This window comes from Streptomyces sp. NPDC001513, from assembly GCF_042894695.1.
Classification (GTDB): Bacteria; Actinomycetota; Actinomycetes; order Streptomycetales; family Streptomycetaceae; genus Streptomyces.
The window spans coordinates 167639-225309 of record NZ_JBIAVU010000004.1 but is presented as its reverse complement, the minus strand read 5'-3'; the positions used below and the strand labels follow the sequence as shown (position 1 = coordinate 225309).

The 57671-nt window shown below is 73.2% G+C and carries 37 protein-coding genes and 3 pseudogenes (2 of these 40 running past the window's edge); 14 read left to right on the top strand and 26 right to left on the bottom strand.

The features are described 5' to 3' along the window. Positions 1-1256 carry the final stretch of a LuxR C-terminal-related transcriptional regulator gene (locus ACFYZ4_RS10245; protein ID WP_390783560.1) on the top strand. Its footprint begins 1402 nt before the window's first position, so 1256 of the gene's 2658 nt are visible here — the last part of the coding sequence; the start codon falls outside the window, past its left edge; the stop codon is at positions 1254-1256. A 679-nt stretch (positions 1257-1935) separates the two neighbouring features. After that, positions 1936-2158 (top strand): annotated as a pseudogene (locus ACFYZ4_RS10240) (IS630 family transposase); the annotation flags it as partial. A 298-nt stretch (positions 2159-2456) separates the two neighbouring features. Here the strand turns inward: ACFYZ4_RS10240 and ACFYZ4_RS10235 are convergent. Further along, positions 2457-2825, bottom strand: coding sequence for a hypothetical protein (locus ACFYZ4_RS10235; protein WP_390783559.1), 369 nt, complete (start codon positions 2823-2825; stop codon positions 2457-2459). A 218-nt stretch (positions 2826-3043) separates the two neighbouring features. On the opposite strand from ACFYZ4_RS10235, the pseudogene ACFYZ4_RS10230 reads away from it, so the two are divergent. After that, a pseudogene (locus ACFYZ4_RS10230) lies at positions 3044-3342 on the top strand (IS5/IS1182 family transposase); the annotation flags it as partial. 70 nt (positions 3343-3412) lie between these two features. Next, positions 3413-3562, top strand: a complete 150-nt coding sequence (locus ACFYZ4_RS10225) for a hypothetical protein (protein ID WP_390783558.1) — start codon at positions 3413-3415, stop codon at positions 3560-3562. Positions 3563-3885: 323 nt separating this feature from the next. Here the strand turns inward: ACFYZ4_RS10225 and ACFYZ4_RS10220 are convergent, their stop codons facing one another. Beyond that, positions 3886-4503 (bottom strand): hypothetical protein, encoded by a 618-nt coding sequence (locus tag ACFYZ4_RS10220; protein WP_390783557.1) that lies wholly within the window; start codon positions 4501-4503, stop codon positions 3886-3888. Positions 4504-4793: 290 nt separating this feature from the next. Between ACFYZ4_RS10220 and ACFYZ4_RS10215 the strand changes: the two genes are divergently transcribed. Together ACFYZ4_RS10215 and ACFYZ4_RS10210 are read left to right on the top strand one after the other, a co-directional pair. Then, a complete protein-coding gene (locus ACFYZ4_RS10215; RefSeq protein WP_390783556.1) occupies positions 4794-5102 on the top strand; it encodes a hypothetical protein in 309 nt (102 codons plus the stop codon). A gap of 555 nt (positions 5103-5657) precedes the next feature. Beyond that, positions 5658-7142 carry a beta-propeller fold lactonase family protein gene (locus ACFYZ4_RS10210; protein WP_390783555.1) on the top strand — a complete coding sequence of 495 codons (1485 nt, stop codon included), beginning with the start codon at positions 5658-5660 and terminating at the stop codon, positions 7140-7142. Positions 7143-7412: 270 nt separating this feature from the next. Here ACFYZ4_RS10210 and ACFYZ4_RS10205 read toward each other — a convergent pair whose 3' ends face one another. Continuing rightward, positions 7413-8678 carry a tetratricopeptide repeat protein gene (locus tag ACFYZ4_RS10205; RefSeq protein WP_390783554.1) on the bottom strand — a complete coding sequence of 422 codons (1266 nt, stop codon included), beginning with the start codon at positions 8676-8678 and terminating at the stop codon, positions 7413-7415. 561 nt (positions 8679-9239) lie between these two features. Between ACFYZ4_RS10205 and ACFYZ4_RS10200 the strand changes: the two genes are divergently transcribed. The 3 genes from ACFYZ4_RS10200 to ACFYZ4_RS10190 all read left to right on the top strand — a co-directional run bounded on the left by ACFYZ4_RS10200 (position 9240) and on the right by ACFYZ4_RS10190 (position 12873). Then, a complete protein-coding gene (locus tag ACFYZ4_RS10200) occupies positions 9240-11864 on the top strand; it encodes a LuxR C-terminal-related transcriptional regulator (RefSeq protein WP_390783553.1) in 2625 nt (874 codons plus the stop codon). A 184-nt stretch (positions 11865-12048) separates the two neighbouring features. Then, the gene (locus tag ACFYZ4_RS10195) at positions 12049-12246 is read left to right on the top strand and encodes a hypothetical protein (protein WP_351300711.1); all 198 of its coding nucleotides are present in this window, start codon (positions 12049-12051) and stop codon (positions 12244-12246) included. 159 nt (positions 12247-12405) lie between these two features. After that, positions 12406-12873, top strand: a complete 468-nt coding sequence (locus ACFYZ4_RS10190) for a hypothetical protein (protein WP_351592300.1) — start codon at positions 12406-12408, stop codon at positions 12871-12873. An 84-nt stretch (positions 12874-12957) separates the two neighbouring features. Here ACFYZ4_RS10190 and ACFYZ4_RS10185 read toward each other — a convergent pair whose 3' ends face one another. Beyond that, a complete protein-coding gene (locus tag ACFYZ4_RS10185; protein ID WP_351298330.1) occupies positions 12958-13797 on the bottom strand; it encodes a class II glutamine amidotransferase in 840 nt (279 codons plus the stop codon). Between the two features lie 249 nt (positions 13798-14046). Between ACFYZ4_RS10185 and ACFYZ4_RS10180 the strand changes: the two genes are divergently transcribed. Both ACFYZ4_RS10180 and ACFYZ4_RS10175 read left to right on the top strand, forming a co-directional pair. After that, positions 14047-14322, top strand: a complete 276-nt coding sequence (locus tag ACFYZ4_RS10180; RefSeq protein WP_351298333.1) for an isoamylase early set domain-containing protein — start codon at positions 14047-14049, stop codon at positions 14320-14322. Between the two features lie 58 nt (positions 14323-14380). Next, entirely contained in the window at positions 14381-15007 is a 627-nt protein-coding gene (locus tag ACFYZ4_RS10175) for a glyoxalase (protein ID WP_390783552.1), read from the top strand. 4 nt (positions 15008-15011) lie between these two features. On the opposite strand, the gene ACFYZ4_RS10170 is transcribed toward ACFYZ4_RS10175, so the two are convergent. After that, positions 15012-15698 (bottom strand): GNAT family N-acetyltransferase, encoded by a 687-nt coding sequence (locus tag ACFYZ4_RS10170; RefSeq protein WP_390783551.1) that lies wholly within the window; start codon positions 15696-15698, stop codon positions 15012-15014. A gap of 125 nt (positions 15699-15823) precedes the next feature. Here ACFYZ4_RS10170 and ACFYZ4_RS10165 point away from each other — a divergent pair, with 125 nt between their 5' ends. Continuing rightward, positions 15824-16255: a GNAT family N-acetyltransferase gene (locus ACFYZ4_RS10165; protein WP_351582881.1), complete on the top strand. Its 432-nt coding sequence runs from the start codon at positions 15824-15826 to the stop codon at positions 16253-16255. 33 nt (positions 16256-16288) lie between these two features. Here ACFYZ4_RS10165 and ACFYZ4_RS10160 read toward each other — a convergent pair whose 3' ends face one another. The 5 genes from ACFYZ4_RS10160 to ACFYZ4_RS10140 all read right to left on the bottom strand — a co-directional run bounded on the left by ACFYZ4_RS10160 (position 16289) and on the right by ACFYZ4_RS10140 (position 22398). Further along, entirely contained in the window at positions 16289-18133 is a 1845-nt protein-coding gene (locus ACFYZ4_RS10160) for an SIP domain-containing protein (protein WP_390783550.1), read from the bottom strand. 178 nt (positions 18134-18311) lie between these two features. Then, positions 18312-19346, bottom strand: a complete 1035-nt coding sequence (locus tag ACFYZ4_RS10155) for an ABC transporter substrate-binding protein (protein WP_390783549.1) — start codon at positions 19344-19346, stop codon at positions 18312-18314. A 21-nt stretch (positions 19347-19367) separates the two neighbouring features. Next, the gene (locus tag ACFYZ4_RS10150) at positions 19368-20195 is read right to left on the bottom strand and encodes an ABC transporter ATP-binding protein (protein WP_390783548.1); all 828 of its coding nucleotides are present in this window, start codon (positions 20193-20195) and stop codon (positions 19368-19370) included. Next, a complete protein-coding gene (locus ACFYZ4_RS10145; protein ID WP_390783547.1) occupies positions 20192-21343 on the bottom strand; it encodes a FecCD family ABC transporter permease in 1152 nt (383 codons plus the stop codon). The genes ACFYZ4_RS10150 and ACFYZ4_RS10145 overlap by 4 nt, the downstream gene beginning before the upstream one ends. 5 nt (positions 21344-21348) lie before the next feature. Then, complete coding sequence (locus tag ACFYZ4_RS10140) at positions 21349-22398, bottom strand: FecCD family ABC transporter permease (RefSeq protein WP_384346473.1); 1050 nt, start codon at positions 22396-22398, stop codon at positions 21349-21351. Between the two features lie 136 nt (positions 22399-22534). Between ACFYZ4_RS10140 and ACFYZ4_RS10135 the strand changes: the two genes are divergently transcribed. Next, the gene (locus ACFYZ4_RS10135; RefSeq protein ID WP_351298358.1) at positions 22535-23308 is read left to right on the top strand and encodes an AraC family transcriptional regulator; all 774 of its coding nucleotides are present in this window, start codon (positions 22535-22537) and stop codon (positions 23306-23308) included. On the opposite strand, the pseudogene ACFYZ4_RS10130 reads toward ACFYZ4_RS10135, so the two are convergent. The 10 genes and pseudogenes from ACFYZ4_RS10130 to ACFYZ4_RS10085 all read right to left on the bottom strand — a co-directional run. Continuing rightward, positions 23305-23634: pseudogene (locus tag ACFYZ4_RS10130) on the bottom strand (DoxX family protein); the annotation flags it as partial. The gene ACFYZ4_RS10135 and the pseudogene ACFYZ4_RS10130 sit on opposite strands and share 4 nt — an antisense overlap. A 4-nt stretch (positions 23635-23638) precedes the next feature. Next, positions 23639-24271, bottom strand: coding sequence for an isochorismatase family protein (locus tag ACFYZ4_RS10125; RefSeq protein WP_384346479.1), 633 nt, complete (start codon positions 24269-24271; stop codon positions 23639-23641). Positions 24272-24283: 12 nt separating this feature from the next. Continuing rightward, complete coding sequence (locus tag ACFYZ4_RS10120; protein ID WP_390783546.1) at positions 24284-25981, bottom strand: (2,3-dihydroxybenzoyl)adenylate synthase; 1698 nt, start codon at positions 25979-25981, stop codon at positions 24284-24286. Next, the gene (gene dhbC / locus ACFYZ4_RS10115; protein WP_390783545.1) at positions 25978-27183 is read right to left on the bottom strand and encodes an isochorismate synthase DhbC; all 1206 of its coding nucleotides are present in this window, start codon (positions 27181-27183) and stop codon (positions 25978-25980) included. Before dhbC ends, ACFYZ4_RS10120 begins: the two co-directional genes overlap by 4 nt. A 120-nt stretch (positions 27184-27303) precedes the next feature. Continuing rightward, positions 27304-28134, bottom strand: coding sequence for a 2,3-dihydro-2,3-dihydroxybenzoate dehydrogenase (locus tag ACFYZ4_RS10110; protein ID WP_390783544.1), 831 nt, complete (start codon positions 28132-28134; stop codon positions 27304-27306). A gap of 51 nt (positions 28135-28185) precedes the next feature. Next, positions 28186-29037 carry a siderophore-interacting protein gene (locus ACFYZ4_RS10105; RefSeq protein WP_390783543.1) on the bottom strand — a complete coding sequence of 284 codons (852 nt, stop codon included), beginning with the start codon at positions 29035-29037 and terminating at the stop codon, positions 28186-28188. Positions 29038-29121: 84 nt separating this feature from the next. Then, positions 29122-36279, bottom strand: coding sequence for an amino acid adenylation domain-containing protein (locus tag ACFYZ4_RS10100; protein ID WP_390783815.1), 7158 nt, complete (start codon positions 36277-36279; stop codon positions 29122-29124). A 20-nt stretch (positions 36280-36299) separates the two neighbouring features. Further along, complete coding sequence (locus ACFYZ4_RS10095) at positions 36300-50597, bottom strand: amino acid adenylation domain-containing protein (RefSeq protein ID WP_390783542.1); 14298 nt, start codon at positions 50595-50597, stop codon at positions 36300-36302. A 154-nt stretch (positions 50598-50751) separates the two neighbouring features. Continuing rightward, on the bottom strand, positions 50752-52092 hold the full coding sequence (gene entS / locus ACFYZ4_RS10090) for an enterobactin transporter EntS (protein WP_390783541.1): 1341 nt from the start codon (positions 52090-52092) through the stop codon (positions 50752-50754). A gap of 39 nt (positions 52093-52131) precedes the next feature. After that, positions 52132-52371 carry a phosphopantetheine-binding protein gene (locus ACFYZ4_RS10085; protein WP_351300114.1) on the bottom strand — a complete coding sequence of 80 codons (240 nt, stop codon included), beginning with the start codon at positions 52369-52371 and terminating at the stop codon, positions 52132-52134. A gap of 192 nt (positions 52372-52563) precedes the next feature. Here ACFYZ4_RS10085 and ACFYZ4_RS10080 point away from each other — a divergent pair, with 192 nt between their 5' ends. Continuing rightward, entirely contained in the window at positions 52564-53064 is a 501-nt protein-coding gene (locus ACFYZ4_RS10080) for a GNAT family N-acetyltransferase (RefSeq protein ID WP_384342854.1), read from the top strand. Positions 53065-53147: 83 nt separating this feature from the next. Here ACFYZ4_RS10080 and ACFYZ4_RS10075 read toward each other — a convergent pair whose 3' ends face one another. The 6 genes from ACFYZ4_RS10075 to ACFYZ4_RS10050 all read right to left on the bottom strand — a co-directional run. Then, positions 53148-53357 (bottom strand): MbtH family protein, encoded by a 210-nt coding sequence (locus ACFYZ4_RS10075; protein ID WP_351300120.1) that lies wholly within the window; start codon positions 53355-53357, stop codon positions 53148-53150. A gap of 49 nt (positions 53358-53406) precedes the next feature. Continuing rightward, positions 53407-54813 (bottom strand): lysine N(6)-hydroxylase/L-ornithine N(5)-oxygenase family protein, encoded by a 1407-nt coding sequence (locus tag ACFYZ4_RS10070; protein ID WP_390783540.1) that lies wholly within the window; start codon positions 54811-54813, stop codon positions 53407-53409. A gap of 211 nt (positions 54814-55024) precedes the next feature. Then, positions 55025-55930 carry an acetylglutamate kinase gene (gene argB, locus ACFYZ4_RS10065; protein ID WP_351300126.1) on the bottom strand — a complete coding sequence of 302 codons (906 nt, stop codon included), beginning with the start codon at positions 55928-55930 and terminating at the stop codon, positions 55025-55027. Between the two features lie 22 nt (positions 55931-55952). Next, positions 55953-56588, bottom strand: a complete 636-nt coding sequence (locus tag ACFYZ4_RS10060) for an isochorismatase family protein (RefSeq protein ID WP_390783539.1) — start codon at positions 56586-56588, stop codon at positions 55953-55955. A gap of 181 nt (positions 56589-56769) precedes the next feature. Beyond that, positions 56770-57435, bottom strand: a complete 666-nt coding sequence (locus ACFYZ4_RS10055) for a hypothetical protein (protein WP_390783538.1) — start codon at positions 57433-57435, stop codon at positions 56770-56772. 207 nt (positions 57436-57642) lie between these two features. Then, a protein-coding gene (locus ACFYZ4_RS10050; protein WP_390783537.1) for a class I SAM-dependent methyltransferase crosses the window boundary here: on the bottom strand, positions 57643-57671 show its end. Its footprint extends 325 nt past the window's final position; 29 of the gene's 354 nt are visible here — the last part of the coding sequence; the start codon falls outside the window, past its right edge — the gene reads right to left on this strand; the stop codon is at positions 57643-57645.

Below are 57671 nucleotides of genomic sequence, written 5' to 3'. Positions count from 1 at the left end.
CGTTCGGCTTCCGCGCCCTGAAGGTCAACGAAGCTGCCAGCGCCTTCGCTGTAGGGGAGTTCACGCACAGCCTTGCCGCGTGCGCGGACCTCGAACCGGACCCCGGGCAGGCCCCGGACATCCAGATGTGGCTGATGGCAGCCACGACCCGGGCCGTGGCGCTCGCCTTCCTGGGCCGGGGAGAGGAGGCCGAGGACTGGGCCCGACGCGCCATCGCCGCCGCGGCGGCGTCCGGCGATCAGCCTGACATCCTGGCCACACACGAGGCGGCACTGCAGTCCATCCTCGCGCTGGCCCTGACAGAGAACGGCCGCTTGGCCGAGGCCCGCGCGGTGGGCGAACAGGCCCTCTTGGGCCTCGGCGACACGCGGGTGCACACCGAGCGTCGGCTCCTGCTGTTCCACTTGGGGCGCGGAGCCATGCTCGCCGGGCACCCGGGGGAAGCCCGCCGCCGGTTCGCCGAGGTCGTCCGCGGGTCACGCCCCCACACCGCGGTGGTGCTGCCGATGGCCTTGGCAGGTCTGGCGGGGGCCGCTGCCTTGCAAGGGGACATCGAGGCGGCGGAAGCGGCCCTGGCCGAACGCAATGAGCTCCCTTGCTCGACGTACCTTCCCGAGGAAAGGCTGGGAGAGGCGTGGCTGCACGTTGCCCGAGGTGCACTCACCCGGGCCCGGGCCGTACTGACGGCGGCAGCCCAGGATGCGTTCGAGCGCGGACAGACCACTTTCGAGGCAATCCTGTTGACCGATCTCGTCAGGCTCGGAGGGCCGCGCGAGGCGGCCGCCGGGAGGCTGACGGAGATCGCGGACGCGTGCGGCGGGCGCTTTCACCGGGCCCGCGCCGACCTGGCCGCCGCATGGGCCGCGAACGACCCCGACGGCCTGCTCGCCGCAGCAGAGACGCTGGAGACGATAGGAGCGGACCTGCTGGCGGCAGAGGCAGCAAGTACCGCCGCCGCACTCCTCAATGAGGCCGGGCAGTCCCGCCGGGCCAACGACGCCGCCGCCCGGGCCGAGGCCATTGAAGCCCGCTGTGAGGGAGCCAGGACCCCTGCGCTGATGGCCCGCCACGACCTCGTCCAGCTCACCAGACGAGAACACGAGATCGCACTGCTCGCCGCCCGGGGCATGCCCAGCAAGAACATCGCCGCCGAACTGGTCATCTCTGTCAGGACCGTCGACAACCACCTGCAGCGTGTCTACGCCAAGCTCGGCCTCACCACCCGCCGGGAACTGGCCAACCGGCTTCTCCCATGAAACCAGTGGGTGCCGTAGCGGGTGACGATCCCTTGCCAGGCCTTCCCCGAACACCATCCACAAGACGGGGGAGACCGACCAGAACGTGCCGAACCAGCCTCTGGGAGCGTGGGCCGCGACAGGCGGACCCGCACCGACGACCGACGGCGACCGCGGGCAGTGAGACCGTGTCCGGCTTGGTGGGGTTGCGGAGGCGGTTGTAGCAGCAGATGGCGGCTGCCGGCCCGAGGAAGGCCAGGTGGTTGACCGTTGGTTGGGGCGGCGTAGGCCGGTCAGCCAGGACATGGTCGGCTCGATTGACGGTGGGAACAACGACTCCGCGAATTCCCACAGCCCATCCGGCTCCGCGCACCCCGCCCCATGCCGGAATCCAACGACGCCTCACCACACGAACGTAGGGCCATGAACATCGAGATTGTGGGTCATATATTCTGAGCTCACCGAGGTCGCTCAGAGCGCTTGGCGGTTGCTGAGGCCACGACAAAGGGGGGTGGGCTAATGATGAGGATCTGGCCATGGAACCACCCCCCTCCTCGGAATACTTACTGATCGATTCAGAATGAGACTCGGAGTCGGCGTAAGTAGACGATGTGGTAGGCGAGTGTCCGCGATGTGATTCACACGTCCAACGAGACCTGGCTCGCGTGCCTGAACCTTCGATGCGCGACGAGGGCTTCGTCGGCCCGGCCGTCCGCCGGCGACCTACCGACGCACCCACGGGATCACCCACTTCCACGGTGCTACTCCGTCGGCGATGACCAGGTGAGGGGAGCAACCGGCGACGCAAAGACATCGACCACACCTGGGCCGCGCTGAGAACGATCCGGGCGGCCCGCCCGGACGGTGCCCCGGTCCAGGTGATCCTCGACAACCTCTCCTCCCACCTCAACGGGAGAATCCGCCTTAAAGGCTGGCTCCACCCTTGCTAGGGTGCCGGGATTTCCTGGGGCGGCATCTTCCAAGCCCCTATTGGGCCCCAGTGGTATGCGGAACCTTTCGGCAAAGGGCAGCCTTGGTATTGAGTTCTCGGGTCCCGCGGTCCAGGAGAAGCTCTGCCTGTCTGTTCGGAATGGAAGGAGATGTCTCGACGGAGTCACTCGCTCGTACGTTGGCGACTCCGTACGGCACGATCGCTTGACGTCGGCGACCGCTGTGCGCGAAGGGCGCGCACAGCGGTCGAACGGTGAGGGTCGCCGGTGGTTACATCGGGATCTCGATGATGTCGATGTCCCTGACACCACCCCAGCACCAGCCGGCAGTGGTGGAGGACCACGTCCCGGCCCGGCCGTTGACGACACTGCTCCAGGCGGTGCTCCCGTTGACGCAAGTCACCTTCGCCTGCCACTTGCTCCACGCGGGGCTGTCAGCCGGAGTCCAGCAGGACGGTGCACCTCGTGTGAATCCGGCCGAAGCTGTCGTCCACAGGTCACAAGTGATCCCGTAGTAGGGCTTGTAGACGCGGGTCCCGGGAACTGCTGCGGACGCCGCGGGTGCGGTCGCGACCACACCCGCGACGGCCATGGCTGCCGCGGTTGCCGCGACGGCCGTTCTCTGAACGAGCTTGCGCATTCCTTCTCCTGTCGGTGACGGCCTGCTGCGGGCACGCGTACCTGCTGCACCCGCCGGCAAGGGCTGCTCCTTGCCGAAGCCAAGACAAGCCTGCCGACCGCATCCCAGGGTCAACAGAGCACCGAATACTCAGGATTGGAGCTGAGGCCGGGTGCCCCACGGTGCCATTGCGGGGGCGGCGTTACGTGTCCAAGACCGATGCCGGCAGAGTGTTCCGAGTGCGTGCTGATCTTGTTCCGCATGACCTGTGGGAGTGGGTGGCTCCGCTGCTGCCGTCCGCTCCCGAACGGCGTCGTCGCCACCTGGGTCGACTTCGGGTTCCGGACCGGTGCCGCCTGGCGCGATGTTCCGGCCGAGACCGTGGGTTGTTCCGGGGTGACGCCCTGGCGCAGGCTGCGAGACCGGACCGAGGCCGGCGTCTGGCCGCGTATGGTCGCGCCTGCCTGCCGCCTTGCTGGCCGAACTGCGTCGCGCTGGCCTCCTGGGCCTGGACGACTGCGCCGTGGACGGGTCGCATGGAAAACTGACGTGCCGGCAGTCAGATCTGTTGGAGATCGGCTGAGGCGAAGGACGCGGCGCTGCGGGAGATGCGGCTGAAGCTGCATCACGTGGTCGAGATGGATTGGTGGTTTCGCAGCCAGGACTGGCCGGGCTACCACGAAGTCCTGCGCCGGATCATCGCTGCCGGCGGACCGGAGACCCAGGAGGCGACGGGTCCGGCCGACGCCGCCTTGTAGTGCCGGACACTCGACTGGATGTCCCCGCCTGGAAACGCGAGCACGGTCGTCCTGGTCGGGTTTCGATGTGGGCGGCCACGGCGGGCTAGGTCCCCTTACGCCCACTGCGACCGTAGGGCAGGCTCTCCTGTGCTGAGCTGTTTCCGTCCGGCTCATGCACCGCCTTCAGCGGTCGCTCGGACTGCCGTCGGCCGCGATAGACGTCTTCCCGGTCCCGCATGCCGCCACCACGGTGGCCTGCATACCAGCCTCCGGAATCTGTTGCCCGGCGCTGGGCTGGGGTGTGGCGCCTTGGGGGGTGTCGTCGCCCGCGGGCGGGCGTTTCATCGCCCTGTCGGTCGCCGCGGCCTCCGGCGCCGCTTCTCGTACGCCTCCCGGATTCCGCCGGCCAGCCCCAGGAGCACAGCCGCCCCGACCGCCACCTCGGCTGCGGTGCGCAGGCCCCGGCCGTGGACGTCGCCGGCAGCCCGCGGGGAGACCTTGCCCTGCGGGTCGTGCACCACCGCCAGGGACTCGCCTTCCTTCGCGAGCCGCGAGGGAGTGTCCAGGTGCTCCGGGCCGCCCGCGGGGCAGTTCAGGCGGTGGTCGTACGAGGTCCGGCTCGTGGAGGTCCAGTGACCCTCGGCGTCCATGGAGGATTCCGTCTCGGTGTGCTCGGTGACCTTCAGCACGATGCAGCTGATCTCGACGCCCCGGTCCTCCAGCGCGGTGTGCCCCACGGACGCGAGTGCCAGGATGACGCCGAGGCCGGCAGGGAGGGCGGACAGCGCGATGAGCGAGGCTCCGCGCCGCGCGGCGAGGGCGGCGTGCCAGCCGAGCAGGACCAGTGGGAGCAGCAGCCCGCCGAGGAAGAGCCCCCAGTTGCCCAGCGATCCGTATGCCGACTCCCACGCCACCCAGAACGCCAGGGCTGCGGTCAGCGGCGGCGCGGCCAGTGCCACTGCGGTCCGCCATAGTCCGCGTGCCCATCCCCCATGCCAGCCCGCCATGCCCGCCCCCGTGGCTCGTACTTGTGCGCTCCAGGTAACCGCGACGGCAGGGGGCGCGTAAAGAGCGCGGCCGTCCGGCCCGACTGAGGAGGGAGGCGCCTGGTGACGCTGCGCCCGCCGGTTGGAGCCGATGCCGGCGCAGGCCGCCGAGGCGCTGCCGGGCCCGGGAGTGCTGGCGGGCGGCGCCGCCTTCATCGAGGTTCGGCTCATGACAGGCTGTCCTCCTGAGCACTGGGGGAGCTGTGACAGAGGTCGGTGGATGGATCTGGGAACGCAACCTGCGGTCGTTCCTGGAATTGCTGTCGCACTACGTGGGCTACGGCTTCGATGCCACCGACTGGGAGACGGTGGCACTGGCGGTCGAGGCGACCGACGATGAGCAGACCGACGGCTGGTACTCGTACCCCTTGGTGGGCGAGCACCGCGAGGTCGAGGTTCGGCTGGCGCGTGTGGTCGGCGGCGCTGAGGTCATGCTGGCCGTGAAGGGAGCCCTCACGCCCGAACTGGAGGTCCGGGCGGACACTCTCCTGGCCGCATTCTCGGCTGCCTGATCCCACGCGGGGCAAGGTCAACTTGACCCGTTGGCCGCATGAGGTGTCTTCCTCCGCGAGAGCCGGGGGAGGCTGTCGTGTGCCAGGCTCGGAGGGGCGGTCGATGAGGCCCTCCAAGAGTGGTTCTCACCTCGCCCTGCGAGCCGATGCTCGCCCAGGCCGCCGCACCCCGGAGGCAGGTAACAGGCCCGCCTCACGGCAGCAGGAGGAACCCCTGAGCGATCCCCTGCCGAGTGCGTGTCGGCGGAAGGTACCCCTCCCGGCCCGTCGTGTTCACCGTGTCCGGATCCTCCGGTTCAGTCGTGGCACCGGACCGGGTGCGGTCTCGGCGGGGCGCACGAACGTCCAGGCGACCGCCCCGGCCCATGGTCAGGGCGGTCGCGCGTCCCCGCCATGTCGTATGTGACTACCTGTCATAATTCGTCCCATTCCATCGGCTCGGTCGGGAGGATTGCTATGACCATCTGTCAAACAGTGACGGAGGTGGGCGCGCAGGAGGCCCTCCCGTCGTCGGCGCCGCCTGGTCTTCGAGTGCATCGCTCGTGGTGGGGTGGGTTGCTGCGGGCGCTGGTGGCAGGTCTCGTCCTGGTGGCCGGCCTGGCCCTGCCCATGGTGGCCCCGCAGCCCGCCCAGGCCGTGCCGCCCGGCACCTACGCCTACGTTGCCAACTTCCACGCTGACACGGTGTCGGTGATCAACACGGCGACGAACGCGGTGGTGGTCACGGTTCCCGTCGGCGATGCGCCGTGGGGAGTGGCGGTGTCGCCGAACGGCACTCGCGCCTACGTCACCAACCGCGCCGATGCCACGGTGTCCGTGATCAACACCGCGACCGACACGGTCGTCGCCACCGTCTCCGTCGGCCTTGAGCCCCTGGGGGTGGCGGTGTCGCGGGACGGCACCCTCGCCTACGTCACCAACTTCGGCGCGAACACGGTGTCCGTGATCAACACGCACACCAACACGGTCGTCGCCACCCTTCCCGTCGGCGATGCTCCCATCGGGGTGACGGTGTCGCCGAACGGCACCCGTGCCTACGTCACCAATTCCGACGATGACACGGTGTCTGTGATCAAGACGGCGACGACTACGGTCGTGGCCACCATCCCCGTCGGCGGCTTCCCGTTCGGGGTGGCGGTGTCTCCGGACAGCACCCTCGCCTACGTCACCAATTCAGACGACGACACGGTGTCCGTGATCAACGCGGTGACGAACATGGTCGTCGCCACCGTCCTCGTCGGCGATGTGCCCCAGGGGGTGGCGGTGTCGCGGGACGGCACCCGCGCCTACGTCATCAACGCCAACGCCGACACGGTGTCGGTGATCAACACGGTGTCGAACACGGTTGTCGCCACCATCTCCGTCGGCGATGCGCCTCGAGAGGTGGCGGTGTCGCCGGACGGCACCCGCGCCTACGTCACCAACGCCAACGCCGACACGGTGTCCGTGATCAACATCGCCAACAACGCCGTCGTGGACACCGTCCCCGTCGGCGACCTCCCGTTCGGGGTGGCGATCGGGGTCGTGCCCCGGCCGACGCCGGCGCTGACGCTGATCAAGCTCACCGCCGGCGGGACGTTCACCCAGGGCGAGCAGGGCGCCTACACCCTCACCGTCACCAACACCGGCGACCTGCCCACCGACGGCAGCACCGTCACCCTCACCGATACCCTCCCCACCGGCCTGACCCCGGTCAGCTTCTCCGGCACCGGATGGACCTGCACCCTCACGCCGCTGTTCTGCACCCGCAGCGACATCCTCGCCCCCGGCGCCAGCTACCCGCCCCTCACCCTCACCGTCCAGATCGCCCCCAACGCGCCGAAGCAGGTCACCAACACCGCCACTGTCACCGGCGGCGGCGCCACCGGCAGCAGCATCGCCACCTCAACCACCACCGTCGACAGGAAGCACCAACCCAAGCCCCCGCACCACGACCGCCCAGGCCACGGCAAGCCGGGTCACGGGAAGCCCGACCACGGCAAACCCGGCAAGCCCGGCCACGGCCGCCCCAACCACGGCCACCGCCCCGGACCCCGATAACCGCACACCTGCATGACGAACGCCCCGGCGCCCACCACCCGCCCTCCGGGCCACCGGCGTCGGGGCCCCACACCACACAACCCCACACCACGGCCCGCAACCCGCAGGCTCCGCCGACCGTTCGCACCCGACCGGACCACCGATCAGACCGCGCTGCGTGACTCACTTGCCGGAACGGCCGAACTCGCGCTGACCTGCACGTTCTCTTGACAACCCCAGAAAAGGGAGGGAACCGCGGGCACTCCATGGGGAAGTCGGTCATCGCAGGAGCTACCCGCGTACCACCTTCGGCCCGTCCAGGCGATCGCGGAGGTGAACGACGGCTCGGTGCGGCTGGCCGCGCCGTACCAGGCGTTCAGCGAGGGCGATGGCACCTTCCACCGTTCCGGAGCGAAGGAGCTCCTCGTCGGATCTGGTGAACTCGGCCAGCTCCGCTTCGGCGTCCACGGCGCGGCCGCTCAACCTCATCACCTCGGCCCTCATGAGCGCCTGCTCCTGGCGGTTTCCACCGTGGCGAGTGAAGTAGTCGCCGATATAGGTGAGGGCGTCGTCGGCCCGCCCGGAATCGACCAGGATGCGGCAGAGCAGGTGAATGATCCAGTCGCTGTCGCCGCCGGCCGTCTCCGCGACCGTGCGCAGCACGTCGACCGCTTCGTCGTGGTGGCCATGACGGGCAAGCAGCTCGGCGAGGCCGAAGGCCGCATGGGGATTCCCGGTATCGGCGGGTTGCCTGAGCAGGTCAACCGCTTCAGAAATCCGGTCCTGCTCTTCCAGCAACTGGACCAGGGCGGCCAAGGCGTACTCCTCGCCGCCGTCGGCCGGGAACGCGCGCAGCTCGGCCTCACGTCCGTGGCGGCCCAGGAGACGGGCAAGCTGCTCGGCGTGGTCTGCGTACACGAGACCATCGACACAAACGTGCCTGCCCAGCAGGTGGATTGCCTCGTCGATTCGGCCTTGGAGTTCCAGGAACCTGGCATGCAGAGGGACAGTGTCCACGGCATCCGAGCTCCAGGACTCGAACGGGTCCGTCGGGCCGGTCCCGAGATCGGGGAGTACTGCAGCAATCTCGGCGTCACGGCCGTGGCCCGCGGCGAGCTCCACCAGTTCCTCGGCGAGTAGGAGATCTGCAGCCCGCGGGCCGAGCAGGGCGACGACCTGGTCGAAGCGGTCCTGTCGAGCCAGCAGCCGTGCCAGGCCGCGCAGGGCGTACCGGTGCCCTGTGTCGGCGAGCGGACGCAGCAACACGATGGCCTCGTCGTGCCGCTCCCACTCGGCGAGCAGCCCGGCAACCGTGTCGACGGCAGGCCACCAGCCGGTGGCCGCGAACGGCTGGAGCAATAGCAGCGCCGCCGTCCGCCCGTCAGGGCCGGACTCGGCAGCGGCCTCGGCGAGCCGACGGGCACAGAACCAGTCACCGTTGGTCGCCGCGTGGCGCAGGACGTCGTGGTGGCCGTACTCGTGAAGGAGTGCGGCGACGGTGGGCGGTATCCATCCGTCGTACGTGCGATGGCGGTGGTCGAGGTCGGATCTTTCCATGGTCGCGCACCCTAACGTGCGCCGCCGACACGACCAGCGCATCCAGGAGCCCCGTGCGGAAAGCAACTTGGTGAGTACCGCAATCGCCACAGTGAGCCGTACCGGCGTTGAGCTGTGCGAACGCTCCCATGCGCCCGAACTCTCCGAGGACGCGGACGACCTCGACCCCCTGCTCCCGTAGCCCGTCGGACGCGTCGAGGACGGTTTCACCGGGCCGTCGTACCGCAGACGGGCGTCGGAGGAGGGCCGCCCGGTCGACGTGCGAAGGGCTCCCGGGCGGACCTCTCTCCTCAGGCTGCCCTGTCCCCGGCCGAGTCGGGGTGAACGTGGCCGCAGCCTGCGCCGAACGGGATTCCCGGGACTCACCCGGATCGGGTGACACGACTGGTGATCACCAGTGATCACGGTTTGAGTGGGGAGCGCCCCCCCGCAGACCCGAGCCGACCTGACACCGGTGACCGCATGGAGAACGCCGCAGAGAACGCCCCAGAGCGCGCCCCAGAGAACCCCGCAGAACCCGCAGGGCGCGATTCACCCGTGCGTCCGCCGTCCGGGGACCCCATGCTCACGGCGCGCTTCGCCGTACCGGCCGTACCGCGGCTCCTCGTGCACCGGCCCGAGCTGCTCAAGCGCATGAGCGCCGGGGTGCGGGGGCCGCTCACCCTCGTCAACGGTCCGGCCGGTTCGGGCAAGACGGTGCTCGCCGCCCACTGGGCGGCGGCCGGCGGGCTCGCGCCGCGTCCCCCCGTATGGCTGACCGTCGAGCCGGGCGACGCCCCCGGCGCCCTCTGGGCGTACGTCCTGGAGGCCCTCCGCCGGGGCGGGGTGACACTGCCGGCCGGGGTGGGCCGGCCCACGCGGGCCGAAGGAGTGACCCGGTCGTTCCTGGTCCGTCTGGCGGAGGGGCTCGCCGCGTCGGCGCAGCCCGCGGTGCTCGTGCTCGACCAGTTCGACACGGCCCAGCCGCCCGCGGCGATGACGGAGGGACTGGACTTCGTGCTCCGGCACGCGGGCGGGGGCCTGCGCATCGTGCTCACCAGCCGCACGGACTCGCTCCTGCCGCTGCACCGCTACCGGACGGCCGGTGAGATCACCGAGATCCGCCAGGCGGACCTGAGGTTCACCCACGAGGATGCCGAGGCACTGCTGGCCGAGCACCGGCTGGAGGTCTCGCAGGAGGGGATCCGGCTGCTGGTGGAGCGGACCGAGGGGTGGGCGGCCGGGGTACGGCTGTGTGCCCTGGCGATGCAGCACAGCGCCGACCCCGAAACGTTCCTCCGCCAGTTCGCCGCCGACCGCACGATCATCGCCGACTACCTCCTCAAGGAAGTGCTCGACGCCCAGCCGCCGCCGACGCAGGACCTGCTGCTGCGGGTCTGCGTCACGGACCGCGTCCACCCGGACCTCGCGGACGAGCTGACCGGCCGTGACGACGCCGCCCGGACCCTCGCCGGACTGGCCCGCGACAACGCCTTCCTCGAACGGATCGACGCATCGGCCTGGTATCGGCTGCACCCGCTGTTCGCCGAGGTCCTGCGCGCGCACCTCCGGCAGCGCTGTCCCGGCCTCGAACCCCGGTTGCACGGGCGGGCGGCGCGCTGGCTGGCCCGGACGGGCCGGCTCACGGAGGCGGTCCTCCAGGGTGCGGCGGCCGGTGACTGGCCGTTCGCGGCGGCGCACCTGGTCGACAACCTGGCGCTCGGCCGGCTCCTCACCGGCCTGGACGCCGATCGGCTGGGCAGGGCGTTCGCCGGCATGCCGGCCGACCAGGCGGGTGCGGCGCCCGCCCTGGTCGGCGCGGCCCGCCGGCTGGCCGAACGGGACCTCACCGGATGCGAGGCGGGGCTGCGGCGGGCGGACACGCACCTGGGCCCCGACTCCGGCCCGGCGGCGCGGCTCGGCCGCGCCTTCCTCGGCGTACTCGCAGGGCGACTGGCGGACGACCCGACGGCCACCCGACGGGCGGCAGCCGAATTCGGCAGGCTGCTCCCCGAGCCGGCGCCGCACCTGCTCGCCGCGCGCCCCGAGATCCGCGCCCTGGTGCCGGCCGCCCTCGGCGCGGCCGAGCTCGGCGCCGGACACCTCGACCGCGCCGCCTTGGCCCTCACGTCCGCCGTCGACGCGTGCGGGGAGCCCGGTACGGAGTACCCGCTCTGCGACGCGCTCGGCTCACTGGCCCTGACCGAGCTGATGCGCGGCCGGCTGCGGCAGGCCACCGCGCATGCCCGCGCCTCGCTCGCCGTGGCCGAGCAGTACGCACTGCCGGCCGGGCGCCGGACCGGTGTCGGCCACCTCGCCCTCGCGGGCGTCGCCGTGGAGCAGGACGACCTGGCCGCCGCCCGGTGCCACCTCGACCTGGCGACCGCGGAGGCGGGGACCCGTCCGGAGCCCGTGGCCGCGGTGGCGGCCGCCGTCATCCGCGCCGGGATCGCCGCGGCCGAGGGCGACGGGGAGGCCGCGCTCGCCGCCCTCCGCGCGCTGCGGACGGCCGGGGCTCCGGTACCGCCGCACGCCTGGGCGGTGGCCGAGCTGGCCGCGGCCGAGTCGGCCGCCCACCTGGTACGCGGGGACGCCGCCGCGGCCCTGCGGGTCCTGGACGCGGTGGATGCCGGGGACGGCGAGCGCCCGGCGCACCTCGTGGCCAGGGCCCGCGCCCTGCTGGCGGCGGGCCGCGGCGAGGACGCGGCGCAGGCGCTGGCGGGCCTGCCGGACGACGACGGCGCCCCCACCCCCGTACGGGCACGCGCGCGCCTGCTCCAGGCGCAGATCGCAGCGGCCGACGGCGACCCCGAGGAGGCCCGCCGGCGGCTGGGGGAGGCGCTGGGCCTCGCCCGGCCGGAGGAACTGCGCCGGATGTTCACGGAGAGCGGCCCCTGGGTGCGCCGGATCCTGAGCCGGGACCCGCAACTGGCACGGCTGCACGGCTGGCTGTCCGCCCGCACCCCGGTGCGTACGCCGGCGTCGACGACCGGCGGGCAGCAGCCACCCGTCGTGGATCCGCTGAGCGGGCGCGAGACCGAGGTGCTGCGGAAGGCTGCCGAGCTGCTGTCGACCGAGGAGATCGCGGCCGCGCTGTACCTGTCGCCGAACACGGTGAAGACCCACCTGAAGAGCATCTACCGCAAGCTCTCCGTCGCCCGGCGCAGCGAGGCCGTCCACCGGGCGCAGGACCTCGGGATGCTGTGAGCCGGTCCGGCGGTCGGGGGTGGGCCCGGCCTTCTCGCCCGTACCGGGCGATGCCGAGCCACCGGGCGAGGGCCGACGATGAGGAGAGACGCGCAGGCCGGGAGCGGGCAGAGCGCCGGTTCCGGCCCCCGGCCCCGGCCCCCCGCCCGCGTCCTGTCCCGTCCCCAGAGGAGTGAGTGCTCTCATGCGCTACGAATTCCGCATCTCGGGCGTCGTGCCGGACACCCTCGCCGCGAACTTCCCCGAGCTCGACCGGATCCCCGTCCGGGAGCAGACGCTCCTGCACGGCAGCGTGACCGACGAGGCCCACCTGTACGGGCTGCTCACGCGCTTCCAGTCCCTGGGCCTGCGGGTGCTCGAAATGCGCCAGCTGCCCGCCTGACAGCGCGGGCGCCCCACGGAGGAGCCAAGACCACCCGCTTCGGGTGATCACAGGCACTCCGCACCGGACGACACTGCGATGTGGGTGCCGATGCCTGTGACCCGGCCTTGCCGGAGCAGGACGGTCCGGCGCCGTACCGCCATCTGTGAGGTGAATTCCATGGGTCAGCCGACACCGACCGGGGGGAACTGGAACACCGGCCCCGCGCCGGGCAACGCGCCACTGTTCCCCGGCAGCCAAAACGACGGTGCGGGGAGCATGGGCACGCTGTTCGCCGCGGTGCTCCTCATCGTGACCGGATGCCTCGCGATCTTCCAGGGCATCGCGGCCATCTCCAAGGACGACGTCTACTCGCGCATCGGCAACTACGTCTTCGAGTTCGACCTGACGGCATGGGGCTGGATCCATCTCGTCATCGGCATCATCGCCGTGCTCACCGGAGTGGGCCTGATCGCCGGCTCGAACATCGCCAGGGGCGTGGGCATCGCACTCGCCAGCCTCAGCGTGCTCGCCAACTTCATGTGGCTGCCGTACCAGCCCTGGTGGTCCGTCATCATCATCGCGATCGACGTGTTCATCATCTGGGCCCTGTGCACGAGTTGGACGCACGTGCCCGCCACCGAGTGACGCACGGACACCCCGCCCCGGCGCGCCCCGGCGACCCTGATCCGCAGGGTCCGCGGGGGCGCGCCGGTCCGTCGTGGCCCACGGTCACGGGGACTTCGGCTCGAACGGGAAGTAGTCCGTGTGCCGGTCGGAGGGGAGCACCGAATAGCTGGCCTCCGGCAGCTCGTTCCAGATGCCGGGCAGGTCGCCCAGGGGTTCCGAGACCACGATCCGCGTCTCGTCGGAGACCTCGCGGAGGTAGTCCAGTTCCGGATAGAGGTGTCGTACGGTGTCGGCCCGGCTGCTGTAGTACAGCGACCGGGAGCAGCCCTGGCTCGAATACCTGAACGCCCAGACCCGCTCGCCGTCACTCACCGCGATCGTCATCTGCAGCGGATTCGGCACCCCGTGCTGCTTTCCGAGATCCTCGACGAGACCCGCCATTCGGGCCACGGCGCCCGGCACGTCCTGGTCGAGGCCGAAGGTGACCGCGAGGTAGAACATCACCTCGGAGTCCGTGGAGCCCTCGATGGACGGGAACAGCGCGGGGTCGACCGCCATGCAGAGGTCGCGCTGCAGCCGGTGGAAGTCCGTGACCGCCCCGTTGTGCATCCACAGCCAGCGACCGTGACGGAACGGGTGGCAGTTGGTCTGCTGGATCGCCGAGCCCGTCGAGGCGCGGACGTGGGCGAAGAACAGGCTGGACCGCACATGGGCGGCGAGCTCGCGCAGGTTGCGGTTGTTCCACGCGGGTCCGATGTCGCGGAACACCGCCGGCGTGCCGTCGTCGTTCCCGCTGTACCAGCCGATGCCGAAACCGTCCCCGTTGGTCGATTCGACGCCCTCCCGCGAGCGGAGGCTCTGGTTGATCAGCGAGTGCTCCGGCCGGTAGAGCACGGCATCGAGGAGCATCGGCGAACCCAGGTACGCGAGCCAGCGACACATGCCACATCTCCTTCTCGGCTCCTCCGAGCCTAATCCCGCAGGTGTCGCGGTTCGCGCCGACGAACCGCCCGGGAGGCCCGAAGACGAACCGGGGCGGGCGCGGACACGGCAGGAGCGTTCCGCGTGCTTCCGGCTACGGATGGTGGCGTAAGGGTGATGCCGGGGGGCCGGCGGCGGCGTCGGCATGCGCGCGGCGCCTCCAGTGCCCAGGATGGTGGGATCCGACCCGCGTGCCGTTAGGAGCCCCCGATGCTGGAGCGCAAGCTGCGCAAGGACCGTACCCAGGTGACGTTCGTCCTCCCCGCGGACAGTCCGGCCGGGACGGTGAGTGTGGTGGGCGACTTCAACGACTGGCAGCCCGGGATCCACACCCTGCGGCCGCGCAAGGACGGCAAGCGCGCCGTCACCGTCGAGCTGCCCAACGAGAGCACGCACTGCTTCCGGTACCTCGCGGCCGGTGACTACTGGTTCAACGACGAGAGCGCCGGAGACCAGGAGGGCTGCAACAGCCGCCTGCACACCTGACCGGATCGGTCAGGAATCGAGAAGCACCGGCGGGGGAGCGGCGCCTAGCGTGACGGGTATGACTTCTCTCGCATCCGTCACCCTCGAGGTGGCCGACCTCACCGCCGCCGACCGCTTCTACACCGCCTTCGGTCTGGGCACGCAGGTGCGCCTGCGTGCCTCGGAGGCGCCCACGAGCGGCTTCCGCGGTTTCGCGCTGGCGCTCACGGTGGCCCAGCCGGCCGACGTCAGGGCCTTCCTCGACGCCGCCGTCGACGCCGGCGCGACGACGCTGAAGCCCGCCTCCAAGTCGTTCTGGGGCTACGCAGGCGTCGTACGGGCCCCGGACGGGACGATCCTGAAGGTCGCGAGCTCGGCGAAGAAGGACTCCGGCCCGGCCACCCGGGAGATCGAGCAGCTCGTTCTCCTGCTGGGAGCCACGGACGTGACCGCGACCAGGCAGTTCTACGTCGACCAGGGTCTCGTGGTGGGCAAGAGCTTCGGCAGCAAGTACGTCGAGTTCGCCGCCGGGCCGGGCCCCGTCAACCTGGCCCTGTACGGGCGCCGCGCCCTCGCCAAGGACGTCGGCGTCCCCGCCGACGGCACCGGATCGCACCGTCTCGTCCTCGGCAGCGGCGCCGGGCCCTTCACCGACCCGGACGGCTACGCCTGGGAGACCGTCGCGGCCCCGGCGCCCACCGCCTGACCCCTCACCGCCGCGGGTGGCGGTCGGGCCCGCCGGTCACGGTTCCGGTTCCGGGGACGGGCTCGCGCCACATCGTCCAGAGGGTCGGCCCGCCGTCCGGCAGCCGGAGCTCGCGCGTGACGCGGAAGCCGAACCGCTCGTAGAAGGGGACGTTCGAGGCCTTGCTCGACTCCAGGTAGGCGCACTGCCCCAGCCGGTCGCAGTGGGCCAGCTGCTCCCGCAACAGGGTCGAGCCGACCCCCGCTCCCTGCATCGCGGGGTCGGTTCCCAGGGTCGACAGGTACCAGTGCGGCGCGTCCGGGTGGGCCTCGTGCAGGGCGTTCTGTACGCCCGCGGCCCGGGACAGCCCCCGGGCGCCGAACACGCGCGCGTAATGCGGCACGGCCGCCAGCTCCTGCAGCCCGGAGGCCTTCCAGCGGCCGGGCCCCGACCAGAGCGCGGCGGCCAGCAGCCGGCCGCCGCCGGTCGCGGCCAGCCGGACCCCGCCCGCCCGCGGCCGCTGCTGCCGCTGGGCCAGCCCGAAGAAGGCGGCGATCCTGCGCTCCCGGCCGGCGGGCCCGGGGACCATCCACGCCATGACCGGGTCGTCGGCGAAGGCGCGGGCCAGCAGCGCGGCCACGGCGCGCGCTTCGGCCGGCCGCGCACACCGGATCCCGTAACCGGAGGAAGGCGGCGCTGTGCGTGCGTTCATGGGGTCACGGTAGGCAGCGGGACCGGGCCGCCCCCGCCGTCCACCGGCGGACACGCCGCAGGGATCACCCTCCGACGTGCGGGTATTCGTTGGCCTGCGGACGGCCCGACTGCTTGGATGCGGGCATGAACAGTGCCCTTCCGCCCGGTTATGAGATCTCCACCGCCCCCGAGCGCCTCGACCACGCGCTGATACACCGGTGGCTGTCGCAGGACGCGTACTGGGCCCTCGGCCGGCCCCGCGAGAAGCAGGACCTGGCCATCGCCTGCTCCCTGAACTTCGGCCTCTACGACAGCGCGTCCGGTGCGCAGGTCGGCTACGCCCGCGTGGTCACCGACCAGGCCACCTTCGCCTGGCTCTGCGACGTCTACATCGAGCCCGGCGTACGCGGCAAGGGCCTCGGCACCGCCCTGGTCGCTGCCGTCAGGGACCACCTCGCCCCGCACGGACTGCGCCGCATCCTGCTGGCCACCGCGGACGCCCACGGGGTCTACGCCGAGGTGGGATTCGAACCGCTCGGAGAGCCGGGCAAGTGGATGGTGCTCGGCGAGCAGTGAGCCCGCGCCCCCGTCGCACGCACGCGGTACGGGTCAGGCGGACGGGGTGAGGACCCACAGCCGGTGGTCCCAGCCGATGTCACGGCAGGCGCCGACCCCGAGGCCGGCGCGCTCCGCCAGGGCGGCCACGTCCGCCGCCGAGCGCAGCCCGGAGCCGAACGCCGCGGTGAGCCGCAGGTGGTGCAGGACCGCGTCGATGTCGTCCGGGTCGGCCGCCTCCACCTGCTCGACCAGCACCAGGGCCCCGTCGTCCGGCAGCGCCGCCGCGGCCTCGGTGAGGGTCAAGACCGCGTCCTCGTCCGGCAGCCACTCCAGCAGCCGGCACAGCAGCAGCGTCCGGGCACCGGAGGGCACCGGATGGGTCTGCGGTACGAGCTCCACCCTGGGCAGCGCCTCCGGGTCGAGGATCTGCTCGCCGAGGACCTCCAGCACCGACGGCAGGGCGGCGAGCCGCACCCGCAGCCCGGGGAACTCCTTGACGAGCGCGTTGACGACCGTACCGGCGCCGTTGCCCGACGCGCCGAGGACGTCCACCGCCGCCCAGTCGAAGGCGCCGACCACCCCGGGGGCGACCCAGCGGGCCTCGTCCTCGATCGCGGTACGGGCCGAACCGCCCAGCCGCACATCGGTGCGCAGCGCCTCGGCCAGCGTCTCGCCGGACGCCGTCCGGCAGCCGTTCCCGCCCGAACGCAGCCGCTCGGCGAGGCCCGCCAGCGACAGGTCGAAGGCGGCCTGGGCGCCGCGCAGGTCGTACTCCTCCAACGAGTGGTCGTCCTCGACCAGTTCCTCGCCCACCGCGGTGAGCCGGTACCCGTCCTCGCCGACCTCGAACACCTCGATCTCCACGAGGTACTTCAGCAGCGCGCCCAGCGTGCGCGGCTCGGTCCCGGTGCGCCGGGCCAGCTCGGCGGACTCCCGTACGCCCTGGTAGACGAGGTCGACCAGACCCAGCGTGACGGCCACGCGGATCGCCAGCCCGGGGGCCAGGTCGGTCAGTTCGTGCAGCCGCCCGTGCGCGTCCTCGCCCTCCAGCACGTCCGGGTCGGCGGGCTCGGCGAGGCCGGGCGCGACCTCCGCCCGCCGCCAGTAGCCGGTGATGTGCGTCTGCTCGCGCGGGACACCGCGGTCCACCGTCAGATGACGCCGGATGCCCTTGAGGGTGACGGCCTCGCCGGCCGCCCAGACGAAGACCGTGCCCGCCGGCCACTCCATGTCCCGCACCGCGCGCTCCAGCAGATCGCTGCGGCCGGCCGGCACACCGTTCCGCACCAGCCAGGTGACCTCGGCGTCGGCCTTCGTCGGCAGCTCCTGGCGGTGGCTGTCCTCGCCGACCTCGACGAACACCCGGGCCCGGATCCCCGCCGGCATCTCCGCCAGCCACCGGCCGATCGCCGGCAGCGCCGTCTCGTCGCCCAGGACCAACAGCCAGTCCGCGCCCTCGGGGTGGCCGTGCGACATCTTCGGCCCGGCGATCCACGTCACCTGTCCCGGAGCCGCCTGCTGCGCCCAGGACGAGGCGATCCCGCCGTCGTGCCGGACGAAGTCGAAGTCGATCTCCCCGGCCACCGGGTCGAACCGCACCGGCGTGTAGTCCTTGGAGATCGGACGGCCGTCCGCGGGCCAGTCCAGGCTGCTCACGTTCTGCCGGGGCAGCACCGGCTCCCGGCCCTCCTCGGCGAAGAAGAACTTCACGTGGTCGTCGAAACCCTCGGTGCGCAGCGGCGGGAGGGACAGACCGGCGTGCTCGAAGGCGTGCAGCTGGGGTCCGCCGAGCGTCACCCGCCGCATCCCGGGCGTGACGTCCGAGACGCGCAACACCGTCAGCTCCCTGAGCACGATGGGGAAGGTGACGACCGAGCGGGGACTACGGGGGGACATCCGACTGCTCCTTCACATCCGTCCGGTACATCCGGGTTGCTGCCACGCTACGGCGCGCCGCGCGCCCCGTATCCAACCCACGGGCCACGGCACTGACACCCCGCGCGCAACCGGGACGCGGACGGGCCCGCCTCCCAAGGGAGACGGGCCCGTCCGGCACACCGGGTGACGGGGGACGTCACTGCCCGGCGGCGGCCTTCGCGAGGAGCGGAGTGAGCTGTTCGACCACCCACGCGGCGCTCAGCGGGTCCGGGTAGGCGATGGCCGAGGACAGCGAGTTGTCCGAGGGGATCACCGTGAAGTGCTTGGTCTTCACCGCGTTCAGCGACTGGAACAGCTTGTTGGACTCCAGCTCGGTCGCGCTGATCACGCCCCGGTCGCCGAAGGGGTAGGTGACGAGGAGGACGTCGGCGTCGAGCTGGTCGAGGTTCTCCAGGCTCACGGCGTTCTTGTCCGGCGCGTAGTTCTTCGCCTTGTCGGTCTTGGTGAAGCCGAGCTTCTCGAAGACGCCCGGGTCCTGGGCGGCGTAGGACATGAAGCTGATCTGCTCGGGGTGGACGACCGTGTAGGTGTACGTCTTGCCCTTGAACTCGGGGTGCGCGGCGGCGGCGTCGGCCGTGGCCTTCTCGTTCGCCGCGATCACCTCGTCCGCCTTGGCGCTCAGGCCGAGGGCCTTCGCGGCGGTCTTCAGCCGGTCCTGCCAGGTGAGGGTGTCGGCGTGGGCCTTGTCGGTGAAGGTGACCACCGGTGCGATCGGCTGCAGCTTGGCGTAGTCGGCGTCCATCTCCCAGGTGTTCATGCCCAGGATGACGTCGGGGGCCTCGGCGGCGATGGCCTCGTAGGCGGTTCCGTCGGTGTCGTCGTACGTCTTCAGCTTGCCGGCGCCCAGCTTGTCGATGGCCCGCTGCTTGTACTCGGGGATCTTGGCGCCGTCCTCGACGTCCGGGGTGATCACCGGGACGATGCCGAGGGCCAGGGCGATGGCGGTGTCACCGTCGGAGACCGTCGCGACCTTGACCGGCTTCTTCTTGACCTCCGTCTTGCCCCACGCGTTGGTGAGCGAGACGGGGAAGCCGGCGGAGGCGTCGGTTCCGGCGGCGGGCTTGTCCTTCGAGGCCGAGTCCTCGCCGCAGGCGGTGAGCAGGCCGAGGCAGGTGACGGCCGCGGCGACGGCGGCGAGGACACGGGCCGGGCGGCGGCTCGTTCTGTTCATCACGGACATGGTGGTGGGCTCCTATGCGGGGGTACGACGGCCCAGCGGGAAGATCTGGGGCCGCTGCGATCGGGGATGGGGGACGACGAGGCAGTCCAGGCCGAAGACCTCGGCCACGGTCTGCTCGGTGAGCACCTCTTCGGGGGTGCCCTGACGCACGATCCGGCCGTCGCGCATGGCGACGATGGTCGAGGCGTACAGGGCTGCCTGGTTGAGGTCGTGGGACACCAGCACGATCGTCTTGCCGGCCTCCTCGTTGAGGTCGGCGAGGAGGTCCATGACCTCGATCTGGTGGGCGATGTCCAAGTAGGTGGTGGGCTCGTCCAGGAGCAGCGTCGGAGTGTCCTGGGCGAGCGCGAGGGCGATCCACACGCGCTGGCGCTGGCCGCCGGAGAGCTGGTCGACCGGGCGGTCGATCAGCTCGGCCGTGCCGGTCGCCGTCAGGGCGTCCGCGATGACCTCGTCGTCGGCAGCGGTGCGCCGCTGTCCGAACCGGCGGTGCGGATGACGGCCGCGCCACACGAGGTCGCCGACGGTGATGGACTCCGGGGCGATCGGCGACTGCGGCAGGATGCCGAGGCGCCGGGCCACCTCGCGGGTGGACAGGGCGTGGATCTCCCGGCCCTCGAGGAGGACCGAGCCGGCCGCGACGGGCAGCAGCCGGGCCACCGACTTCAACAGGGTCGACTTGCCGCAGGCGTTCGGGCCGACCAGCACCGTGATCCGGCCCGGTTCGATCCCGAGGGACAGCTCCTCGATGATCGGTTTGCGGTCGTAGCCGGCACTGATGCCGCGGGCTTCGAGCCGGAAGCCGGCGTCCGGGGCGGCGAGTACGGGTCGTGCGCTCATGCGGTGGCTCCTTGCCTGCGCCGGAGGATCAGCCAGACGAAGTAGGGGGCGCCGAGCAGCGCCGTGAGGACACCCGTCGGGACCGGGCTGATCAAGGGGGCGTGCTGGGCGAGGACATCGGCGCCGAGGACGATGACGGCGCCGATCGGGACGGCCAGGGCGACGGACCGGTCCGCGCCCACCAGCCGGACCGCGATCGGGCCGCTGATCAGCGAGACGAAACCGATCGGGCCCGTCACGCTGGTGGCCAGCGCGGCCGCCCCGGCCCCGAGCAGCAGGGTCGCGGTCCGGGCGGCGGCCACCCGGGTCCCGAGGCCCTGGGCGAGCTGGTCGCCGAGGGCCATGCTGCCGAGGGAGCGGGACAGCAGCGCCGTGCAGATCCCGCACACGACGAGCGCCCCCGCCAGCGTGGACACCCCTTCCCACGTGACGTCGTTGACGCTGCCGACCAGCCACCGCATCACCTGGGCGATGCCGTGCTGGCCGGCCACCGTGAACAGGTAGTTCACGTAGGCGGTGCACACGGAACCCAGTCCGATGCCGACGAGGACCAGGCGGTACGTGTCCACGCGCCCGCCCCGGCGGCTCAGCGCGAGCACCGTCGTCACGAGGAGGAAGGCCCCGCCGAGGGCGGCCACGGGAACCCCGAAGGGGACCGCCGGGGCGAACAGCAGCACCGTGGTGGCACCCGCTCCCGCCCCGGCCGAGATGCCGATCATGTCCGGGGTGGCCAGCGGGTTGCGGACGAGCCGCTGGTACAGGGCCCCGGAGAGGCCGAAGAGGGCTCCGGAGAGCAGCGCCGCCAGGGCGCGCGGCATCCGGATGCGGAAGATCACGTAGTCGGCGAGGCCGGTGCGCAGGCCGAAGGCCGCGGGCAGGATGTCGCCGGCCGGGATCCGCTTCACTCCGCCGAGCAGCACCGAGGCGACGACCAGACCGAGCAGGGCCACGACGAGCACGCAGGCGACGGTGATGGCCCGGCGGCCCTTGGCCCGGTGGGCGCGGCGCAGCCGCAGCACCGTGGCGGCCCTCAGCTCGGCGGCGGCATCGCCCGACCCGGCCCGGGGCGGCGGGAGGGGCGGGGTGCCGGAAACCTGCTCGACGCGGCTCCGCTCCCCGGGCGTCCGTTCCTGGTGTGTTCTCGCCATGCCACTCACATCCGGACCAGGTCGCGGCGGCGCGCGAGCCACACGAAGAAGGGTGTGCCGACGAGGGCGGTCATCACCGACACCTGGATCTCGCCGTGGTCGATCACCAGCCGGCCCGCGGTGTCGGCGCCGACGAGCAGGACGGCTCCGCAGACCATGGAGAAGGGAAGGGACCAGCGGTGGTCCGCGCCCACGAGCATCCGGGCGCAGTGCGCGGCGACCAGCCCGACGAAGGCGACGGGTCCCACGGCGGCGGTGGCGGCGGCGCACAACAGCACCGCCACGGCCGCGCTCGCCAGCCGGGCCCGCTCCACCCGGATGCCGAGGCCGCGGGCGGTCTCGTCGCCGAGGCTCAGCAGGTTGAGGGTGCGGCCCAGCGGCAGCGCCAGCAGCAGCCCCACGATCGCGAACGGGACGATCTGGCCCAGGAACTGGCCCCGGCCGGTGAGCTGGCCCACCGACCAGAAGCGCAGGTGGGCGTAGACGGCCTCGTCGCGCACCACGAGCAGGGTGATGAGCGAGGACATCACCGCGGCGACGGCGACGCCCGCGAGGACGAGGCCGATGGTGCTGCTGCCCGCGTTGGTGCGGGTACCGATCAGGTAGACGAGGACGGCGGTCACCGCCGAACCGGTCAGTGCCATCCAGAAGTAGCCCTGCACGCCGGACACGTCGAGGAAGAGGATGCCGAGGACGACGAACATCGCAGCGCCCTGTTGCACGCCCAGGACGCCCGGTTCGGACAGCGGGTTCATCGTCAGCGCCTGCATGATCAGCCCGGAGGCGCCCAGTGAGGCACCGACGGCGAGGCCGAGGAAGGTGCGGGGTATCCGCTCCGTCCACAGGACATCGCTGTTGTAGCCCTCCGCGCCCGGGTGCAGCACGATCCGGACCACTTCGAGCGGTGAGATGTCACGGGCGCCGAGGCCGATGCTCGCGATGGTCACGGCGGCCAGGATCAGGCCGGCGAGCACCACGACCACCGCTGCGCGCGAGGACCGGGGCCTCGGCGGTGGTGGGGCCGGTGGTGTCGCCGGCGAAGCCGTTTGCTTCATGGGGGTTGGGATGCTCCTCACCTGTTCAAGCTCGAAGTTAGGCTAGCCTTACCAAAGCGGGGTCCGGTCCAATGCCGGAGGCGAACCGCTCACATTCAGAGGCCAATCACGGCCTCTGCGGCACGGGGAGGATGTTGTGGCCTTGACGGGACTGCGCAGTGTGCGCGAGGAGGAGACCCGCGCGGACTCCGTGCTCGAGATCGACGACGATTTCATCGCCGAGGGCGGACACCCCCTGCACGTGCACGAGTTCCACCAGTTCCTGCACGTGCCGGTCGGCCGGATCGTGGTCACCGCTCTGGGCCGGGACCACGAACTGTCCGCCTCGCTGGCCCTGTGGATCCCGGCCGGCATCGCGCACAGCGCGCGGTTCGGAGCGGACTCCGTCATCGCCGTCGAGTCCTTCGACGCGGACCTGTTCGAGCTCCCGTACCAGGACGTCACGACGATCAACATCACCGACGCCCAGCGCCGGCTGGTCCTCGGCCGGATGCGCAGCACCGTGGCCGAGGCCGACGACCCGGAGGTCTTCGCCGCGCTGTCCGCCGGGCACCGCAACTGCCTGCCGCTGCCCCAGCCCACCAGCCACACCGCGGGCGCCGTGGCACGGGAGCTCGCCCGGACCCCGAGCGACCCGCGCACCGCGACGGAGTGGGCGGAGAACCTCTACACGAGTTCGACCAGCCTGCGCCGGGCCTTCCGCGCCGAAACGGGGATGGCCTTCTCCGAATGGCGCACCCGGCTCCGGCTCAACCACTCGCTGAGCCTGCTGGAACAGGGCCAGTTGGTCAGCGCCGTCGCCGCCCGGGTGGGGTTCGTCAGCACCAACGGCTACATCCTGGCCTTCCGCCGCCACTTCGGGCAGACGCCGGGCGCCTACGTGAAGAACTCGGTGGACCGCTCCGCCTAGGCGGCGGCCGGCTGCGGTTGCTGCTCGGCTTCCGTGCTCGCCGGCCCGCGGGCGGCCAGCTGGGCGTCCAGGGCGAACGAGCCCGGGCCCGTGAAGACGAGCAGCAGGAAGGCCCAGCAGAACATCGCGGAGGACTCCCCGCCGTTCTGGATCGGCCACAGCGCGTCGGGCTGGTGGGCCATGAAGTAGGCGTACGCCATCGAGCCGGAGACGACGAAGGCCGCGCTGCGGGTGCCCGCGCCGAGCAGCACCATGGCGCCGCCGACCAGCTGGATCACGGCCGCGTACCAGCCCGGCCAGGTCCCGGCGGCGACCGTGCCGCCGCCGGTCTCAGAGCTGGGCGCACACCCGGTCGGCCGTGGTGACCACCGCGCAGCGGCCGGCCGCCCACTCCAGGGCCATCCGGTGCTCACGGGCGGAGAAGTCGGCCACGGCGTCCGCGACCACGAAGGCCCGGATGTCCTGCATCCAGGCGTCGCACGCCGTCATCAGCACGCCGATGTGCGCGTACACGCCGGTGATCACGAGCTGGTCCCGGCCCATGGCGCGCAGCCGCTCGGCGAGGTCGGTCCGTACGAAGGCGCTGTACTTCCACTTGGTGAGCACCGTGTCGCCCGGGCCCGGGGCCACGGACGCGGGGATCGCGGCGGCCTCCGGGTCGGCGGGCAGGCCCGCCCCCCAGAAGTCCTGCTGGAGGCCGCGCTCGGCCGGGGTCTGGCCGCCGGGCTGCGCGGTGTAGAGGACCGGTACGCCGGCCCGGCCCGCCTCCTTCTTCAGGCGGGCGACCTGCTGGAGCATGCCCGTGACGGGCTGTGCGTCCGTGTCGAAGGCCGACAGGAAGTAGTTCTGCAGATCGTGGACGAGCAGGACCGCACGGTCCGGGTCCACGGTCCAGTCGACGCGGTTGGCCGGCAGCTCGTCGGCGGTCGGCAGCGGGTAGGCGGCGATGGCGGGCAGGGCCATGGGTTCTTCCGTTCAGTGCTGGTGGGGAGGGGCGGGGACGGCGGCGGGTGCGGCGGGCCGGGGGAGCGGCCCGACGGCCGCCGTGCGCAGGTCCCGTTTCGAGACCTTGCCGACGCCGGTCTTCGGGAAGGCGGCGACGAACTCCACCCGGTCGGGCACCTTGAACGCGGCCAGGCCGCGTTCCCGTACGAACTTCTTGACCTCGGCGGGGCGCGGTGCCTCGGCACCCTCGCGCAGGATCACGTAGGCGCAGGTGCGCTCGCCGAGGTAGGGGTCCGGTTCGCCGACCACATTGGCGTCGTGGACGGCCGGATGCGCCAGGATGTGGTTCTCCACCTCCTCCGCGGCGATCTTCTCGCCGCCCCGGTTGATCTGGTCCTTGACGCGTCCCTCGACCACCAGGTGCCCGGTGGGCGTCATCCGGACGATGTCCCCGGTGCGGTAGAAGCCGTCCGCCGTGAACGAACGGGCGTTGTGCTCGGGCGCGTTCCAGTACCCGCGGATGGTGTAGGGGCCGCGGGTCAGCAGGTGACCCGGCTCGCCTTCGGACACCGCGCGGTCCTCGTCGTCGACGATGCGGATCTCGTCGTCCGGGGAGATCGGCCGGCCCTGCGTCGTGACGACGGTCTCCTCGGGATCGTCGAGGCGGGTGTAGTTGACCAGCCCCTCCGCCATCCCGAACACCTGCTGCAGCGTGCAGCCCAGCCCCGGCCGGACCCGGCGGGCGGCCTCCTCGCTGAACTTCGCGCCGCCCACCAGCAGGACGTCCAGGCTGCTCAGGTCCCGGTCGGTGTGCGCGGCGGCGTCGGTCCACAGCAGGGCCAGTGGTGGCACGAGACCGGTGATCGTCACGCCCTCGGCCTCGATCAGTGGGAAGGCGACGTCGGGCACCGGCTGCGGACTCAGCACCACGCGGCCGCCCGCGTACAGGATGCCGAGCGAACCGGGCGACGACAGCGGGAAGTTGTGGGCGGCGGGCAGGGCCACCAGATAGATCGAGTCCGCGTCCACGCCGCAGATCTCGTTCGAGCCCCACAGCGAGTAGATGTAGTCGTCGTGGGTGCGCGGGATCAGCTTCGGCACGCCCGTACTGCCGCCGGAGAGCTGGAGGAAGGCGAGGTCGTGCGGGGCGGGCCCGTCACCGAGACCTCCGGCGGGCACGTCCACCGGCACGTCGGCCAGCGCCGTGAACGCGCCCGGGTCGGCGTCCGCCACGAACACCTCGCGCAGTCCGGGGACTTCGGCGCGGACCTCGGCGGCGAGCCCGCGGTAGTCGAAGCCGCCGTGCACCGCGGGGATCACGTAGGCGGCCGCCCCGGTGAAGGAGCAGAAGTAGGAGATCTCCGTGCGGCGGTGCGCCGGGAGGGCGAAGACGGGCAGGGCGCCGATCCGGAACAGCGCGAAGACGACCTCGAAGAACTCGGCCGTGTTCGGGAGCTGGACGACGACCTTGTCGCCGGGGCCGATGCCGCGGGCGGCGAAGCCCGCGGCCATCCGGTCGGCCCGCGCGTCGAGTTCGGCGTAGGTCCAGGTGCGGCGGCCGCCGTCGGCGCCGCCCGCCGGGTCCACGAGGGCGATCCGGTCGGGATGGGCCGCGGCCCGTTCCCGCAGCACGGAGCCGAAGGTCTCGCCCTTCCACCAGCCGGCCGCCCGGTAGCGCTCGGCGAACTCGGCCGGCCAGGGCTGCCAGGCGGGCCCGGAGCCGGTCACAGCCGGGCTCCGACGGCCTCGAGGAAGGTACGGAACTTGGCGGCGGTCTCCGCGGTCTCGGCGTCGGGCTCGGACGCGGAGACGATCCCCGCCCCGGCGAACAGGCGCAGCCGGTTCTCCTCGGCCTCGGCGCAGCGGATGGTGACGACCCACTCGCCGTCGCCGGTGGCGTCCTCCCAGCCGATCATGCCGGTGAAGAAGCCGCGGTCGAAGGGCTCGGTCTCGCCGATCACCCGGCGGGCCACGTCGGTGGGGCTGCCGCAGACGGCCGGGGTCGGATGCAGGCTGGAGGCGATCTCCAGGGCCGAGACGTCGGGCCGTGCGAGCACTCCGCTCACGGTGGTGGACAGGTGCCACATGGTGGCCGTACGGAGCAGTGTGGGGCGCTGCGGGACGTCGAGGGAGGTGCAGTACGGGGCCATCGCCTGGTGCACCGCGTCGACGACGACGGCGTGTTCGTGCTGGTCCTTGGCGGACTGGAGCAGGGCGGCGGCCCGGCGGACGTCCTCGGCGAGGTCCGCGCTGCGCGGGGTCGAGCCGGCCAGCGGGTTGGATATGAGCCGGTCGCCCCGGCGGGAGAGCAGCAGCTCGGGGCTGGCGCCGATCAGGTTGCGGCCGGGCCCGGTGGGGAGCGCGAAGGTGTAGCCGGAGGGGTCCCGGCGGGCGAGCCGCTGGAGCATGGCGGGGATGTCCAGCGGTCTGTCGGAGGCCAGTTCCAGCGTCCGGGCCAGCACGACCTTGCTGAACTCGCCCTTCCACATCCGGTCCACGGCCGAGGCCACGCCCTTGGCGTAGACATCGGGTTCGGGGACGGAGGCGATGGCCCAGTCGGCCGGCGCGGGACCGGCCGAGGGAAGGGCGACCAGCGGGTCCGAGGCGAGCGGGGGCCCGCTGCGCAGCGACTCCGGGACGACGAGGGCCGCGCGGGCGTCCGGGGCGAAGGGGATCGCGCCGATCACCATCGGCCAGGGGTGCCCGGCCCGCCGGGCCTCGGCCAGGGCCTTGGCGACGCGCTCGGGGAGCGGTTCGGCGCCGTGCGCGACCTCCTGGCGGATGCCCTGGGCGAGCAGCGTCCGGGTGGGAGTCGCGAGGAAGCGCCCTCCGGTCCGGTAGGCGTCGAGCAGGACGGTGGCGGCGCCTACGGAGGGGTGCACCGGATCGGCCGGTGCGGGGGGCGTGGCGACTTGGTGGACCGTCGGCACGGTGACTCCTCTTCAGGGGTGGGGGCAGGGGCGGGCAGGCGGGGGCGGCCGGACGGTTCCGGCTGCGGGTGGCGCGTGGCGCGCGTACGGAGTGAGGGGTGGACGGGGGCTGCCGCGGGGTCAGCGCAGCGTGGCTCCGCCGTCCACGTAGAGGTCCTGCATGGTGATGTGGCGGGCCCGGTCCGAGGCCAGGAAGACGACCGCGTCGGCGATGTCCTTCGGGTCGGCGATCCGGCCCAGCGGAATCCCGGTGCGGTAGCTGTCGAGGTCCCCGTTCAGCACCCGGCCGGGCGCCTCCGGGTCGTTCCAGAGCCCCCATTGCATGGGGGTGTCCGTGGAGCCGGGCGCCACGATGTTGCAGCGGACGCCGCTGCGGGCGTACTCGAGGCCCAGGCACTTGGTGAACATGACGGCCGCGGCCTTCGAGGCGGCGTACGCGGACATGCCGGTGCGCGGGATCCCGGCGGCGTTCGAGGCGACGGTGACCACGCTGCCGGAGCCACGGGCCGCCATGCCGGGAACGACGGCGCGGGAGGTGAAGAAGACGCCCTGGACGTTGACGGCGAAGGTGGCCGCCCAGTCCTCGTCGGTCAGTTCGGCGACCGGGCCCGTGCGCAGGATCCCGGCCACGTTCACCAGGATGTCGACGGGCCCGAGCTCCCGTCCGATCCGTGTGACGGTCCGGTCGACGGCCGCGGGATCGGTGACGTCCAGCGCGTAGGCGTGGACGGCGCCGGAGCCCGCGGGGTGCTCGGTGGCCGGCCGCTGCCCGGCTCCGGCCGGGTCCAGCTCCGTGGCCAGTGCGGTGACGGCCGCCACCGACACGTCGGTGGCGGCGACGGTGGCGCCGAGGCGGTACAGCGCTCGGACGACGGCCTCTCCGATGCCCTGGCCCGCGCCGGTGACGAGCGCGACTCTGCCGGCGAAGCCGGATTCATGGTGGTCGGACACACCTCCCCCTTTCTCTTAGGTAAGCCTAACCTAATAAAATCCTGAACGGGATTACCCGACAGGCACGTTGTCCTCGTCGTCCTGCGGCTCGTGGTGGTCGAGGTTGACGACGCCGCGCTTCCAGAAGCCGTCCACGTCCGTGTACTCCCGGTTCAGGCGCAGTTCCCGGTGGAGGTGGCGGCGGACCGGCTTGAGCTCCCCGGCCTCGCCCGCGATCCACACGAAGGGCAGCCCCGGCAGGAACTCCACGCTCCGGACCGCCTTCTCCAGGAAGTCGCCCTCGCCGTGCGCGAGCCCGCCGCGGTGCAGCCAGACGATCTCGGCGTCGGCCCGCGTCGACAGCTCCTCCTCCTCGCCCGCGTCGTCGACCAGCAGGAAGACCTTCGCCGGGGCGCCCTCCGGCAGGTCCTCCAGCATCCGCGCGATGGCCGGCAGAGCCGTCTCGTCACCCGCGAACAGGTACCAGTCGAACTCCCAGGGCACCAGGATCGAACCGCGCGGCCCGGCCACCCCCAGCCGCATCCCCGGCTCCGCCCGCTCCGCCCACCGCGCGGCCACGCCGTTGCCGTGCAGGACGAAGTCCAGGTCCAGCTCGCCCGCCACGGGGTCGAAGCGGCGGGTGGTGTAGTCGCGGGAGACCGGGAACGGCGCCCGCGTCGGGAACTCCAGTCCGTCGCCGTCGTCCGCCACCCGCGGCAGCACGGGCAGTTCGGCGCCCGGCTCGGGGAAGAACACCTTGACGTGATCGGCGGGGGAGCGGTCGACGAACCCCTCCAGCTCCGGCCCGCCGAGGGTGACGCGGACCATCCGCGGCGTCACCCGGCGCACGCGCAGCACCTCCAGGGTGCGGACGGTGATGTCGTGGTAGACGACGTCGATGCGGGGCCCGGGGGTCGTGGTCATGATGACGGTCTCTCTTCCGTGAAGGGCCGGGGTACGGGTGGGGGCGCCGGAGCGCCCCCACCCGTACCCGGGGAGGGGGGTCGGTCAGTCCCGGCCGGCCGCCGGGGCCGAGCGCAGCGCACGGGCCAGCAGCGGGCCGATCTCCGCCAGGACGCCGGGGGACATCAGGTCGTCGTGCGAGCAGTCCAGGACGTGCTCCTCGATCCGGCCGTCCAGGTACGCGGGCCAGACCAGCCCCGGTGCCTCGTCCGCCGGAGTGGACCGGGACGCGGTGAAGAACAGCACGTCACCGCGGTAGCGGCGGGTGCGGCTCCGCGACAGCAGCCGGACGCAGTGCACGTTCGTGTCGACGATCGCCCCCAGCAGGGCCTCGTCGAAGCCGGCCAGCAGACCCTGGCTGTCGCGGATGGCGCCGACCGCCTCCGCCCGGTCCACCGGAGCACCGTCCGCCGGCCGGTTCAGCCCGGCCACCGACAGGAGGAACCCGCTCTCCTCGCGCTCCAGCCGCTCGCGCCAGTCCGGGGCGTCGATGTACGACCAGTCCTCGATCTCCGGCGGATACGCGTCCAGCAGCCCCAGGAAGGCGACTTCCTCGCCGCGCTCCTGCAGCAGCGCCGCCAGCGTCTGGGCCACGGTCCCGCCGAAGGAGTAGCCCAGGAAGTGGTACGGGCCCTGCGGCTGCACCGTACGGATCTCCGCGAGGTAGAGCTCCGCCAGGGCGGCGACGTCGTCCACCTCGGGCTGCGCGCCCGCCAGTCCGGGCGACTGGAGCCCGTACACCGGCCGGTCCGGATCCAGGTGGCCGAGCAGGCCCGTGTACTGCCAGGCGAATCCCGACGCCGGATGGAAGCAGAACAGCGGCTTCGCCGTGCCCCGTTCGCGCAGCGGCATCAGCACCCGCAGCGCGTCCCGGCGGGCGTCCGACCCGATCCGGGCGGCGAGGTCGGCCACCGTGGGCGCCGTCATCACCGTCGCGACCTGGAGCGGCGTGCCGAGCTGTTCGCGGATCCGGCCGACCAGCCGCATCGCCAGCAGCGAATGGCCGCCGAGCTCGAAGAAGTTGTCCTCGGCCCCGACCCGTTCCAGCCCCAGCACGTCCGCGAAGATGCCGCACAGCAGCTCCTCGCGGGCGTCCTTCGGCGCTCGGCCGCCGCCCGCGTCACCGAAGTCGGGCAGGGGCAGCGCGGCGCGGTCCACCTTGCCGTTCACCGTCAGCGGCAGCGCCGACAGCTCCACGAAGGCGGACGGGACCATGTACTCCGGCAGCGCGGCCGACAACCCGGCCCGCAGGGCGGCCGGTTCGGGGGCCTCCGCGGCCGATGCCACGGTGTAGGCCACCAGCCGCTTCACGCCGGTCGGCCCGGTGTGGACGACCACGGCCGCCGCCGCGATCCCGGGCTCGGCCGCGACGACCGACTCGATCTCGCCCAGCTCGATGCGGAACCCGCGGATCTTGACCTGGTCGTCCGCCCGGCCGAGGTAGTCGATCTGGGCGTCCTCGCGCCAGCGCACCAGGTCGCCCGTCCGGTACATCAGCGTGCCCGGCGCGCCGAACGGATCGGCGACGAAGCGTTCCGCGGTCAGCGCCGGCCGCCCGAAGTAGCCGCGGGCCAGCCCCGCCCCCGCGAGGTACAGCTCACCGGCCACCCCCGCCGGCACCGGGCGCAGCGCGCTGTCGAGCACGTAGGCGCGGGTGTTGAAGATCGGCCGCCCGACGCAGGAGGCGGCGCTGTCGTCCACGTCGGCGCCCAGGGCGTTGATCGTGTACTCGGTGGGGCCGTACAGGTTGTAGCCCATCGTGCCCTCGGTCCGCTTCAGCAGCTCCCAGAGGCCGTCGGGGACCGCCTCGCCGCCCAGCAGGAACAGCGTGGGGCGGTGCCGGTCAGCGTCCAGCAGGCCCGCCTCGACCAACTGGAGCCCGTAGGACGGCGTCACGTTCACGACGTCGATGCCCACCCGGTCGTAGTGCGCCGTCAGGGCCGCCGGGTCCAGCCGCAGTCCCTCGCCGATGACGTGCACCTCGTGCCCGTCGACCAGCCAGAAGAACTCCTCCCACGACATGTCGAAGGCGAAGGACACGGTGTGCGCCACCTTCATCCGGCGCCCGCCCGCCAGGGCCACCGCCGGCGCGAAGATCCGCTCCCGGTGGTTGAGCAGCATGTTCGTCAGACCCGAGTAGGGGACCACGACCCCCTTGGGCCGTCCCGTGGAGCCGGAGGTGTAGATGACGTACGCCGGGTGGCGGCCGTCCCGCACACCCGTCAGCTCCGACTCCGCGAGGGGCCCGTCGGGCCGCCCGGCCAGCTCGGCCAGGACCGCGGGGTCGTCCAGCAGCAGCGCCGGCACCCCCTCCACCACCGGCACCCGGTCCGTCACCGGGGCCGTCGTGACCAGGCACAGCGGTGCGGCGTCCTCGACCATCGCGCCGAGCCGGTCCACCGGGTGGTCCAGGTCCAACGGCAGATAGGCCGCGCCCGTCTTCAGTACGGCGAACAGCGCGACCACGAAGTCCGCCGACCGGGGCAGCCCGAGGGCGACCACGGTCTCCGGCCCGGCGCCCCGCGCCACCAGGGCACGGGCCAGCCGGTTGGCGCGGGCGTCGAGCTCGGCGTAGCTGAGCCGCTGGTCCTCGAAGACCAGCGCGGTCTGCTCCGGCGTCCGGGCGGCCTGCTCGGCGAACAGGTCGATCACCGTGGTGTCCGGGACCGGGTGGCCCATGTCGTCGCCCGTGGCGAGCAGCCGCGCCCGCTCCCCGCCGGCCAGCGTGGCCAGGCGGCCCACCGGGACCGCCCCGCCGTCGGCGAGCTGCTCCACCAGCAGCGCGAGCCGGCCCGCCAGGTTGCGGGCGGTGGCCTCGTCGTAGAGGTCGGGCCGGTAGCCCAGGCTCAGTTCGAGCGCCCGGCCGGGGGTGACGGCGAGGGTCAGCGGGTAGTGGGTGCCGTCGACGCTGTGCGTCCAGCCGATGGCGTGGGCCGCCACCGCCTCCTCACGGGCGGCGTCGTTCAGCGGCGTGTTGCGGAACACGTACAGCGTGTCGAAGAGCTGCCCGAGACCGGTCAGCCGCTGGATCGGGCCGAGCCCCACGTAGTGGTGTGGCAGCAGCGCCGCGTGCTCGCCCTGGACCCGCACCATCAGGTCGCGCAACGGCTCGTCGGGGCGCAGGGTGACCCGGAACGGCAGCGTGTTCATGAACATGCCGATCATCTGGTCGACCCCGGCGAGGTCCGCGGGACGGCCGGAGACCGTGGCACCGAACACCACGTCGTCGCGGCCGGTCATCCCGGCCAGCGTCATCGCCCACGCCGTGCTGAGTACGGTGTTGAGGGTGATCCCGCAGCCGCGTGCGAAGGCCCGCAGCCGGTCGCTGGTCCCTTCGTCCAGGGACAGGTCCACGACCTCCGCGGTCACCGGCCGGCGGGCCGGATCGGCCCGGGCCACGAGGGTGGCCTGGTCCAGCCCCGAGAGGTGGGAACGCCACGCCGTCTCGGCGGCCTCCCGGTCCACGGCCGACAGCCAGCGCAGGTAGTCCCGGTAGGGGGTGACGGGCGGCAGGGTGTCGTCGTCGGCGCCGCCGCGCCCGTACAGGGCGAACAGCTCCTCGAAGAACAGCGACTCCGACCAGCCGTCGGTGAGGATGTGGTGCTGCGTCACGCACAGCATCCAGCGCTCCGCCGAGAAGCGGATCAGCGCGACGCGCAACAGCGGCGGGGCCGCGAGGTCGAAGCGGGTCGCCGCGTCGGCAAGGGAGAACTCCCGCAGCGCCTCGTCCTGCGCCGCCCGGTCGAGGTGGCTGAAGTCGATCTCCCGCCAGGGCAGCTCCCACGCGCCCGGCACCGCCTGCACCGGACCCGCCAGACCCTCGTGCCAGAAACCGGACCGCAGGTTGGGGTGGCGGCGCAGCAGGGTGTCGAAGGCCGAGCGCAGGGCGGGCCCGTCGACCGCGTGCAGCAGCTCGACGAAGTTCTGCATCAGGTAGACGTCGAGGGCCTGGTCGTCGTAGACGGCGTGGAAGTACAGGCCCTCCTGGAGCGGTGCGAGCGGCAGGACCTCCTCCCGGTCCGGGAACACCGCGGCCAGCGCGGCCTCCTGGCCGGCGTCGAGGGTGAGGAGCGGTCCGGCCGAGGCCAGGTACCCGCCGTCCTGGTCCACGGCCTTGCCGGCCGCGGCGGCCATCCGCTCCACCGTCCGCCGCTCGAAGACGTCGCGCGGGGTGAGGACGAAGCCCGCCTTGCGGGCCCGGGTCACCAGCTGGATGGAGACGATGCTGTCGCCGCCCAGCGAGAAGAAGTCCTCGTCGATGCCGGCCGTGGCGAGGCCCAGCACCTCGGCGAAGACGGCGCACAGCGCCTCCTCGCGGGCGTCGCGCGGTGGCCGCAACGACGCCGCCGAGCCGAACTCCGGCGCCGGCAGCGCGGCCCGGTCCAGCTTGCCGCTCACGTTCGTCGGCAGGGACTCCAGGACCACCACCGCAGCCGGGACCATATAGTCGGGCAGTACGGCGGCCAGTGCCCCGCGCAGCGCCGTTCCCTCGACAGGGCCGGTCACATAGCCGACGAGCCGCTTGACCCCCGGGGTGTCCTCGCGGACCACCACCGCGGCCGACCCGACCCCGGGCAGGGCCGCGAGCGCCGACTCCACCTCGCCGAGCTCGATCCGGAAGCCGCGGATCTTCACCTGGTCGTCGGCGCGGCCCAGGAACTCCAGCTGCCCGTCGGCCCGCAGCCGTACGAGGTCGCCCGTACGGTACATCCGCGAGCCCGGCGGACCGTACGGGTCGGCCACGAACCGCTCGGCGGTCAGCGAGAACCGGCCCAGGTACCCGCGGGCCAGCCCGTGGCCCGCCAGGTACAGCTCACCGGGGGTGCCGGCCGGCGCGGGCCGCAGCGCGGAATCCAGCACCCGGGCGCTGGTGTTGCCGATCGGCCGGCCCACGATCGGGGAGGCCGAGTCGGCGAGATCGGCGCCGAGCGCGTCCACCGTGTACTCGGTGGGCCCGTACAGGTTCACCGACATCACCCCGGGCGCCTCGCGGACCTCGGTCCACAGCGCCTCGGGCACGGCCTCGCCGCCGAGCAGCAGCAGGCCCGGCCGGTGGTGCGAGCGGCTCAGCAGTCCCTGCTCCAGCAGCGCGCCCGCGTAGGTGGGCGTCACGTCCATGGCGTCGATCCGGTGCTCGCGGACGTAACCGACCGTGAACTCGGCGTCGCGGCGGCCGATTTCGTCCAGGACGTGCAGCTCGTGCCCCGAGACCAGCCAGAACAGCTGCTCCCAGGAGGTGTCGAAGCTGAAGGAGGCGGTGTGCAGGGCGCGCAGCCGCCGCCCGCCGGCGGCCGCGACGGCCGGGGCGAACACGTCCGCGATGTGGTTGGCGTACAGGTTCGACAGGCCCCCGTGGGTCAGTACGACCCCCTTGGGGCGGCCCGTGGAACCGGAGGTGTAGATCACGTAGGCCGGGTGTCCGGGATCCGTGGCCGGGGCCCGGAAACCGGTCCCGCGCCCGGCGAGTTCGCCGGCCGTCTCCGGTGCGTCCAGGACGATCCGTGCCGGTCCGCCCGCCGCTTCCGCGGGCAGCAGCGCGAGCGCCGCCTCCGTGGTCAGCACGCACACCGGTCTCGCGTCGTCGAGCATCAGGGCGATCCGGTCGGCCGGGTAGTCCAGGTCCACGGGCAGGTACGCGGCCCCCGTCCGCAGGACCGCCAGGATGGCCACGACCGATTCGGCCGAGCGCGGCACGGCGAGCGCCACGACCGACTCGGGACCGGCGCCGCGGGAGGCCAGCAGCGCGGCCAGCCGGTCCGCCCGCCCGTCGAGCTCCGCGAAGCTCAGCCGGTCGGCGCCGCAGACCACGGCGCAGGCGTCCGGGGCCGCCGCGGCCTGCGCCGCGAACCGCTCGGCGACCGTGTCGCCGGCGACGTCGCGCACGGCGCCCTGCCCCGCGGTACGCAGCTCCGCGTGCTCGGCGGAGGTCAGCAGGTCCAGCGTGCCCACCGCGGCGCCCGGGTCGCCCGCGACCCGGTCCAGCAGGGCGACGAGCCGCTCCGCGATCCGGGCGACGGCCCGCGCGTCGAAGAGGTCCGGCCGGTACTCCAGGGCCAGTTCGGCCCGCTCGTCCAGGGACACGGACAGGGTGAGCGGGAAGTGCGTGCCGTCGCGGGCCTCGACGCCCGTCACCCGGACCCCGTCGGACAGGGCCGCGCGGGCGGACGGGTCCACCGGATAGTTCTCGATGACGACGAGGGTGTCGAACAGCTCGCCGCCGCCCGCCTGCTTCCGGATCAGGCGCAGCCCCAGGTGGTGGTGGGCCAGCAGGGCGTTCTGCTCGTCCCGGAAGCGTCCCAGCAGCTCGGCGACGCTCTCCCACGGCCGCGCGTCGAGCCGGACCGGGACGGTGGTGATGAACAGCCCGACCATCGACTCGACACCGGGTATCTCCTCGGGCCGGCCCGCGACCGTCAGCCCGAAGACCACGTCGCGGCGGCCCGTCAGAGCGCCGAGCAGCAGTCCCCAGGCCGCCTGGACCACCGTGCTGGGTGTGGTGGCCAGCGCCCGCGCCGCGGCCGTCAGGCGGGCGGTGGCCTCCCGGGACAGCTCCACCCGGTGCACGCCCGGCCGCACGGCCGTACGGGACGGGTCGGCCGGGGCCACCAGCACCGCCTCGTCCAGCCCGGCCAGCGCGGTGCGCCAGGCACCCTCGGCGGCCGGTACGTCCTGCGCCTTCAGCCACTTGAGGTAGTCGCGGTAGGGGCGTACCGGCTGCTGCCCCGAGGCGTCGCCGTCGCTCTCGTACAGCGCGAGGAGGTCCCCGACGAGCAGCGGCATCGACCAGCCGTCGACCAGGATGTGGTGCACGGTGACCACGAGCAGGTGGTCGTCGGGACCGCGGCGCACCAGCAGCAACCGCAGCAGCGGCGGCCGGTGCAGCTCGAACCGGCGGTCCAGCTCGGCCCGTTCCACGCGGCGCACCGCCGCCTCGGACGGGTCGGCCGACACGTCCGCCCGGCCGAGCGCGAAGGTCACCTCGGCCGGCACGAACTGCACCGGCTGCGGCACCCCCTCGTGCCAGAAACCGGCCCGCAGGTTGGGGTGGCGGCGCAGCAGGGCCGCGCCCGCCCGCTCCAGCCGGTCCGCGTCGACGGGGCCGGACAGCGACACGGAGACCTGCACCGTGTACACGTCCGGCGCGCTCGCGTCGTAGACGGAGTGGAACAGCATGCCCTGCTGCAGGGGGGACAGCGGAAGCATGTCCTCGATTCGAGCCTGCGTCACTGCTGGGCCCTCCACATTTCTTCGAGCATGGTGATCTGGTCCTGGTCGAGGTCGACCAGGTCGAGGTCCGAGGGGGTGTGTCCCCCGGAGGTGCCGCCGTCGGCCCAGGCGGCGAGGGCGTCCACGGCGGCCGTGAAGCCGTCCGCGAGCTGCCCGACGGTGTCCTGGGAGAGCGCCCCGCCCGCCCAGATGAAGTGGGCGGTGAGTTCGGGCCCTTCGTCCCCGTCGGTGATCTCCGTGGTGATCTCCAGTACGTGGGAGAGCGGCATCGCCGGGTCGGGCCGGGCGGACACGGCCTCGGCCTCCGGGGCCGGCCCCCAGTCGGAGTCGGCCCGGCCGGTCTGCCGGCCGAGGTAGTTCCACAGGATCTCGGGGCGGGCCGCCGGGTCGAACAGCCGCGCCGTGGCCGGGTTGGCGTACCGCAGCAGGCCCGCGCCGAGCCCGCCGTCGGGCACCGCCCGCAGCAGCTCCTTGACCTCCTTCAGCAGGGCGCCGGCGTCCGCGTGCCCGGCGAGCACCGCGGCCGGGTCGTACGCTCCCGAGGGCAGCCGCAGCGGGTGGATGGCGGTCAGCCAGCCCACCGTGCGGGTCAGGTCGGCGCCCGGCAGCAGCTCCTGCTCCCGGCCGTGACCCTCCAGGTCCACGGTGATCCCGTCCGGCCGGGGCCGCCCCGAGCGGGCCGCCCAGTCACCGACCGCCAGCACCAGCGCGCTCAGCAGGGTGTCCCCGACCGTGCCGTGGAAGGCGGCCGGGACGGCCTGGAGCAGCGGGGCCGTGCGTGCGGCGGAGATCCGTACGGACAGCCGGCGCGCGGTCGCCGCCGTATCGGCGGCCGGATCCAGGGGGCGCCCGGCGAGCAGGGGCCCGCCGGGGGCCGCCGCCAGCCAGCGGTCGAGCTCGGCGGTGCGGCGCGGGCTCTGCGCCTCGGCCAGCAGGTGCGTGGTCCAGGCCCGCAGGGAGGTCCCGACCGGCTCCAGCTCGGGTGTCCGGCCCACGGCGGCGGCCTCGTGGGCCGCCCGCAGGTCGGGGAGCAGGATCTGCCAGGACACCTCGTCCACCGCGAGGTGGTGGACGACGAGCAGCAGCCGGCCCGCCTCGGCCGGGCCCCGGTCGAGGTGCACGGCGCGTACGAGCGCCCCCGACTCGGGATCCAGCAGCCGCCACACCCGCTCCGACTCGGCGGTGACCAGCTCCCGCAGCGCGGTGTCGGACAGCCCCGCCGCGTCCACGCTCTCCAGGACGGCGGCGGCCTCCACCGCGCCGGCCGGGCGGATCTCCGCACTCCACACCCCGGGGCGGGGCACGGTCAGCCGCTGGCGCAGCCCGTCGTGGTGGTCCAGTACGGCCTGCAGTGCGGCCGTGAGGTGCGGGCGCGCGGCCCCGGCGGGCAGCCGGACCAGCCGCGCCTGCGCGAACGAGGCGAAGGGGCCGCCCCGTTCGGCCAGCCAGGAGGCGACCGGGGACAGCGGCAGCGGACCGGGACCGGAGGCCGCAGCACGGGCGGCCGGGGCGGGGGAGCCCCCGGGCACGGTGGCGACGGCCGCGAGCGCGGCCGGCGTCGGGTGCTGGAAGATCTGCCGGGCGGAGACGGTCAGTCCGGCCTTGCGGGCCAGTCCCACCAGGCGGATGGAGACGATGCTGTCGCCGCCGAGTTCGAAGAAGTTCGCGTCGGGGGCGACCCCGGGCAGGCCCAGCACCTCTCCCATCAGGGCGCACAGGATCTGCTCGGGCGTACCGGAGGGCACTCCGGCGGCGGTGCCCGGGCCGGCCGGGGCGGCTGCCACCGGTGCGGGCAGCGCCCGCCGGTCCAGCTTCCCGTTGGGGGACAACGGGAGCCGCTCCAGGGCCGTGAACACGGCCGGGACCATGTACTCGGGCAGGCGGGCGGCGGCCAGGGTGCGCAGGGCCGCCGGGTCGACGGCCGCGCCGGGCGCGGGAACGACGTACGCCACCAGGCGGCGCACCCCCGGCTGGTCCTCGCGGACGATCACCGCGGCCTGGGCGACCTCGGGCGCGACGGCCAGGACGGCCTGGATCTCGCCGAGTTCGATGCGGAACCCGCGCAGCTTCACCTGGTCGTCGGTGCGGCCGAGGTAGTCGAGGCGGCCGTCCGCGAGGCGCCGTACGAGGTCGCCCGTACGGTACATCCGGGTGCCCGGGCGGCCGTACGGATCGGCCACGAAGCGCTCGCCGGTCAGCCCGGGGCGGCCGAGGTAGCCGCGGGCCAGCTGGACGCCGGCGAGGTACAGCTCGCCGGGGACGCCCACGGGCACGGGCCGCAGCCGCGCGTCCAGGACGTACACCCGGGTGTTCCACACCGGCAGGCCGATCGAGGCCGAAGCGCGGGGCTCGGCGGCGGTGACCGCGGTGCAGGAGCCGGAGGTGACGTCGACGGCCGCCTCGGTGGGGCCGTAGAGGTTCTCCAGTGCCACCGGCGCCCCCGCGGTGGAGGTGTGGAAGCGGGTGACGAGTTCGGTGGGGAGGGCTTCGCCGCTGCAGACGACCAGGCGCAGGGTGGGGCAGTCGGTGATCTCGGTCTCGCTGACGAAGGCGGCGAGCATGGAGGGGACGAAGTGGAGGACGGAGATGCGCTGTTCGCGGATGAGTTCGGCGAGGTAGAGGGGGTCCTTGTGGCCGTCGGGGCGGGCGATGACCAGGGGGACGCCTTCGGCGAGCGGCCAGAAGAACTCCCAGACGGAGACGTCGAAGCTCGCCGGGGTCTTCTGGAGCACCCGGTCCCCGGACGCCAGGGCGTAGGCGCCCTGCATCCACTCCAGCCGGTTGACGATCGCCTCGTGCTCGACCATCACCCCCTTGGGCGTACCGGTGGAGCCGGAGGTGAAGATCACGTACGCCGGGTGGCGGGGCAGCAGCGGCTCGCGCCGCTCCGCGTCGGCCAGGTCCGATCCGTCCAGCTCCGCCAGCGCGGAGCGAACGGTGAAGGAGTCCAACAGGACCCGCTCCCGGCCGACTTCGGGGGACAGAGAAGTTCCCGACAGGGTGTCGGTAACTATCAGCACAGGTTGTGCGGCCCGGGTCATCGCCACCAGCCGCTCGGCCGGCAGGCCGAGGTCCAGCGGGAGGTAGGCGCCGCCCGCCCGGACCACCGCGTGCAGGGCGATGACCAGGTCGAAGGAGCGGGGCAGGGCCACGGCCACCACCGACTCCGGTCCGACGCCGCGGCCGATCAGCAGCCGGGCCAGCCGGTTGACCCGCTCCTCGAAGTCGGAACGGGACAGCTCCCGCCCCTCGAAGACCAGCGCGGGGCCGGACAGGTCCTTCGCCCCGGCGGAGACCAGCGCGGCCAGGGTGCGCGGACCGCCGAGCGCCCGGGCGGTGTCGTTCCAGCCGTCCAGCGCGAGCTCCCGCTCCGACGGGTCCAGCACCTCGATCGCGGAGACCGGCCGGTCCGGATCGGCGACGACCGCGTCCAGCAGCAACAGCAGCCGCCGGGCGAGCAGTTCGACGCTCGCACGGTCGAAGAGGTCGGTCGCGAAGCGGATGCCGCCCGCGAGTGCGCCGGGCTCCGGGGAAGCCCCGAAAGCCCCGAAGGCGAACTCCAGGTCGAACTTGGCGCCGCCGGTCTCGACCGTGAACTCCCGGGCGGGCAGCCCGAACAGCCCGGCGGGCGCGGGGTCCGCGGAGTGGTAGGTCACCATCGTCTGGAACAGCGGGTTGCGCGAGCGCGACCGTTCCGGATCCACGGCCTCGACCACCGCCTCCAGCGGGAGATCGGCGTGGGCGAAGGCGGCCAGACCGGTGGCCCGCACCCGTGCCACCAGCTCGGTGAAGGTCGGGTCCCCGGACAGATCGGCCCGCAGCACCAGCGTGTTGAGGAAGAAGCCGACGAGCCCGTCGAGTTCCTCGCCCTCCCGGGCCGAGGCCGGACTGCCCAGCGGGATGTCCTCGCCCGCGCCCAGCCGGTGCAGCAGCGCCGCGACGGCGGCGTGCACCACCATGAACGGCGTCGCACCGCCCTCCCGGGCGATCCGCGCCAGCCCCGCCCCCGTCCGCGCCGGGACGTCGAAGGTCACCACGTCCCCCTCGTACGAGGGGACCGCAGGACGAGGCCGGTCCGCGGGCAGCGCCACCTCCGCAGGGGCGCCCGACAGGGCCTGCCGCCAGTACGCCGCCTGGCGGCTCGCCACCGAATCCGGGTCGCCCGCGTCACCGAGCAACTCCCGCTGCCACCGCGCGAAGTCGGCGTACTGCACCGGCAGCGGGACGAACTCGGGTTCGGCACCGGCCGACCGGGCGGCGTACGCCCGGTCCAGGTCCGCCAGCAGGGGGCCGGCCGAACCCTCGTCCGTGGCGATGTGGTGCACCAGCACCACCAGGACATGGTCCTCCGGTGCGGCCCGCAACAGCGTGACCCGCACCGGAGGTTCGGCCGCCAGGTCGAAGACGTGCCCGCCGGCGCGGACCGCCTCGGCCTCCAGCCGGTCGGCGGCCACCTCGCGCACGGCCAGGGGGACGAAAGCCCGCTCGGGCGGGAGGACCACCTGGTAGGGCTCGCCGTCGTGCTCGCGGAAGACGGTGCGCAGGCTCTCGTGCCGGCGGACCAGGTCCTGGACCGCGGCCTCCAGCGCCACGGCGTCCACCGGTCCGTCCAGCCGCACCGCCATCGGCACGTTGTACGTGGTGCCGGGACCGCGCACGCTGTCCAGCAGCCACAGCCTGCGCTGCGCGAAGGACAGCGGCGGCCGCTCCGGCCGCGGACCGGCCGTCGTGAGGCGCGGACGATCGGCGCGGGTGCGCTCCGCGAGACGTGCCGCCAGCGCCGCTACCGTCCGTGCCTCGAAGAGGTCGCGGATGGCGCAGTCCACGTCCAGGGCCGCCCGGAAGCGGCCCACCGCGCGGGCGGCGAGCAGCGAGTGGCCGCCGAGCGCGAAGAAGTCGTCCTCCACGCCGACCGAGTCCAGGCCCAGGACATCGGCCAGGATTCCCGCGAGGATCTCCTCGCGGACGTCGCGCGGTGCCCGCGAGGAGCCGGAGGCCGCGGCGGCGGGCGCCGGCAGGGCGCGCCGGTCGAGCTTTCCGTTGGCGGTGGTCGGCAGCGCCGCCAGCGGCACCACCACGGCCGGGACCATGTACTCGGGCAGGCGGGCGGCGGCCAGGGTGCGCAGGGCCGCCGGGTCGACGGCCGCGCCGGGTGCGGGGACGGCGTAGGCGACCAGGCGCTGCACGCCGGGCTGGTCCTCGCGGACGATCACGGCGGCCTGGGCGACGTCGGGCGCGCCGGCCAGGACGGCCTGGATCTCGCCGAGTTCGATGCGGAACCCGCGCAGCTTGACCTGGTCGTCGGTGCGGCCCAGGTAGTCCAGGCGGCCGTCCCGGGTCCAGCGCACCAGGTCACCGGTCCGGTACATCCGGGTGCCGGGGACCCCGTGCGGGTCGGCCACGAAGCGGTCGGCGGTCAGGCCGGGGCGGCCGAGGTAGCCGCGGGCCAGCTGGACGCCGGCGAGGTACAGCTCGCCGGGGACGCCGACGGGCACGGGCCGCAGCCGCGCGTCCAGGACGTACACCCGGGTGTTCCACACGGGGCCGCCGATGGAGGCGGAGGCGGTACCCGCCGACGCTCCGGCCGCCGGACAGTTCGCCGCGGTGACGTCGACGGCCGCCTCGGTGGGGCCGTACAGGTTCACGAGACGGGTCGCACGGCCGGAGGCGGAAGCGTGGAAGCGGGTGACGAGTTCGGTGGGGAGGGCTTCGCCGCTGCAGACGACCAGGCGCAGGGTGGGGCAGTCGGCGACTTCGGTCTCGCTGAGGAAGGCGGCGAGCATGGAGGGGACGAAGTGGAGGACGGAGACGCGCTGTTCGCGGATGAGTTCGGCGAGGTAGAGGGGGTCCTTGTGGCCGTCGGGGCGGGCGATGACCAGGGGGACGCCTTCGGCGAGCGGCCAGAAGAACTCCCACACGGAGACGTCGAAACTCGCCGGGGTCTTCTGGAGCACCCGGTCGGTGGAGTCGAGGCCGTACGCGTCCTGCATCCAGCGCAGCCGGTTGACGATCGCCTCGTGCTCGACGAGCACGCCCTTCGGGGTGCCGGTGGAGCCGGAGGTGAAGATCACGTACGCGGGGTAACGGGGCAGCAGCGGCGCCCGTCGCTCCGCGTCCGTGACCGGACCACCGGGCAGCGCGGCGAGCTCGGCCGCCTGGTCGGGGGCGTCCAGGACGACGATCTCGGTGTCGGCCGGGTCCGGCAGCCGCCCCAGCGAGGGCAGGTCCGTGACCAGGCAGACCGGCGCCGCCGTCTCCGCCATGTACGCCAGCCGCTCGGCCGGCAGGCCGAGGTCCAGCGGGAGGTAGGCGCCGCCCGCCCTGACCACCGCGTGCAGGGCGATGACCAGGTCGAAGGAGCGCGGCAGGGCCACGGCCACCACCGACTCCGGTCCGACGCCGCGGCCGATCAGCAGCCGGGCCAGGCGGTTGACCCGTTCCTCGAAGTCGGCACGGGACAGCTCCCGCCCCTCGAAGACCAGGGCCGGCGCCAGCGGATCGCGCCGGGACCCGGCCGCCACCAGGGAGTCCAGGGTCTGCGGCGGAACCGGCCGGGCCGTCTCGTTCCACCCCTCCAGGACCAGCGCCCGCTCGGCCGGTTCCAGCAGTTCCAGTTCGGCCAGCGGAACGTCGGGGGCCGCCACGGCCGCGGTCAGCAGGCGCAGCAGCCGGGCCTGGAGGGACCGTACGGTCTCCCCGTCGAACAGGTCGGTCGCGTACCGCACGCCGCACGTCATCGTGGCGGGCGAGCCGCCGGAGCCCGGGACGCGGCGGAAGAGGATCTCCAGGTCGAACTTGGCGGCTCCCGCCGCGACCGGGAACTCCTCGGCGCTCAGGCCGCCCAGGGCGCGCACCGGCTCGGCGCCGCCGCCGTCCTCGTAGGCCACCATCGTCTGGAACAGCGGGTGCCGCGACAGCGAGCGCTCCGGGTTGACGGCCTCGACGACCGCGTCGAAGGGCAGGTCCGCGTGGGCCAGGGCGTCCGCCCCGAACGCGGCCGTACGGCGCAGCAGTTCGCCGAACGAGGGGCCGCCCGACAGGTCGGCCCGAATGACCAGGGTGTTCACGAAGAAGCCGACCAGGTCGTCCAGGGCCTCCTCGCCGCGCCCGGCCACCGGGCTGCCGAGCGCGATGTCCTCGCCCGCGCCGAGCCGGTGCAGCAGCGCCGCCACGGCCGCCGTGACCACGGTGTACACCGTGGTGCCGCGGTCCGCGGCCAGCCGCTCCAGAGCGGCGGCCAGCCCGTCCGGCAGCGCCGTGGACACGGTGCGGCCCTCTCGCGAGGGCAGCGCCGGACGGGGCCGGTCCACCGGCAGGGCGAGTTCCTGCGGCAGACCGGTGAGGGCCTCCCGCCAGAACTGCGCCTGCCGGTGCGCCACGGACCCGGGGACGGCCGGATCGCCCAGCAACTCCCGCTGCCACAGCGCGTAGTCGGCGTACTGCACCGGCGGCGGCGCGGTCTCCAGGACCCCGCCCGCGGACCGGGCCGCGTAGGCGGCGGCCAGATCGGCGAGCAGCGGACCGACCGACCACTCGTCACCGGCGATGTGGTGCAGCAGCAGGAGCAGCACCTGCTCGTCGGCGGCCGTGCGCAGCACGGTCACCCGCAGCGGCGTCTCCGTCTCCAGGTCGAAGGCGTGCCCGGCCGCCGCGTCGAGACCGCGTCCCAGCTCGGCCGGCTCGATGTCGGCGACCGCGATCCGCACGGCGGCCTCCGAGGGCTCCAGCACCCGCTGGTAGGGCCCCTGCGCATCCTCCGCGAACACCGTGCGCAGGGCCTCGTGGCGTGCGGTCACCTCGTGAACGGCCGCCTCCAGCGCCGCCGTGTCCAGCCGCCCGCGCAGCCGCAGCGCGACGGGGATGTTGTAGGTGGAGTTCGCGCCCTCCATCCGGTGCAGGAACCACAGTCGCGCCTGGGCGTACGACAGCGGCAGCCGCCGCGGACGGGGACCCGCCACCAGCGCCGGCCGGACCGCCGTACGACGGCCGGCCAGCCGGTCCGCGAGCGCGGCGACCGTACGCAGCTCGAACACGTCCCGCACCGAGCACTCGGTGCCGAGCGCCGCACGGATCCGCGCCACCACCCGGGTGGCCAGCAGGGAGTGCCCGCCCAGCCGGAAGAAGTCCTCGTCGACCCCGACCGAGGGGACGCCCAGGACCTGGGCGAAGACCTCGGCGATCCGCTCCTCGGCCACCCCGCGCGGAGCCCGCCCGGAGTCCCCGGCCGCCACGACCGGAACCGGCAGCGCCGCCCTGTCCAGTTTGCCGTTCACGTTCGTCGGCAGTACGGACAGCACCATCACGGCGGCCGGTACCAGGTGTTCGGGCAGCCGCGCGGCCAGCTCGGCCCGCAGCCGGGCCGCATCGGCGGTGCCCGTGACGTAGCCGACGAGCCGCGGCAGGCCCGGGGTGTCCTCCCGGACCACCACGGCGGCCGAGGTCACCCCGTCGAGGGCGGCGAGTTCGGCCTCCACCTCGGCGGGCTCCACCCGGAAGCCGCGGATCTTGACCTGGTCGTCGACCCGGCCCAGGAACTCCAGCAGCCCGTCCGCACGCCACCGTACGAGGTCGCCCGTACGGTACATCCGGGTGCCCGGGGCTCCGAACGGATCTGCGACGAAACGTTCCGCCGTGAGGGCGGGCCGGCCGAGGTAGCCGCGGGCGTTCTGCTCTCCCGCCAGGTACAGCTCACCCGGCACACCCACGGGCACCGGCCGCAGCCGCCCGTCGAGGACGTGCGCCCGGCTGTTGTCCAGCGGGCGGCCCACCACCGGCGAGACGCAGTCGTCCACGCGCGCCACCAGGGCGTCCACGGTGAACTCCGTCGGCCCGTAGTAGTTGACGACCTCCACACCCGACACCGCGCGCAGCTCCTCCCACAGCGCCGGCGGCACCGCCTCCCCGCCGAGCAGGAACAGCGGCGGCCGCCACTCGCCGGTCAGCAGCCCGGCGTCGACCAGCTGCCGGCCGTACGAGGGGGTGACGTCGAGCGTGTCGATCCGCTCCGCCCGTACGTACGCCACGACCGCTTCGGCGTCCCGGCGGCCGTACTCGTCCAGGACGTGCAGCTCGTGCCCGGCCACCAGCCACAGCAGCTGCTCCCAGGAGGAGTCGAAGGAGAACGAGGCGGTGTGCAGGGCCCGTACCCGCCGCCCCAGGCGCGCGGCGACCGGCAGGTACAGCTCGCGCTCGTGGTCGCGGAACAGCCGGGTCAGACCGGCGTGCCGGAGCACGACCCCCTTGGGCCGGCCGGTGGAACCGGAGGTGTAGATGACGTACGCGGCGTGCTCGGGGTCCACGGCCACCGCGGCCGTCGGCGCGGTGGCCGCGAGCCGCTCCACCGTCGCGGGGTCGTCCAGCACCAGCAGGTCCACGCCGGGCAGCCGGTCCGCGACCGCCCGCGTGGTCACCACGCACACCGGTGCGGCGTCCTCCAGCATGAAGGCGATCCGCTCGGCGGGGTGGTCCAGGTCCAGCGGCAGGTAGGCGCCGCCCGCCTTCAGGACGGCGAGCGTGGCGACCACGGTCTCGGCCGAGCGCGGCACGGCCAGCGCGACCAGCGCCTCCGGGCCGACGCCGCGCTCGGCCAGCAGGGCCGCCAGCCGCCCCGCGCGGTCGTCGAGTTCGGCGAAGGTCAGCCGCTCGGATCCGGCGACCACGGCCACCGCCTCGGGGGCGGCGGCCGCCCGGGCCTCGAACACCTCCGTCACCGTGCCCGCTTCCACCGGCCGGTCCGTGTCGTTCCAGCGGGCCTGCCGGGCCCGCTCGGGGGCGTCCCGCAGCTCCCACCAGGACACCGGGTCCGCAGGAGCCGCCACGGCCGCCGCGAGCGCGCGCAGCAGCCGCTCCGTGAACGTCTCCACCGTCGCGCGGTCGAAGAGGCCGCTCGCGTAGAAGACCTCCAGGTCCAGGTCGTCGCCGTGCGCCGTGTCCGAGAAGGTGATGTCGAGGTCGAACTTGGTGACACCGGGATCCACCCGGTCCATGCGGGTCGGATGCCCGAACAGGTTCGCCACGTCCTGGGTCACCGTGCTGTGCGAGACCATCGTCTGGAACAGCGGATGGCGGCCGAGCGAGCGCTGCGGGTTGACCTCCTCGACGACACGGTCGAAGGGCAGGTCGGCGTGGTCCAGCGCGGCCAGGTCGGCCGTGCGGACCCGCTCCAGCAGCTCCCGGAAGGACGGGTCGCCGGACAGATCGGTGCGCAGCACCACCGTATTGACGAAGAAGCCGACGAGGTCGTCGAGCGCGCTGTCGCCGCGGCCGGCCACGGGACTGCCGAGCACGATGTCCTCGCCCGCGCCGAGCCGGTGCAGCACCGCCGCCACCGCCGCGTGCACCACCATGAAGACACTGGTGCCGCTCTCACGGGCCAGCGACCGTACCCCCGCGGCCAGTTCGCGCGGCACCGCCTTGAAGACCATGGCGCCGGCCGGGTCGGCCACCGCCGGGCGCGGCCGGTCGGCCGTCAGCCCGGCCTCCGGCGGCAGCTCCGCCAGCACCTCGCGCCAGTACGCCGCCTGGCGGGCGGCGAGCGAGCCGGGGGTGCGCGCCGAGCCCAGCAGCTCCCGCTGCCACAGCGCGAAGTCGGCGTACTGCACGGCCGGGACGCCGAGCTCCGGGGCCCCGCCCGCGCACCGGGCCGCGTACGCCCGCTCCAGGTCGCGCAGGAACGGCCCCATCGACCACTCGTCGCTCGCGATGTGGTGCAGCAGGACCACCAGGGCGTGCTGCCCGCGGTCCGTGTCGCGCACCAGGGTCACCCGCAGCGGAGCCTGCGACGACAGGTCGAAGAGGTGCCCCAGGGCCGTCCGGACCGCGGTCTCGAACCCGGCCTCCGGTACGTCGCGCACCTCCAGCCGGACCCCGGCCCCGGCCCCGTCCAGCACCCGCTGGTACGGCTCCCCGCCCCGCTCCCCGAAGACGGTGCGCAGGGTCTCGTGCCGGTCCGCCACGTCCCGCAGCGCCGCGTCCAGGGCGTCCGCGTCGAGGGCCGTGTCGAACCGCACCACGAACGGGATGTTGTAGGTGGCGCTCGGGCCCTCCATCTGGTGCACGAACCACAGCCGCTGCTGCGCGTACGAGAGCGGCAGCGGGTCCGGGCGCGGCCCCGCGACGGGCACCGGGCGGTCGGCGGCGGCCGCGCGCCCGGTGAGCCGTACGGCGAGGGCGGCGACGGTGCGCGCCTCGAACACGTCCCGGATCCCGCACTCGGTGCCCAGGGCCGTACGCACCCGCGCGATCACCCGCGCGGCCAGCAGAGAATGGCCGCCCAGGGCGAAGAAGTCGTCCTCCGGGCCCACGGATTCCAGTCCGAGCACGTCGGCGAAGACGCCGCAGAGGATCTCCTCACGGGCGCCGCGCGGGCCGCTGGCCCCGGCATTCGCCGACGCGGCCAGGTCGGGGGCGGGCAGGGAACGACGGTCGATCTTGCCGTTGGCGGTCAGCGGGAAGGCGTCGAGGACGACCACCGCGGACGGCACCATGTACTCGGGCAGCCGCCCGGCGAGGGCCTGGCGCAGCGCGGCCGCGTCGGGTGCGGGGCCGCCGGCCGCGGGGGTGACGTAGCCGACGAGGTGCGGGAAGCCGGGCAGGTCCTCGCGGACCAGGGCCACGGCCCGGTCCACGCCTTCCCCGGAGGTCAGCGCGCTCTCGATCTCGCCGAGTTCGATGCGGAAGCCGCGCAGCTTGACCTGGTCGTCGACACGGCCGAGGAAGACGATCCGGCCGTCCGCGTGACGGCGTACGAGGTCACCGGTGCGGTACATCCGGCTGCCGGCCGGACCGTACGGATCGGCGGTGAACCGCTCCGAGGTCAGGGCCGGGCGGCCGAAGTAGCCGCGGGCCAGCTGGTCACCGGCGAGGTACAGCTCGCCGGGGCGGCCGGGCCCGACCGGGCGCAGGGCTCCGTCCAGTACGTAGGCGCGGGTGTTCCAGAACGGCGTGCCGATGTCGGGGACGCCCGTGTGGCCGGGGTCGAGGCGGCTGGAGGTCGCCCAGACGGTGCCCTCGGTCGGGCCGTACACGTTGGTGACCGTACGGGCCGTGCGCGCGAGGCGTTCGGCGAGTGCGGCGGGCAGCGCCTCCCCGCCGACGAGCACTCGGGTGCCGCCGAGGGAGGCCGGGCGGCCGTCCTCCAGCAGGGCGTGCCACAGCGACGGAGTGGCCTGCATGACCGAGGGGCGGTGGGCGTCGACGAGGGTGGCGAGCGCGGCCGGGTCCCGTACGGTGTCGCGATCGGCGAGGACGACCGTCGCTCCGCAGATCAGCGGGGTGTGGATCTCCAGGGCGGCGATGTCGAAGGAGATGGTGGTGACGGCGACGAGCCGCTCGGCGGGGGCCAGTTCGAGTTCGTGGGCCTGCATGCGCAGGAAATTCGCCAGGGCCGCGTGCGGGACGACGACTCCCTTGGGGCGGCCCGTCGAGCCGGAGGTGTAGATCACGTACGCGGGGTGGGCGCCGGTCAGCGGCGCGGTGCGGTCGGAGTCGGCGGGGGCGTCGGCAGGGGTGTCGGCGAGCTCGGCGAGCGTGTCGGGGGCGTCGAGCACAACGGTCTCCACCCCGGCGACGACGGGGGCGGCCGCCGCGTGGTCCAGGGTGGTCAGCACGCACAGCGGACGCGCGTCCTCGACCATGAACTCCAGCCGGTCGGCGGGGTAGTCGAGGTCGAGCGGCAGGTAGGCGCCGCCCGCCTTCAGGACGGCGAGGAGGGCCACCACGAGGTCGGCGCTGCGGGGCAGCGCGAGGCCGACGACGGTCTCGGGACCGGCGCCGCGGCCGATGAGCAGGCGGGCGAGCCGGTTGGCGCGCTCCTCCAGCCCGGCGTAGTCCAGGGTTTCGGCGCCCGCGATCACCGCCGGCAGTTCGGGGTGCAGCGCGGCGGCGTACTCGAAGGCGTCGACGACGGTGCCGGCGGGTACCGGGCGGGTGGTGTCGTTCCAGTCGAGCAGCACGGAGTCACGGGCCGTCGGCGGCAGCAGGTCCGGACGCCCCACGGGAGTCTGCGGGCCGGCCGCGGCGGCCTCGCGCAGGAAGTGCGTGAACTCGGCGCGGCTCGCGGCCAGCGAACCGGCGTCGTACGCCTGCGGATTGGCGTCGAGTTCGAAACGGATGCGGCCCTCGGCCGCGTCGTGGTGGACGCCGAGGGTGAGGTCGTCCACCGGGCCGGCGGCGACGTTGTGCACGGAGCCGGCCGCTCCGGCGAAATCGAGGGCGTTGTCGAAGGCCTTGATGTTCACCATGGGCCCGAGCAGCCCCTGCTCGCGGCCGGACAGCCCGAGGTCGCGGCGGATGTCCTCGGCGCGGTAGCGCTGGTGGCGGCGCAGGTCGCGGATGTCGGACGCGACGGCGGCGACCAGCTCGGCCAGCGGGGTCTGCGGGCGCACGGTGACGCGCAGCGGGAGCACGTTGACGACCATGGCGGGCACCTTGAGGGCCGCCGAGCCGAGCCGCGCCATGGCGGGCAGGGACAGCAGCACGTCCCGGCTCCCCGTGGCCCGGTGCAGGAAGGCGGCGAACGCGGCGGTCACCACATCGGCCCAACTGGCCCGGGCCGCACGGGCGATGGCGAGCAGCCCGGCCGTCTCCTCGGCGGTCAGTGTGGCGCCGTCGCGCAGGAACGCGTGGGCCGCGGGGAAGGCGGCCCCGCTCAGTGGCTCCGGCTCGGGGTGGTCCGCGAGCCGCTCCAGCCAGTAGGCGCGGTCCTCGGCGCACGCGGGGGAGGCGCGGTAGGCCGCCTCCTCGGCGAGTACGACGTCCAGGCCGCCGGAGGAGCCCGGCGCCGGCTCCTCGCCCCGGGCGAGGGCGGTGTAGATCTCGGCCGTACGCCGGGAGACCAGCGAGAACCCGAAGGCGTCCAGGACGATGTGGTGGGCCCGCTGGTACCAGAGGGTGCGGTCCGGGCCGATCTTGTGCAGCGTGAACACGTACAGCGAGTCCCGGACCGGGTCCACGGGGCGTGCCATGTCGGTGCGCATGAGGGAGAGCGCGGTGCCGTACGGGTCGTCCTGGTCGGTGTGGTCGAGTACGGCGACCAGGGGTCCGGCGGCGGGCCCGCTCCAGGTGAGCTGGTACGGAACGCCGTCCCCGTCCTCCGCGAAGCGCGCCGTGAGCGCCTCGCTCTCGGCGACCGTCCGCCGGAGCGCGGCCACGAACAGGCCGGCGTCCAGGGGGCCGTCGATCTCCACGTACTGGCCGACGTTGTAGACCGGGGAGTCGGGGTCGAGGCGCTGGCCGTACCAGACGCCCGTCTGGGCCCCGGTGAGGGGACGGCGCTGGGAGGGACGCTCGGTCATGGACATCGTGCTCCAGGTTCGCTGCGGGCCCCGGCGGGTGGCGGGACCGGCCAGGGGACGACAGGGTGAGGGGCCTGCGGGCAGGCCGGGGTACGGGGCGCCGGGGGCGGGCGGGCTCGGGGGCCGTGCCTCGGTTCGGGCGGCGGTACGAAGATCAGGCGGCGGGGGCCGAGGGCGTCAGACCGGCGGTGTCGGGGCCGGCCGAGTCCGGGCCGGCGGTGTCCGGACCGGGCTCGTCCTCTTCCTGGTCCCAGCGGGGGAGAGTGGCCTTGCGCAGGCCCGGTACGGCCACCGCGACGGTGACGGCGGCCAGGGCGCAGATCGCACCGTTGACGACGGCCGCGCCCCCGGGGCTGAACCAGCGGGCGAGGGCGGCGACTTCGACGTCCCCGACGACTCCTCCGGTGGTGCCCTGCGTGGTGATGACGCTGACGATGCGCCCGCGCAACCGGTCCGGGGTGCTGTGCTGGACGAGGGCGTACTCGAGGATCTCGTACACCGTTCCGGCGGCCCCGCACACGGCGAGGAGGGCGAAGGCGACCCAGACGTGGCCGCTGAGCCCGAAGCCCACGGTGGCCAGACCGCCGGTGAAGCCCGCGCCGAGCAGCAGCAGGCCGGGCCGGGTGGCCCGGGTCAGCCAGCCGCTGGTGGCCGACATGGCGACCGCGCCGACCGCGGGGGCGGTGTAGAGGAGGCCGAGCATGACCTCGCTGCCGTGGAACTGCTTGTCGACCATCTCGGGGAACAGCACGACGGGGACGTTGAACAGGGCCATGACTCCGCCGAGCAGGACCAGGCCGCCCACGACGCGGTTGCGCAGGGCGTACCGGAAGGCGACGAGCAGCGATCCGCTGTCGGGGCCGTGCTCGTCCTCGTCCTCGTCGTCCCTGACGGGGGGCAGCGGCCGGATCCGGGAGATCAGGAGGGTGGTGACGGCCGTGGTCACGGCGGTGAAGGCGAAGACCGGGGCGGGCCCCCACAGGGCGAGGAGGACGCCGCCGAGGAACGGCGCGCTGATGGAGCCGATCTCACCGGTCAGTGAGATGAGGGCGCCCGCGGCGGGGAGCTGGTCGGGGCGGACGAGCGTCGGGGCGACGGCCATCAGGGCCGTCACGCTGACGCCCGTGGCCAGGCCGTCCCAGGCGACACAGAGGTAGATGCCCCACAGGGTCGGTTCCGGCAGCATCGCGTTCACGGCGAGGCCGGCGAAGGCGAGCGCGGCTGCGCCGCGGGCCCACACGATCAGACGCTTGCGGTCGGTCCGGTCGGCCATCACCCCGCCCCAGAGCGAGCCGAGCAGCACGGTGATGCTCATGATCATGCTGGCGACGGCCACGTCGAAGGTGGAGCGCGTCAGTCCGTACACCTGGGCGGAGAGGGCCACCGTCGCCATGCCGAGGCCGAACAGGGACACCACGCGGGCGATGAAGATGGCGCGGAAGTCGCGGCTGGAGCGCAGGGGTTCGATGTCTATGACGAAGTCACGCAGTGGCACGGCAGGCTCCGGGGCGGGCAGGTGAGGGGGAGGAGGGGATCAGGGCGCGGTGGTGAGCAGGTCGGCCCACTGGCGCAGGGTCGGCCGCTCGGCGAGGTCCACGAAGGTGATCCGGGCGCCGTCGGCCCGCCATTTCTCGACGAGCGACATCAGCCGGATCGAGTCGAGGCCCTGGTCCAGAAGGCTCTCCTCCAGGGAGACGTCGGCAGGCTCCGTGTAGAGCACGTCGGCGACGTCGCGGACCAGGCGGTCAAGCGTGAACGACGGGGATGCGGACATGGAACGGGTCTCCTGGGGGTTCGAATTCCTCTGCAAAAATAAGGCAAGCCTTACCTAACTATCTGCGAGGATGCGCGTCAAGCGGGGTGCGGTGAACGTTCGGCTCGGGTGATGACCAACCGGCCCTGCCTGCCACCCCGTTGGGCGTTGAGGCTGATTGCGAGTCAACTTAGGGAAGGCTAACCTAATTTTGTGATTACTGCCGCCATCCCCCGTCCGCCGGTGCACGGTGTGGACGATCTCCCGCTGCTGGTCCGCAGGGCTCGCCTGCAGGACGCCCGCGCCCTCCACTCGCTCTCCCTGGCCTTCATCCGCTCCGGCGCCCTACGGGCCCGCAGCGTCGACCACTACCTGGCGCACGCCGGGGAGTTCATCCTCGTGACCGGCCGCGGCCGCACCCCCGTCCGGGGCTGCGTCGCCCTGAGCGACGAGGGGGACGGGGCCGCCGTGCTCTACAACTTCTGTGTCGACAAGGGAAGCCAGGGACGCGGACTGGGCGCCGCGCTGCTGCGCGCCGCCTTCGCCGAGGCCAGGGCCCGTTCGGTGCGGGAGGTGTTCACCGCGACCACCGGCGGCGCGGCCCTGTTCCGGCGGTACGGCTTCGAACCGGCCGCCCCGGGGCGCGCTCCCGCCGCCTGGGCGGGGGCACTGGACCCGGCACGCGGGTCCGAGGTGCTCTTCCGCCGCCCCTGAACCGTACGCCGCGCACACCGCGGGGCCGGGCCGGAGCGGGTGCTCCGGCCCGGCCCCGCGCGGCGGGCCGGACCGCCTCGGGGTCAGCCCCTGGCGGCGAGGCTCGCGGGCCGCATGTCGGTCCAGTGGGCATCCGTGTAGGCGGCGCAGCCCTGCCGGCTGTCCTCGCCGTGCACGACGGACCAGCCCGCGGGAACCGCCGCGAAGGCGGGCCAGAGCGAGTGCTGGTTCTCGGCGTTCACGAGGACGAAGTAGCGGGCGTCGTCGTCCTCGAAGGGGTTGGTGGTGGCCATGGCGTCTCTCCTCGGGTGGTGACCGGACTGGTCGGTTGCGGGGGTGGGATCAGTGATGGGCGGCGACGGCCGCCGGTCTGGCCAGCGGGGTGGCCGCAGGAGTGGCGGCCGGGGTGGCCCGCACCTGGCGCTCGGCCACGCGCAGCAGCAGGGAGTCGCGGATCTCGCCGGAGCGCACGGCCAGGGTGGACAGCAGGGAGGCGGTGATGCCGTGGGTGTGCTCGGCGGCGGCGCCCTGGACGTAGATGCCGGCCCGGATGCGGCCGGTGGTCTCCACGCGGTGGTCGCGGCCGACGCGCAGCCGGCCCTGTCCGTCGGTGAGGCATTCCCCGGCCAGGTCGCCGAGCAGCTCCGCGGGCTCGGTGGGCCGGTAGCCGGTGGCCAGTACCACCGCGTCGCAGTCGAGCGTGTGGGTCTCTCCCGTGGTGAGGGAGCGGACCACGGCGCGGGCGCCGTCCGGGAGTTCCTCCGCGGCGGTGAGGGCGGTGGTGTTCAGGATGCGCAGCCGTTCGGTGCCCGCGACCTTCTCCTGGTACACGGTCCGGTACAGCTGCTCGATCAGATCGCCGTCCACCACCGCGTAGTTGGTGTTGGAGTGGTAGTCGATCAGCCGCTGCTTGACGTCCTCCGGAGCCTGGAAGAACTCGTCCACGGCGGTCGGGTCGAAGATCCGATTGGCGAAGGGGCTGTCGTCGGCGGGGCTGTACCCGTACCGGGTGAACACGGCGCACACCTCGGCGTCCGGGAACGTGCGGTGCAGGTGGTCGGCGGTCTCGGCCGCGGACTGTCCGGCGCCGACGACGACGAAGCGGCGGTGCGGACGGGCCGTCAGTTCCGGTGCGCGGTGCAACAGGTCGCGGTTGTGCCAGACGTGGGGGCCGGTGCCGATCCCGTCCGGGACGTGGGGGCGCAGTCCGGTCCCGAGGACGAGGTTGCGGGTACGGACGGCGCGCCCCGGCCCGGTCCCGGACGCGGGCCGGGTGATGACGTCCAGGTGGTCCACGGCGTCCGCGGGCCCTGCCGGGCGCACCTCGACGGCCTCGGTGGCGTAGTCGACCTCAGCGGTGAAGGAGGCGGCGCACCAGCGGAAGTAGTCGTGGAACTCCAGGCGGGTCGGGAAGAACGACTTCTGGTTGATGAAGTCGGCCAGCCGGTTCCGGTCCTGCAGGTAGTGCAGGAAGCTGAACGGGCTACCGGGATCGCGCATCGTCACCAGGTCCTTGAGGAAGGACACCTGCATGGTGGCCCCTTCGAGGAGCATGCCCTGGTGCCAGCCGAAGTCGTCCTGGCGCTCGACGAAGGAGGCACGGAGCGCCTCGCCGGAGGCCTGCCGGCCGTTGTGCTCCCGGATCGCTATCGCCAGAGCGAGGTTGGCCGGCCCGAAGCCGATGCCCACCAGGTCCCTGGTGTCCGGGAGAGCGTCCCCGGGTGTGGAGCGCGCGTGCGGTGCGGACATGCCCATCCTTCCTCAGTCCTACCCCAATTAATTAGGTAAGGCTGGCCTAACATCGCCGACGGGTCGGAGGCTGTCAAGTTGGCCCCCGAGTGGCCTCCGGTTGAATCAACGATGCGTGTGGTTACGGAAGTTGGGCATGCGGAAGATCCGGAGCGGGATCGGCTCCGGGCATGGGTGGGGGAGGGCCGTACGGGGCCGGCCCTCCCGTTGTTCAGTAGGCGAGGCGGTCCTGCGGCGACGGGTCGTCGGGCACCACCGTGGTGCCGGCGCGCTCGTCGGCGAAGATCTCCCGTACCAGGGCGTGCGGCACCCTGCCGTCCAGTACGTGCGCCATCCGGACCCCGGAGCGCACCGCCCGCAGGCAGCCCTCCATCTTCGGCAGCATGCCGCCGGCCATCGAGGGCAGCAGTTTCTCCAACTCGCCGGTGGTGAGCCGGTCGATGATCCGCGTGCTGTGCGGCCAGTCCGCGTAGAGGCCCGCGACGTCGGTGAGCATCACCAGTTTCTCCGCGTCCAGCGCCTGGGCGAGGGCGGCGGCCGCGAGGTCCGCGTTGATGTTGTAGACGTTGCCGTCGTCCGCTCCCCGGGCGATGGGGGAGAGCACCGGGATGCTCCCCCGCTCCAGCAGGCCCCGTACCGTGTCGGGTTCGACGTGCACGATGTCGCCCACCAGTCCGATGTCCACTTCCGTGCCGTCCACCAGGGCCGGCCGCCGGACGGCGGACAGCGTGCGCGCGTCCTCGCCGGTCATCCCGATGGCGAGGGCTCCGTGGCGGTTGATGAGGCCGACGATGTCCCGCTGGACCTGGCCGGCCAGCACCATCCGGACGACCTGCATCACTTCGGGGGTCGTCACCCGCAGTCCGGCGGCGAACCGGACCTCCAGGGCGAGCCGTTGGAGCATCGCGCTGATCTGCGGGCCGCCGCCGTGCACGACGACCGGCCGGATCCCCGCGTCGCGCAGGGCGACCACGTCCTGGGCAAAGGAGGCCTTGAGTTCTTCGTTCACCATGGCGTTGCCGCCGAACTTCACGACGACCGTGCGGCCTTGGTATCGCTCCAGTCGGGGCAGGGCCTCGACGAGTGTGTGCGCCGGTGGCGCCGCGGGCCCGCTCACCGGGCCGGGGGTGGTGTCGTCATCAGGCTTCCAGTTCGTCGATGAGGGTCGCGGTGGTGCGTACGACGGCGCCTCGGGCGGCCGTCCAGCGCAGGGCGAGCGCGTGCTCCTCCGCGGAGGTGTCCGCCACCGCGTCGGCGACGACGAACGGCTGGATGTCGTTCATGAAGGCGTCCGCTGCCGTGAGCAGCACGCCGGAGTGGGCGAACACGCCGCACAGGATCAGCTGGTCGCGGCCCGTGGTGCGCAGGATGCGCTCCAGGTGGCTGCGCAGGAAGGCGTTGTGCCGCGCGTTGGTGATCACGTGCTCGCCCCGGTGCGGGGTCAGTTCCCCGGTGATCGACACGTCGCGGTCCGGCGTGGCCGGCCCGCTCTCCATCTCGGCCACGAGGCCGCGCTGTTCGGGCCGTTGGTCCGGCGGCTGTGCGCTGAAGACGACGGGGAGGCCGAGCTGCCGCGCGGACCGGCGCAGAGCGGCGATGTTGCCGATCAGGTCGACCAGGGGCGAGTGGTCCCGGGGGAAGGGGTGGAGCAGGTGGTTCTGCATGTTGTGGATGAGCAGGGCGGCCCGGTCGGGGTCGATGGACCACGGTGCCGCGGAGTGGGGCACGACGTCCCGGGTGGGCATGGGGTAGGGGTCGATGGTCGCAGGGCCCACGGCTGGATCTCCTCGTTACCGGCGCTTCGCGGGGCGCCGGTGGTGAACGGCGCGCGGAGCTCGACGAGGGGTCGGGGGATGCCCCGCCCCTCATCCGTCGCTTAACTTAGCCTAACCTAACTTGATCGTTCGAGGGGGGGGCGCGAAGCACCGCCGGACCCGTCGGCGTGCGCCCGCGCACTCATTCCCGGTGCGTGCTGCGTCCGCCCAACCCGCCTGTGAGGCCGTCCGGTTGACTTCCCGGGGAAAGGAGGGGGTCGTCGAGTTGCACGATCCGGTACCCGGCGCGGCGGCCCGCTCCTTTGGGGGGCCTGCGCCGTTGGCCCGCGCCCCCTTTCGCCGACCGGGCGCGCTGGGCCGCCGCGATCAGGGCCCCGACCGGGGGAGCTTCGGCGCGCAGGCGGTTGAATCCGCGGACGGAGATCCCGACGAGGGTCGCCGCGGCCGGCCAGGCCGCACCCTTGCGGATCGCGTTCAGCATCAACTGGAGGGCGGCGGGCGTGGGCGCCGCCCCGGGTCTCAGTCCGTGCGCCTCGGCCAGCGCGTGCGCGGCGCGGAGCGCCTCGGCGAAGCTGGCGTCGATGTCCAGCCATTCGCGCAGGGTGCGCTCGGGGAGGCCGGCCGCGGCGGCGCACCCGGGGATGGTCAGTCCCTGGGCGGCCCCGCGGAGGGCGTCGGCCATCCGGGCGATCGTTTCCTCGCGCTGGCTGGGCGTGCGCCGCAATGCGTCGCGCAGTGCCCGGTCCATCTCCTCTTGGGAACTCATCCAGGCCAGTACCTCGTCGGCCCATTCGTCCTGCTGCGCTTGGTCTTGCGCTTGGTCTTGCGCCTTCTCCTGCATCCCCACACCCCCAATGTTAGGTAAGCCTAACCTAAGAATGTGTGAGGGGGGAGACGTGTGAACGCAATCGGGGTATTCCTGCGGGCTTTTGGCCCTGCCTACCCCGCGGCCCGCAACCGGGCCACGGAGTAGGCCGGCGCGCCGAGGGCGAGCAGACGGAACAGGCCCGCGGCCGCCCGGTGGCCGAAGCCGATGCGCTCCATCACCCGATGGTCACCGACCCACGTTCCGGCGCTCCCCTG

What these genes read in the sequence shown, in the direction of transcription:
- ACFYZ4_RS10085 (WP_351300114.1), bottom strand. Translation starts at nt 52,371, where the DNA reads ATGTCCGCATCCCCGTCGTTCACGCTTGACCGCCTGGTCCGCGACGTC.
- ACFYZ4_RS10070 (WP_390783540.1), bottom strand. Translation starts at nt 54,813, where the DNA reads ATGTCCGCACCGCACGCGCGCTCCACACCCGGGGACGCTCTCCCGGAC.
- ACFYZ4_RS10195 (WP_351300711.1), top strand. Translation starts at nt 12,049, where the DNA reads ATGCGCTACGAATTCCGCATCTCGGGCGTCGTGCCGGACACCCTCGCC.
- ACFYZ4_RS10125 (WP_384346479.1), bottom strand. Translation starts at nt 24,271, where the DNA reads ATGGCCCTGCCCGCCATCGCCGCCTACCCGCTGCCGACCGCCGACGAG.
- ACFYZ4_RS10185 (WP_351298330.1), bottom strand. Translation starts at nt 13,797, where the DNA reads ATGTGTCGCTGGCTCGCGTACCTGGGTTCGCCGATGCTCCTCGATGCC.
- ACFYZ4_RS10170 (WP_390783551.1), bottom strand. Translation starts at nt 15,698, where the DNA reads ATGAACGCACGCACAGCGCCGCCTTCCTCCGGTTACGGGATCCGGTGT.
- ACFYZ4_RS10205 (WP_390783554.1), bottom strand. Translation starts at nt 8,678, where the DNA reads ATGGAAAGATCCGACCTCGACCACCGCCATCGCACGTACGACGGATGG.
- ACFYZ4_RS10165 (WP_351582881.1), top strand. Translation starts at nt 15,824, where the DNA reads ATGAACAGTGCCCTTCCGCCCGGTTATGAGATCTCCACCGCCCCCGAG.
- ACFYZ4_RS10150 (WP_390783548.1), bottom strand. Translation starts at nt 20,195, where the DNA reads ATGAGCGCACGACCCGTACTCGCCGCCCCGGACGCCGGCTTCCGGCTC.
- ACFYZ4_RS10100 (WP_390783815.1), bottom strand. Translation starts at nt 36,279, where the DNA reads ATGCTTCCGCTGTCCCCCCTGCAGCAGGGCATGCTGTTCCACTCCGTC.
- ACFYZ4_RS10155 (WP_390783549.1), bottom strand. Translation starts at nt 19,346, where the DNA reads ATGAACAGAACGAGCCGCCGCCCGGCCCGTGTCCTCGCCGCCGTCGCC.
- ACFYZ4_RS10145 (WP_390783547.1), bottom strand. Translation starts at nt 21,343, where the DNA reads ATGGCGAGAACACACCAGGAACGGACGCCCGGGGAGCGGAGCCGCGTC.
- ACFYZ4_RS10095 (WP_390783542.1), bottom strand. Translation starts at nt 50,597, where the DNA reads ATGACCGAGCGTCCCTCCCAGCGCCGTCCCCTCACCGGGGCCCAGACG.
- ACFYZ4_RS10140 (WP_384346473.1), bottom strand. Translation starts at nt 22,398, where the DNA reads ATGAAGCAAACGGCTTCGCCGGCGACACCACCGGCCCCACCACCGCCG.
- ACFYZ4_RS10175 (WP_390783552.1), top strand. Translation starts at nt 14,381, where the DNA reads ATGACTTCTCTCGCATCCGTCACCCTCGAGGTGGCCGACCTCACCGCC.
- ACFYZ4_RS10225 (WP_390783558.1), top strand. Translation starts at nt 3,413, where the DNA reads ATGCGGCTGAAGCTGCATCACGTGGTCGAGATGGATTGGTGGTTTCGC.
- ACFYZ4_RS10190 (WP_351592300.1), top strand. Translation starts at nt 12,406, where the DNA reads ATGGGTCAGCCGACACCGACCGGGGGGAACTGGAACACCGGCCCCGCG.
- ACFYZ4_RS10200 (WP_390783553.1), top strand. Translation starts at nt 9,240, where the DNA reads ATGCTCACGGCGCGCTTCGCCGTACCGGCCGTACCGCGGCTCCTCGTG.
- ACFYZ4_RS10105 (WP_390783543.1), bottom strand. Translation starts at nt 29,037, where the DNA reads ATGACCACGACCCCCGGGCCCCGCATCGACGTCGTCTACCACGACATC.
- ACFYZ4_RS10235 (WP_390783559.1), bottom strand. Translation starts at nt 2,825, where the DNA reads ATGCGCAAGCTCGTTCAGAGAACGGCCGTCGCGGCAACCGCGGCAGCC.
- ACFYZ4_RS10075 (WP_351300120.1), bottom strand. Translation starts at nt 53,357, where the DNA reads ATGGCCACCACCAACCCCTTCGAGGACGACGACGCCCGCTACTTCGTC.
- ACFYZ4_RS10180 (WP_351298333.1), top strand. Translation starts at nt 14,047, where the DNA reads ATGCTGGAGCGCAAGCTGCGCAAGGACCGTACCCAGGTGACGTTCGTC.
- ACFYZ4_RS10160 (WP_390783550.1), bottom strand. Translation starts at nt 18,133, where the DNA reads ATGTCCCCCCGTAGTCCCCGCTCGGTCGTCACCTTCCCCATCGTGCTC.